This window comes from Methanocalculus natronophilus, from assembly GCF_038751955.1.
Lineage (GTDB): Archaea > Halobacteriota > Methanomicrobia > Methanomicrobiales > Methanocorpusculaceae > Methanocalculus > Methanocalculus natronophilus.
Genome location: NZ_JBCEXH010000002.1, coordinates 281361 through 337422, shown reverse-complemented (window position 1 = coordinate 337422; position 56062 = coordinate 281361). Strand labels below are relative to the sequence as shown.

Below are 56062 nucleotides of genomic sequence, written 5' to 3'. Positions count from 1 at the left end.
GAGATCCTCGGGATCACCGGGATTGAAATCTCTGAGACCGGCATACCCGGGAACGGAGCACGATTTGAGATCAGGGTTCCGAAAGGGCGGTTTTTCCTCTCAGACGAGACGGCCTGAAGGCGAGAGCACCTGAATACCAGGTTTTTTGCATGAATTAGATGGTATTTCTCAGGCTTCTGGGATATCCACAGTCTTTTTGAGAGTTGATCAGAGAGCCGAAAAACCAAATAATAATGTTTTTATACCATTGAAACTCCCAGTAATCCATTTGTCAAAAGAATAGTGGGAGTCACGGGATTTCTGATGAATACTGCAGCGATACTGATCGTAGAAGATGAGGCAGTCACCGCAATGGCACTCAAACAGGCCCTGCTCAGTAATGGGTATTCAGTCTGCGGAGTTGTTCCGACTGCCGAGCAGGCCGTAGAAAAGGCCAGAGATCTTGACCCCGATATTATCCTGATGGATATCAAGCTCGCCGGGGAGATGAGTGGGATCGACGCGGCGAGGGAAATAATGTCAGATAAGAATGTTCCGGTCATATATCTGACAGCTTTTTCTGATGAACATATTCTTAATCAGGCCAAGTATACTGAGCCATTTGGATATCTCGTGAACTACCCCACCCTGAAGGGCGGGGCTTCCTGCTTCATAGACAATACTTGCATCACAGAGATGTGACGTAGAGGTATTGGCTCCACAGGCTCAAAGGGATGTTCCATCCCCACGCGGTGAATATTCACCGCAGCATTGTAATCCCTGTCGGTAACATACCCACAGTACGGGCATTCATGGACTCTCACAGAAAGGATCTTTTTTACGATGCTTCCACAGTTCGCGCAAATTTGTGATGTATTTCGGGGATCGACTTTGATCACTCTTGTACCAGCACTCTCAGCCTTGTAATCAAGATATGAATAGAATCGTCCCCAGGAAACATCATGAATGCTCCTGTGCAGCCCTTTTGAACTCCCTTTTTCCTTCAGCCCTTTGATATCCAGGTCTTCGACGCAGATCGTTCTATACCTGTCAACATAGCTCCGGGAGAGTTTGTGAAGAAAATCTCTCTTCTGGTTTGTGACATGATCATAAGCCTTCTCCAGTCTGCTCTTTGCCTTTTTCCAGTTCTTTGAGAAACGCTGTTTCCGGGCAATGCTTCTTTGTAACTTCCTGATTTTATTCAGGGACCGCTCATAGAACCGGGGATTCTCGATCACTATACCATCACTATCAACGGCAAATGAGTTCAGACCAACATCAATACCAACAGATCGACCTTCACACGTTGATTCGGTGACAGCCTCTGCTTCTGCCTGCTCTGCCTGGATGATCACAAACCATTTATCACCGGATCGGGTGATGAGGACACCTTTCACCGTTCCTGTGTATGGCCGGTACATCCTAAAGGGAACGGTTCCGATCTTTGAGAACGTGATCGTGCTCTGCTCTGAATCGATCCGAAACCCGGACTGATTATAGTTAAGGGTCCGAAATCGGGATGCGCTCTTGAACCGGAGTTTCCCGATCTTTCGTCCTCTCTTCTTCATCTGCGAGAGTGCGGCGATGTTGCTCCAGAGGGTATAGTTCACCATCTGAAGCACTTTCGAGTACACACCCTTGAGAAACGGGTGCTCCTCTTTCAGCGTGACGATCCGTGCCTGCGTCCCTCGCATGGTTGGCCGGATCCCGTTCTCCCGCATGGCATTACATTCTTCGAGAAGTGTGTTATAGAGCCACCTGCACGTATCGAGTGCGGCATTCAGCTCTGCCTCAGTGGCCGCATCAGGATAGGCCCGATACTTGTAGGAGACGATCATTTACTTCTCCAGTTGAGAGTCAACATACTCTTTCAGAGCATCAAGACTTACCTGTCCCGATGTTGCAAGGAAATATGATGGGGACCAGAATGAGTCACCCCACAGCAGATTCTTTGTTTCAGGGAACTCCTGACGCAGTCTTCTCGATGAAACGCCCTTGATCACGTTTGCAACATTGACGAGGTTTGTTTTCGGGGTTGCCTTGAACAGAAGATGATAGTGATCGTCTGCGGGTTCATGAGCAACCACCTCTATACCCAACTCTTCCGATAGGTTCCACACAATATCTTTCAAACGTTCCCGAATATCATCAGAATACAACGCTTTCCGGCGATATTTCACAACCATCACCAGATGATAATAGAGAGCATAGACAGAATGTGCAGATTTATCGAGTTTATACTTCATATGGGATATACGATAATATTACATCCAAGAATATATATCTATCGCAGAAAGGAAGGGCGGATCCGCTTTCATCCCCGGCCTGAAGACCGGGGACTTCCCGCTCCGCCCCCTTCACCCCTGCGAGTTAAAACCAATCCGGGAGTATGAGCTGAAATCCGCTATCGAGGTGGCTTTGCACAAACATGCCATGGAGACAGTCCGGGTTCACTCAGGGATGGAGACGGATCCTTTTCTGGATGGCATGTACCTTCCAAACATTACAAGGAGCGATATTCTAAACGAGATCACCACAATCCAGAAGACACTCGGCCTGAGCAAACAGATGTGTGCCACGAAGATTCAGGCAGAGTATCATGACCGGATAGAAACTGCTTCCCGCAATATCAGGAGTCATATAGGAGCGAAAAACAAGAACAAATAATTTTTGCTGGAAGCAGACCTGGTAAACCCTATCAGGGGTTCGACCAGACAGGGTTCTATTCATATGCACACGTTCATTGCTACCGGATTGTAGACATACCAGTAGCAAAGCCCGGAGTTATACCAGATGGGAACCATCATCGAAGAGGCTAAAAACGGCAGGTTAGTATCTGCTGCTGCTTTTGCCGCTGAAAAAGAAGGGATCAGCACAGACTACCTTATCCATGAGATCGCCCATGGCAGGGTTGCCGTCATGGTGCGGGACGGGAGAGGTACAGGCATCGGGCAGGGTTTCTCTGCAAAAGTGAATGTGAATCTCGGCACTTCAACTGCAATAACAGATCCAGAGGCCGAAGTTGCAAAAGCACGGATCGCAGAACAGTATGGTGCAGATACCATCACCGACCTCTCGATGGGCGGCGATATCACGGCAATCCGGGAGGCTGTCGTTGCAGAGACCTCCGTCCCGCTCACCACCGTCCCAGTCTACCAGGCAACAATCGAGGCAGGCGGGGTTGGGGAACTCAATGCCGATATCATTATTGATTGTGTACAAAAGCATGCAGAGGAGGGGATCAGCTCGCTGGTTTTGCATGCAACAGACCGGAGAATCCTCTCGGCACTTAAGAGAAGCCAGCGTATCCTTGGTGTCGTCTCAAAAGGGGGGTCCATGACGGCTGCATACATGCTCAGAACCGGAAAGGAAAACCCCTTCCTCGAACACTTTGATGAAGTCGCCGAAATCATGAGACGGCACGAGATCGTCGTCTCGCTTGGAAACACGATGCGGGGCGGGAGTATCGTTGACGGGGGCGATGCTGCTGCGGCTCTTGAGCGGAAGCAGAATATCGAAATCGCAGACCGTTTCCATGAAGCAGGAGTCCAGGTGATCATCGAAGGATGCGGCGGCCATGTCAGGATTGACCGCATCCCCTTCTGTGTCCGGCTGTATAAGGACGCCTCCTCCTACCCCCTCTTTGTCGCAGGGCCGCTTGCAACCGACCGGGCTGTCGGCCACGATCATATCGCCGGTGCAATCGGGGCGGCGGGAGCAGTGGCTGCAGGGGCAGACTATCTCTGTGCCATCACCCCGGCAGAACATATCGGCCTCCCGACAGGAGACGAGATCCGGGATGGGCTGATCGCCTTCAGGATAGCAGCCCATGCCGGCGATACCGTCCGGCTGGGACTGGATGAGAGCGACAGATCCTTCTCGCAATGCCGGGCGGCTCTCGACTGGAAGGGCCAGGTTGAACTGGCAATCGATCCGGAGGGTATCCGGTCACGGGTTCCGGAGAGCGGGCCCTGCTCAATGTGCGGCGATTACTGTGCGATTAAGATCATGCAGGAGCACCTGGGCCGCTTTTGATCAGATCCTGATCAGATCCTGATCAGTTCGTACTCGCTGCTGCCAAGGCCGATCTGCTCACCGTGGATAACCTGTCTTCTAATCGGCACCTGTGGCCAGACTCCTGCAAACTTATCCTCACCCGGAGCATGGTGCAGGAGAAGCCGGGTTCCATCCAGCCCGTGCTGGGCATTGATGATATCCAGGCTCGCTGCATCAATTGCCACCGGATCGGCTGAGGCAAGTATCCCGATATCCGGGACGATCTGCCGGTCCGAGAAGGGTGCACAGTCGCAGTCGGGGGTTATTTTGAGGAGGAAGTTCAGGTACAGCACCTTCTCCGGGAAGAGCGAGGCAGCGGCGAGAGCATATTCCGCGAGCCGTTCCGAGAGGTGTGCTGCATCACGTTCATAATCAAAGTAGATCGCAGATTCCGGGCAGATATCAACGCAGATACCACATCCGATACAGGTGTCCGGATCAATCCGGGCAGCGCCCTCAAAAATGATTGCGTTCTCCGGGCAGGCAGAGACGCAGCCCCCGCACCCTTCACAGCCATCTTCTTTTGCAATGGCGGGCATCGCACGGTGCTGCTCATGTTTTCCGGCAGCCGAGGCACACCCCATCGCCAGGTTCTTGATCGCCCCTCCAAAACCCGCAACCGCATGGCCCTTGACATGCGAGACGACGACCAGAGAATCGGCCTCGGCAATCCCGGTGGCTATCCTGGCTTCCTGCAGGTGGACTCCGGGGATTGTGATCACCACCTCGTTTTCTGATCTGAGCCCGTCTGCGATAAAAACTGGCGCACCGGTCACCTCGGAGCCAAACCCGTGCCGGATGGCAAGCGCAAGATGCGAGACGGCATTGTGCCTCATCCCCCGGTAGAGCGTGTTTGTATCGGTCAGAAACGGCACCCCGCCCGCCTCTTTCACTTTCCCAACCACCTGCCGGATATAGAGCGGCGAGACGAAACTGTCACACCCTTCTTCTCCAAAATGCGTCTTCACCGCGACAAGACCGCCATCTCCGGCAACCCGCTCGCAAAGCCCCGTCTCATCAAGGAGCCGCAGGAGCTTTGCCTGGAGACTCTCGCCTTTTGCACCTGCCTCAGACGAGGCAAACCATACCTTTGCAGCCTTTGCAGCCATGGAGAAAGGTGAGGCGTTCATGAGAGATGATACTTGGGGATGGGAGGATTATCACCTCCATAACTTCTCAACCAGAGACCCCTAGACCGGAGAAGAACAGCTGATCACCAATATGAAAAATGAATTCCCGGAAGGTCAGGTGGTCTGTTATGATGAACGGAAAGAGAAGATCAGGGGGTATTTCAGGAGGCCAGGCATCACAGCCCGGTATGAGTATGATTTCGGTGAAGAATGGCAGCACTCTAAATCACATTCGAAGAGGAACGTCCACGGGAGGGAGAGAGGAGATATATCCCTGCTATCACTGGTGATTGAGGTATGTATGGTTCCATCATCCTTGAGAATACCCTCCTCCTCCCCACCCCCCATCACGTGCAATACTTTAAGTAAATCCGGAATCCATACTTTAGCAGATAACTCGCGCGCTGGATGCCTGGTGATACCATTATGATATTCAAACGTGAGGGAGAAAGAGGTAGATTTTCTGACTGATAGCAACAAAAAAACCGGAGAACCAGAAGGGGTCGTACGAGTCCGTCTTCCGAACAGACGTTTAAAAGAACAGTTTGCAATTGCAGATCTGATGCTTGGATCAAACCATATCAGGGTCCGTTGTGGTGACGGCATAACCCGGATGGGCAGGATCAAAGGCAAGATCAAAAAGCGGGTCTGGATCCGCGAAGGTGATATCTTAATCGTCATTCCCTGGTCATTCCAGGACGAAAAATGCGATATCATCTATCGCTACACCAAACCACAGGTAGACTGGCTCAGGTCACACAACTACCTCTGAACCCAATTTTTTAAAAACTCAAACACAGTTTTTTTTCAGAATCCGGAGATCTGGATGACAGTCTCCTTGACAATCAGTCGTGCTGCATTCGGATGGCGGTAGCTATCTGCCCCGGTACTGTGCATGCCGAGCCGCCCGATCAGGTAGTTTTCCCAGGCAACAGAATAGTCCTCTTCAGGATGGGGCGTATACCCAATCTCAATTGTTCCGGGAAATACCTGATATTCCGTAGTGTTCAGCTTTGCCGAAACGCTCTTCATCCCGAGCCGGCCGACACCAGCAAGGGTGCGATCCCTGTCCGTGTCGAAACTGATGAAAGAGATGATCAGGGTGACTGTTTGATGATCATCAACATACCAGCGTGGCTCTGCAAGCATCGCTGATCCCGGAGCAAACCCGGGTCTCGTCACAACCGCCCCGTTCTCGATTGCAACCCGTGACCGGTCGAGATCAGATGTGTACCGGATCTGGCCGGGTTCATAGGAGGGGAGTGTCCGCAGAACACCATCCGGATCACTGTACGATACCGTGAAGACCCCGGAAACCCCGGTTACGTGGAGTGTCCCCCCCGAGACCTGGAGCGCCGTCTCTTTATACGGCACCATCTTGTAGCTGAGCGATTTCTGGTCGTTCTGGAGGACGATCATCGTCTGCTCCATATTCCGCATATCCGCACTCCCCTGCCCGGCGATGATCAGGGGCAGCCCATACAGGATAACAATCGCAATCCCGATCACCACAATCGAGAAGATCAGGATGAACCCGATCGCCTCAGAGACCCCGTCATCCCGCCTCATGCCTCAGACACCCCCTGAATCATAGATGACACGGGTATGGCCGCCACCGCTTGTCGTCCCTGTAACCGGTCGGGTCGCCCCGATTCCGGCAAGCGAGATGACCGTCTCGGTCCTGTCACCGAAGACGATAATCTCCTGATCGGCTCCGGATTTCCTGACAGAGACCGTATACCCCTCCCCAAGAACATCGTAGGGTGTGTTGAAATCGGAGACGATATACCCGGTACCGGGAGCGATCGTATAGATATCAACAACCCGGGCAGAGACACCATTTCCAATATCAACATACGAATGGTACATGAACCGTTCCACAGGCTTATCCATCAGGGCATCATTTGCCGTGATCATCACCGTCACCATGAGCACCATCAGTACAGCGGTGATAATGATATAGCCGATCAGGTTTGAGACGGCATCAGATGAGGAGGGTCTCTTCATAGATGGTCACTCCATTATTGAACCGGATGGTTATCATAACTGTCCCAAGCGGACCTGGCTCTTTATCTATCTGCACAAGCGCATGGTTCCGCTCAAGGGACAACAACCTGATATCCTCGGAGATGTCCCGGGTAAACTCCCCCTCCCCGACTGAGTCGATCACCTGGCCGCGGAGATCCCGGATCTCGTGTTTTGGGAACTCAAGCACCCCTTCTGCGGTTGTCTGGCCAACCAGCGTCGCCTGGCTCACGATCAGCATCAGGAAGAGAAGCGCAATACTGATCAGAAACCCCATCAGGACAATCCACTGCCCGTCATCATTCAGCCTCGCCACAGGATCACCTCCAGGAGAACCATCTGTGTCCGCTGTGGCGACTGCGGGAGCTCTGCTGGCAGATTCTCATGATAGGGCGTCCTCACCTGCACCCACCGGGTCACCCTGACTGCCGGTTCATACCCGGAATAGGGCACAGATTCGGTGAAGAAAACAGAATCAACCTCATCTGAATTCCCCACCCGGTAGAAGACCTCTGCCGAATACTGGACGGGATCGTCGCCTTCCACAAGGGATCGGGAACGAACCAGGCTGCCAAACCCGCTCTGAAACCCGTCTTTATCCCATGTCGCAATCATCTCCTCAAGTGCGGAAGCTTCCCCCGGGCCTTTCGGGAGATCCAGCACCGCCAGGGCATCTGCCCCGAGCTGTTCAAGCAGCATATCATCGATATGGGTATCGCCCGGAGTATAGACGCTGATCGCTTGGAAGACAATTGTTGCAGTTGCGATCATCAGGAGTGCTGCTGCCACCCCTTCAATCGTATAGAGCGACGCCTGATCCCGGTCTACCATACCGCCACCTCCAGGATACCCTGCTGTACAGGCGGCGGGATGAGTACATCATAATCGCAGACAACACCCGCCGTTGTTATCTCCTCAGGTGGATCATCGGGATCATCAAAGGCAAACGTGATCGAGATGCTATCACTCTCCCGCCAGGGAGGATTGGTTTGTGGTAGCAGGCAGAACGAGAGGATGTTATCCTGGTGATCCAGGGTATAGCCGGTGTAGGAAATGGGGATACGCTTGCGCCTGATATCATGGAGCCGCGGGGTACCTGAGAGATTCAGTGACGGAGCGTCTGTCCGGATACCAATCTCAAGGTAATCGGTCCGTGGATCGATTTTGAAGAGGGGATGGACTGATGATTCAAGGAGCGTCTCCATGGGGATCTCAATTGTGATCCGGTCAGCTGTGGCATTTCCCAGGAGCGATGCGGCGATCAGTGCATCATCAACCATCAGGGACGCATTCCCTCTCACCACCACGACCCGCCTCACGATCCCATGCTGCTCAGGAGGGGTGGGGCCGACTGACTGAATGGTTCCCTCATCGAGGGTGGTAAGGCTGATATGAAACGAATAGGGATAGTCGCCAAAGATAAGTGACCTCCGGAAATCGTCAGGGTACTGAAAACTGCCATCAAAGAACCTGGCAACTTTTGTTCCCGAGAGAATATGCGCAGTCCCGTGACCCGCAGCAAGCCCCATCCTGACGACATGATCAGGCTCTTCCTGCTCCCATACCGGGAAGTCAGGTGATGCCGGCATCCCCGGATCTTCGGTGAGAATAACCCCGGTCCGGTAGGCAACCGCATCATAATCGATATGTGCCGACTGAACCGAGAAGAGCGTATGCGGCACCATCGCGGCAACAAAGATGAATGCGATGATAAATATGGTGAACCCGACAAGAAAGTCAAAGGTCACCACCGCATCATCCCTCACACCGGACCCTCCGGATAGATGATGATGCGTTGCGGTTCGTCTGGAACCGGGAAGCCAAATGGATCAATCGGGGTGCCGGGGTCAGGCCCATCAAAGGGAGCAGGGACAGCACCCCTCCAGGTGATGAAGAGAAACCGGTATCCCGGATCGGAATCAGCAGTGAGGATAGTCCATGAAGCCGCACTCATATCCGGGTGGACATCCCTCCCGATGATCAGGTAGACCGGGCCATCAGAAAAAGCCAGGGCTTCCTCAAGACCAATTCGCATCTCCTCATCTCCCGGAGGAGCAGTCCCTTCCAGTGGTGGAGGAAGGTCCTCGCCGGGAATCGCAAGGCACCCGGAGAGCGCAAGCAGGGTTGCAAGGAGTAGCAGGATACAGATCCGGTGCACAGATGATACTATCCTCCCTGAAGCAAAAGAGTTTTGTGGAGATGATGGAGTTGGGGCAACCCCCCTCATCAGCCAGTCAGTCAAGAGGATGGATGACAAGCCCTGAAAGAAGCTTTGGCTCAAACCATGTCGATTTCGGGGGCATAATTTTGTCATCATCGGCGATATCGCAGATATCCAGGATCTCAATCGGCTGCATCAGGATGGCAGCAGCATACTCCCCCGAATCAACCGCAGCCACAAGATCCGCAATCGGCTGGGCGCCGCCCATAAAGTCCAGCCTCTCATCACCACGGGGATCATGAATCTCAAGCAGCGGTGAGAGGACGCTCTCCTGGAGAAGCGAGACATCAAGTCGTGCAATCGGATCAGCGCCCGGATCAATATCCCTGGACAGCTCGTAAAACGCCCCCTCGATATAGAGATGGAAGACGTGGCGTTCTGCCCTCCCACCGGCAACCGGGATATCTGTTTTACTGGTATCCACGGAACTAGATTTTTTAACCCGAAACTGCGCTTCAAGCGCAGCCAGAAACGCATCCGGCGTCATACCATTGAGAGAGCGAAGCAACCGGGAATACCCGTGGATTGTGACGGAATCGTGGGCAAAGAGAACACCCATGAACCTTGATGCCCCGGTTGTCAGAACGCCGTGTTCCTTCCGTTTCAGATAGACATTCACAGCACTCTTTGCCCGGTGATGGCCATCTGCGATATAGAGGGCATTTATATCAGAGAAATGGCCTCTGATCTGCTGTATGGCGTCTGGATCATTCACCGCATAGATCCGGTGTACTGACCCGTTCTCCGCTTCTGTCTCCGCAACCGGATCCCCGGTGGCAAGTGACCTGATAAAACCAGATATCCCGCCTGGATCCCGGTACAGCAGGAATACCTGGCCGGTATTGGCATTGACAGAATCAATATGCCGGGTACGATCCTCCTCCTTGTCATAGCGGGTCAGCTCATGACGTTTCACGGTCTTCTTCAGGTACTCTTCTGTTCCGATGCAGGCAACAAGCCCCGTGTAGACCAGACCCTGGTGCTCAACCTGGTAGATGGAGAAGCTCTCGCTGTCATCCCTTGCAAAGAGCCCCTGATCCTGCATCTCAGAAAAGACTGCGCGGGCTCGATCATACACCTCATCAGCATAGGGCGAAAGGTGCATCAGTTCCGCATCGGATCGGATCACCCTGAGGAAACTCTTCCTGTTGCGTGCAATCACTGCGGCAGCTTCTTCCCGTGTGACGACATCATAGGGAACAGATGGTACATACGCAGATTCTTCCCGCGCCGGACGCAGGGCTCTGAACGGATATATGGCAACCATGGAAAACTCCACGTAGGTGTAGGTGCTTAACTCTAAAGAAAGATGGTGACCGCAGGATACCCCGGACAGTACGGGAAACCAGTCCTCATCAGGAGATCAAATCCAGCAGACATCCCTGAGATCGCCTCGCTTGAGGCAGAGGCATTTATCGACCCCTGGGGGGAGGAAGGGCTCCGTGAAGCGATGAACAACTACCTCACCTCCTTCTTTGTCGCTGTAGCAGACGGCATGATCATCGGGTTCTGCGGCGGCGGCATCGAGAATACCGGGGACATCGTCTATGGGCATCTCTGCACACTGGCTATCCGGCCGCAGTACCGGCAGCAGGGTATCGGCAGCGAACTGGTTGCCACAATCGAGCATGACTTTCTCCTTCTCGGTGCAACAGCCGTCGAACTGGAGGTCAGGATCTCAAACAGGGACGCTATTGCCTTTTACAGAAGACTCGGATACCGGGCGGTCTTCTGCTATACCCGCTACTACAAGGATGGCGAAGACGGTGTTGTGATGATGAAATGGTTTGCGTCCTGAGGAGAGAGAGGGGACACGCTTATCTCCCATACCCCTGAAAACCATACTATGTTCTCCCGCCGGATCTTTGAGACTGATTTTGCCGAGGCACTTGAAGAAGAGCTGAGGAGGAGGGATATGACAATCCGGGAGCTCTCCTCTGCAACAGGGATACCACCGGCAACCCTCTATAAGATCGCATCAGGTGAACGTGACCCCCGTCTCTCGACGGTGCGGCGGATCGTCGAAACGCTCGAGCCAAAGGAAGAGAGCTTCATTGCTGTTGTCGCAGCCAAGTTCCTCCTTGACGAGATCGAGGGCTCCATTGTCACCATTGCAGGTGAGGACGTCAGGCTGAAAGGCTATGCAGCAAACTCCATTGACGAATGCATCATGGCAGCAGTGGAAGCCAGGAAAGAGGGGGCGGCAGGGATCATCTGTGCACCCGTCCTCGCATCCATCATCGAACGGATCGTCGATATCCCGGTTGCCATCCTGAAACCAAAGCCCGAGACGGTCATTGATGCGGCAACCATCATTGCCCGGAGGATCGAGGGGTTCTCACGGGGCCGATCCCGGCTTTAATACTTTTAACCACCGCCGCAACAGCCTTCGCCGGATCGCCCCTCTGATCCTCTATAGCCCAACTGATGGCTGAGCCGACGATCACCGCATCGGCACCTGCGGCGACTGCCTCATACGCGGTATCCGGAGAGCCGATCCCAAAACCAACCGCAACCGGCAGGCGGGAGACCTCTTTTGCGATATCGATCCTCCTGCCGAGATCCCCTGGCAGATGGGCGCGCCTCCCCGTGACACCGGGTGCAGAGACAAGATAGAGAAATCCCCCTCCTGATGCTGCAATCTTCTCTATCCTCGAAACCGGAGTGGAGGGGGCAATGATGAAGATCCGATCGATCTCCGTATCCGGTACAGAGACCTCTTCAGGCGGCATATCAACCACCAGAAGCCCGTCCCCGCCTGCATGAGCGAGTTCGGCGCAGAACCGCTCTTCGCCCATGACAACCACCGGGTTTGCATAAGTCATCAGCACGATTGGGATCTCACTATAGGTTCGGATCTCCTGGATCAGGGAGAAGACCGTGTTCAGTCCGCATCCGGCAGCAATCGCCCGCTCATGGGCACGGCAGATCACCGGCCCGTCCGCCACCGTGTTTGTGGCAGGAACAATCAGTTCCAGCATATCAGCACCTGCGTCAATAAGTGCCCGGATCACTGCCCGTGATTCATCCGGAGATGGATCGCCCGCCACCGTGCAGGCGACCAGGAGAGGGCCATTGCCTGCGCCAAAGGCCGCGTCTATCCTGTTCACAGGCCCGCCTCCAGCACAGTGGCGAGATCCTTGTCTCCCCGCCCCGAGAGGGTGACGGCGATCATGGATCCAGACTCCATATCATCTGCAAGCCTGAGAGCTGCTGCAACCGCATGAGCAGACTCCAGTGCCGGGATGATCCCTTCAGTCCGGGAGAGGAGGCGGAAGGCAGCGATCGCCTCGCTGTCAGATACAGTCATGTACTCCACCCGCCCGGCATCCCTGAGGAAGGCATGCTCCGGGCCGACACCCGGGTAGTCAAGTCCTGCCGAGATGCTGTGGGTGAAGGATATCTGCCCCTCATCATCCTGCAGCACCGAGGTGAATGCTCCATGGAGGATGCCGGGGGTTCCAGAGCAGAGCGAAGCCCCGTGTGAACCGGGATCCGAACCGACTCCTCCTGCCTCGGCACCGACCAGCCTCACGGAATCATTGATGAGCGGGGAGAATGTCCCGATCGCATTTGATCCCCCGCCGACACAGGCAACCACCGCATCAGGAAGCCGTCCATGCTGGCTGACTGACTGGATGGAGAGCTCCCTCCCGATAACAGACTGGAAATCACGGACAATCTCAGGGAACGGATGAGGCCCGACACAGGAGCCGATCAGGTAGTGGGAGTCCTGAGCAGTGGCTGCCCAGTTCCGGAGCGCTTCATCGACTGCATCCGAGAGCGTGCCGGAGCCGGTCGAAACCGGGGTGACGGTTGCTCCAAGCAACTCCATCCTGGCGACGTTCTGCGCCTGCCGCTGCATATCGAGACTCCCCATGAAGACCTCCACCTGAAGACCGAGGACTGCTCCGGCCATTGCTGTTGCAACCCCGTGCTGGCCCGCACCGGTCTCTGCGATCAGGCGTTTTTTGCCGCTTTTCTCTGCAAGAAGCGCCTGGCCGAGTGTGTTATTTATCTTATGAGCCCCGCCATGCAGGAGATCCTCCCGTTTCAGGCAGATGGAAACCCCGGTCTCCTTTCCAAGGTTTCTGCAACGATACAGCGGGGTCTCCCGGCCGGCATACCGGGAGAGGAGGAGGGAGAGTTCATCCATTGCCTGTTCATCCTCCCTGAATGCCGCATAGGAGAGACAAAGATCCTCAAGCGGCGACAGAAGGATCTCCGGGGCATAACAGCCGCCATAGATCCCAAACCTCCCCGGAGTCATACCGCACCCATCCTGCAGGCAGTGACAAAATGTTTCATCAGCTGCATATCCTTCACACCCGGACGCAGTTCAATACCGCTTGAGACATCGACTCCCGCCGGGTCAAGCTGCTGAATCACCAGGGCAACGGTTGCCGGATGGAGCCCTCCCGAGACGATGATGGGATGACCGGTTCTGCACATTGCCGCTTCTGCAGCAGGGAGATCAAGGGGGATGCCCCTGCCGTGCGAGGCATCCAGCAGAAGCCGGTCCGCATCCTCAGGCGGATTTGAGAGCCCGTCCCATGCGGCGATGCAGGTGAAGCGATCCGGGACCCTCTGGCCGTGATAGATCTGGACTGCATCCGGATTGAGCCGGTAGAGTCTCCTGAGAGCAGCAGGCGACCGTGTCGTCGTGACACAGACCGTCTCCACCTCGCCCCTGACCGCGGAGAGGATCGTCTCTGCCCGGCGGGGGGTGACTGCCCGTGACGACGGGGTGAAGAGGATGACGCCGATTGCATCCGCACCCGCGGCAACCGCTGATCTGGCATCGGCGGGGCTGGTGATACCACAGACCTTTACATACATACAAACCGCTCCATGGCAGCTTCCGGGTCAGCTGCTGCCGCAATGGCTGATCCGATCAGAACCGCAGAACAGCAGTCCTGGTATGCCTTCACCTGCTCAGGATGAGCGATCCCGCTCATTGCAACCGCAATCCTGCCAGCTGACCTCACCTGCGGGGCAAGATGGAATGACCGATTTGGATCGATTGCGAGGGTTGTAAGATCACGGTTATTGATACCGATGATCCGGGCGGGTGTTGCAAGGGCGGCTTCGACTTCCTCTTCGCACGCCACCTCGACAACCGGCTCAAGGCCGCAGGTATACGCATACCTGACAAAATCCAGGAGATCTGATCCGAGAACCGAGGCGATCAGCAGGACAGCGTCCGCACCGATTGCCCGGCTCTCCCTGATCTGTGCAAAATCCACCAGGATGTCCTTCCTCAGGATCGGGAGGCTGACATACCGCCGCACCACCGGGATAAAGGAGGGGTCCCCCCTGAAGACGGTCGGCTCAGTCAGCACCGAGATGGCAGCTGCGCCGCCTGCGGCAAGTGCAGCAGCAAATGGGCCCGGCGGCAGCACCGCACCTGTCATGCCCGCAGGCGAGGCATACTTCACCTCACCGATGACAGCAGGTTGCCTGGAGAGGATTGCCTGTTCAAGGCTCCGACAAGGGGGCAGTTCCCGGTTGGAGAACTCCAAAAGATCTGCAGCCCGTTTCCGGGATGATTGCACGATAGCATCAAGGATCATACAGAACCCCCGGAGATCTCCACTGCACGTTCAAGCGATGCAAGCGCCCTGCCTGCATCAATGGATCGTTCTGCTGCTGAGAGGGCAGCAGGCAGTGTTGCACCTCCCCCACCGACCATGATGGCACCTGCCGCATTCAGGAGCACAATATCCCGTGCAGGACCCTCGCCACCCGCAAGGAGATGCCTGATGACTGCCGCACTCTCTTTTGGTGATGAAACGGCAAACACGTCCGGCGGTGCTGGAGAAAGACCCAGATCCCCTGCTGCAAACTGGTAGTCTCTGATCCTGCCCCGGCACAGTTCGGCGACCCGGTTCTCTCCATCAAGAGATAGTTCATCAAGGCCGTTGCCGGAGACGACAAGGGCATGCGACACCCCAAGCCGCTGAAGTGCGTCAGCCATCGGGTGGAGAAGTCCTGGATCTGCAACACCCAGCACCCGGTTGACCGCTCCTGCCGGATGGCAGAGCGGGCCTGTGATATTGAATATCGTCCTGAAGCCGAGCTCTGACCGGATGCTTCCAAGCCTCAGGAGCGCGGGATGGTACTCCCGTGCCGGAAGAAACGCAATCCCACACCCCTTGAGAAACCGGTCTGCCTCCGCCTGTGACGAGGCAGGGGCAACGCCAAGAACCCCCAGTACATCGGCAGATCCCGAGACCCCGGTCACTGCCCGGTTTCCATGTTTGAAGACCGGTATCCCTGCACCTGCTGCAACAAACGCGGCGGCGGTACTGATATTAAACGTCATCGCGTGATCGCCGCCTGTTCCACAGGTATCAATTGGCGGGTTTGGCCCGGTGATCGTGATTCTTCGTGCATGAGAGAGCAGGATACCGGCACAGGTTGCGAGATCGCTGCCATCCAGGGGATAATGCTGCATGGCAAAGAGGAACGCCCCTGCCTGTGCCGGTGTTGCGGATCCACTGACGAGATCCAGAAAGGCATGCGCAATGCCTCCTGCTGGAAGAGGGGTGCCATCTGCTATCGCCCGGCATACCTCCTGGATCATGCAGCCACACTCCTTTTGAGAAAGGCGGCCACGAGATGGGTGCCGATCCCGGTTCCGAAACTCTCAGGATGGAACTGCACCCCTTCAAGCGGGAAGGAGCGGTGACGGATCCCCATCGGGAGGTGATCATCCAGGGAATAGGCAGTGATGACCAGTTCGGCCGGGAGCGTGGATGAATCAATGATAAGCGAATGGTACCGGACCGCTGCGAGAGGATTTGGCATCTCCCGGTAGATACCGCACCCGTCATGAGAGATCGCTGAAACCTCCCCGTGAACCGGACGGGGGGCATGGATGATCCGTCCGCCAAAAAAAGAGCAGATCGCCTGGTGTCCAAGGCAGACTCCGAGAACCGGAACCTTTTTTACATACTCCAAAAGCACCGCAAGCGGGAGATCGAGATCCCCTGGCCTGCCGGGGCCGGGTGAGAGGATGATTCGGTCCGGCTCTTCTGCGGTGACCGCAGCCAGGGGTTCGTCTGGTTGGATCACCACCGGATCGGCCCCAAGGCTCCCGACGATCTGGAGCAGGTTGTAGCTGAAGCTGTCAAAGCAGTCGATGATTGCCACCTTCATACAGCCTACACCTCCCCTGCCGAGACCACTGCCCTGAGACAATGTTCTGCCTTCATCATCGTCTCATCAAACTCGCGATCCGGATCAGATCCCGCCACGATCCCGGCACCTGCCTGGACAGACGCAATCCCATCCCTGACAACAACAGTCCTGATGGTGATCGCAAAGGCAAGCGACTCCCTGCCTGCAATACCAACGGCACCCGAATAGATGCCCCGGGGCGAATGCTCGGCAGCAGCAATAAGCTCCATTGCACGCTTTTTGGGAGCTCCGGTAACCGTTCCTGCCGGAAAACAGGCACGGAGGGCATCATAGCCGTCACGGCCTGCCGCAGCCTTCCCCGTGACTGTTGAGACGATATGCTGAACAGTCGGGTACCGGGCAACCTCTGCATACCGGGAGACTGCAACTGAGCCGTATTCAGCAACCCTCCCGATATCGTTTCGTGCAAGATCCACAAGCATCAGGTGTTCAGATCGCTCTTTTGGATCATTGAGGAGGTCGGCTGCAAAAACCGCATCTTCTGCGGGGCTTTTACCCCGTGGGCGTGTCCCTGCGATCGGAACAGTTGTAATGGTGCTGCCTGCTGCTGAAACAAGCATCTCAGGACTCTCACCTGCCACCTGTGTATATCCATAATCAAGGAAGTATCCATAACAGGAGGGATTGTGTGAGCGGAGTTTTGCATATATGCCAAGAGGGCGTCCCACAAACGGGATATCTGTTCTCCGGGAGAGGACTGCCTGGTAGCAGTCGCCGTCACGGATATGCGACTTCAGGTTCCTGACACCATCTGTATACGTGGGCCGATCCATGGTCGCCGAAAGATCCCGGGGAATCTCCCTGTCCGGTGGGAGAGGATAGACGAGATCACACGAGAGCAACAGATCTGCCATCCTGGCAAGACGTGCCTTGCCTTCCCGTCCCTCTCTTCTGGAGAAGAGGGTAACCTGGTCCTGGTAGATGAGGACTGCATCAGTTGCTGCGAGAAAATGGCCTCCTCCCTCATATCCAAGATAGCCTGCAGGAGAGAAGGGGCCGTCACATGAGATCGCCCTGAGGGTGTCATAGGGATCGTGTGGGAGGGTGATCACCTCAGCATCCAGACCGACTGTTGCCGGGAGACCCGGGAATTCAAGAAGATACCCCGGCCCATCGGCAAGGGCATGATAGACCGCAACCGGATCTGCTCCCTTCAGGGGAAGAGAGAGCGCGGGTGCGGGGGATGCCAGTCCGACGGCATCACCGCAGTGCATGTATCAGTTTGCATGGAAGAGTGTATGTTATGAACATATTTATACATTGTTGTATAGATGTGTCTTAAGGCCCTCCTGCTCCCGGCACGCCACATCCTTATATTGCATGTGATGCCATCTCACTACCATGTCAGAGAGAACAATCTTTGATGCAATCCTTGAGCACCTCAAGACGATGGTATCATCAAATATCCTGGTATCGGATCCAATCATATCAGGAGACCGGTCGATCTTCACCATATCCTCAGTCGGGTTCGGCTTTGGAGGGGGTGAGGGGAAGGGAGATGATGGCAGCGGTGCCGGCGGCGGTGCCGGTGCAGGCGTCACCCCGATTGCAGTTATGATCATTCACCAGGATGTCAAGGGACCAGAAGGCATCCAGATCTTCAACCTCGGAAAGAAGGGAGAGGTGGCACAGGCGATCTCGACTGCTGCTGAATCCCTCCCCTCGGTCATTGAGGCGGTCAGGGGTACAAAGAAAGAGTAGATGGATCTCTTCCTGATCATACTCATACCAGCATGCCTGGCGGGGATCATCCTCCCCTTTCTTCTTCCCTTCTGCACGACACTCCTCGGATCGGCAGATCCCGGGGGGTGGCACCTGGGCGGGGCAGTCGGGCCGGTTACGATCCTCCTCGCTCCTGAGCGGATGCTTTATATCCAGGTCCTGAACAGGACGATCTGGTCTGGAGAACTGGCACCTGAAGAGGAGGGGATGCGCGATCCGGGGGGAATGAGCGGAGAAACCGGTGAAGACGAAACGACAGAAGACCTTTTGGACTCAACTGAAGGACTGGCTGATCTGCCTCTCCGGCAGATCCTGAAACTTCCTGTCTCACTGGATTCCCTGTACATCAATGGAACAATCGGTACCGGGGATGCCGGCAGAACCGGGGAACTCTATGGATGGCTTGCCGGAGTCCGGGGAGCATGCAGTGGCAGCCGCCTGCATATCAATGTGGTTCCGGATTTTACCAAATCCAGCTGGTCGATCAGGATCAGGGCACGAATCCGAATCAGATCGCTTTTCGAACTCATTCAGGCGCTTATTCCGATCGTGAGAACGACCATGCGCCACACCCATATACTTTAAATATTTTGATTACGTCTTTTCTTTGTGTGTGATGCACTATGACAGATGATGAGAAGAAGGATGACGTACCAGAGGTTCAGCAGGATCCCCTCCACCCACCTGTAGAGGCACCGCCAACACCTCCGGAACCATCTCCCCAGGTAACCCGGGAGAGAGAGACGATCCATGAGATCAGGTACATGGAGCCCGAAAAGAAGAAGAAAAGCAGGCTGAAGACCCTTGGTATTCTGCTTGTGATCCTCTTAATCGGGGTTGTTGCCGTTGTTGCAACACTCAATGTTGTGATCTATCCACCAGTGGATGGAGCGACATACCCCTATACCACCACCTATGATGTCTGGTTCCCGCTTGGAAAGGCCGTCACCGTCGGTGGGATTGACATGGTTGCCCTCTCAACAGAGGACGAGATGATGATTGCAGTTGATGGTGCAACAGAGAAGCTTGAGGTGGGAGAGAACAAGCTGATATCAGAGAGGCGTGCGGTTGTCAAGACTTTTGGTCTCACAGTCGTTGATACAAACTTCCAGATTTATCTCAATTACCGGGGGCTTTCAGATCCACGGACTGCAAATTTCCATCTTGCGGTCAGGACATCAGAGCAGGTGCCCCAGTTTATTGTAGGTATGCTTCTTCCTCGGGATATCCAGGCTGTCCCTGCATAACCACCCGAGCACTTTTTTTTCTGCGATGATCCGCTCCTCCTCGAGAGCGAGCCAGCTGCGTGTTTTCTCTGAAGGCTCCATCTGATGAAAGTCAAGAGCAAAATCAACATCATAGAGTACGAGAGGGGCTGCCGGTGCCGCCGGTATCCTGGCCCCCTCTTCAGCAAGGATTGATCTGATCTGATCCGGCTGGATGAGACCGGTGCCTGCAGCCTGGAGGAGCGTTGCCATCCCCCTCACCATGTTCCAGAGGAAGCTCTCTCCCTTCACCTCGAAGATGAGGGCGTCATCCTCTGAGAAGACTGATGCAGAGATGATCCGCCGAACCGGGCTTCGTCCAGCCTCAAGACGGGAAAGCCGGGTGAAGTCGTGCTCACCCACAAACCAGGATGCCGCGTCTGCCATAGCACTGCAATCGAGGCCCTCTGAGGGGAAGCTATAGCGGTAGGTTCTGCTCGTTGCATGGTGGCGTGGGTGAAAGTCCGGATGAACCACTGCCCACCCGGTACACCAGCAGTCGGGAGGAAGCATCCGGTTGAGTGTTGTGACGGCACGTTTTGGATACGGAGTTGAGAATGCAATCACCTGGCCGGCTGCCGAGACGCCAGCATCAGTTCTCCCGGCAGAGAGAAAGCGGGCCTCCCTGAAGTCCAAAAAGAGGCCGAGGCGGCAGGCAGCATCGATGATAACCCCTTCCACTGTCCGGGCTTCAGGCTGAAGCTGTGAGCCTGAAAAACGCGTGCCGATATAGGCAACCCGAAATGCAATTCTCACATTTTGAGGTTCGGCAACCGGCGCCGCAGTCTCTTCCAGGTGCTCCGGATCGACTGGCGGGTGTAGGTGTGAAGCGGGGTCATTCTGCATGAGGCAACAGTTCTCCCTAAACGAATGGCATCAAGGATCGACGCAACAGTTGGATCGGCTTCAACAAGGGTTGATCCATACCCGACATACCGCCAGTGGTGTGCGTCACTCCCGCCGATACAGGGCTTCCCGGCTTTTAAAGCCATCCTGGCAGCCTTTCGGTTTGCCATGCCGACAATAAACCGGGAGTTGAATGCCTCGACCGCATCAACAAGCCTGATCGCATCCTTCAGTTTCAGGCCGACACCATGCCGCCACATATGGTATGGGTGTGGAAGGATCGTCACGCCGCCCATGGATTCGGCAAGTGCAATCGTCTGCCTGACCGGGAGACCCGCAGGTATTGGTTCGGTCACACCGAGGACGAGAAGATGGCCTTCTTTCGTCGAGACCTCAATGCCTGGTATGATGATAACCCGTGTCTGGAGGGTCAGGGCATGGAGCGCGCCCGATACGGTATCATGATCGGTGATCGCAATTGCGTCAAGGCCGACCTCTTCGGCCCTCCTGACGATCATCTCCACGCTGCTCTCGCCATCCCGCGAATGACTGGTATGAATATGCAGGTCGCACCGAAGCATCATTGATAGAACCTATTCATCTGCTGAGGTGAAGAAACCTGCTGCTTTTCGCCGGGAATATGGGGGCATTCCAGGAAACGCCACAGGCTATATACTGAACACAGGTGCAATCGTCTCCTGGAATATCACAATTGCCCTCTTTCAGACCCGTCTTCTCCTGGGAGAAGAAGCAGCTGGCAGCCGGAGAGCAAGATCCCCGATGATATACGCCGCAACTGCCACAAGAAGGATTGCAAGGAGTGGAAGCTGGAAAAATAGCCCGATAACCACAGCTATGCACAATGCTCCAAGGATCGTTGCCAGTCTGAGACCCTGCACGGCCAGACTATCCATACAGGACGTCTCTTTTCCAGATAGAAAAACGTTTCCAAAAGATCTTAAGGTTTTTGAGACCTGTGGCTTTGCCAACACAAACCGTCGTCCCTGTCAGTTACAAACCTGTCCGCCCGGGAGACTCCAACACTTCATATCAGTTTGCGGCATACGGGTAACTGAAAAAATGCTTCTTTTCCAAACAATCTCCGGATCAACAGATACTCTGAATTTCCACAGGAGTCAAAACAGCAAACCATTGTGCGGATAGAGAAAAATGAACACTCCACCCCATACGAGCCACAGAGGAATCTCCCTCCTGAAAGGAGACCCAAAACAAGCGATCATACACCTCTCTATCCCGGTCATCATCGCGATGCTCCTCCAGTCAGTCTACAATCTCGTTGATGCAATCTGGGTTGCAGGACTTGGGGAAGATGCACTGGCCGCAGTCGGGTTTGTCACCCCGCTCTTCCTGATCCTGATCGGGCTTGGGAACGGGCTTGGTGCCGGTGTCACCTCTGCAATAGCCAGGAGGATCGGATCCGGGGACCGGATGGGTGCTGGCCGGGCTGCGATGCAGGGAATAGGGTTGATCCTGATCATCTCGGCTCTGATCACACCGTGTCTGGTCCTGTATGCAGAGCCCATAGCCGCCCTCCTTGGTGCAGGGGATGCAACTGCGCTGACTGCCGAATATGCAAGGATCGTCTTTTTAGGAACTCCCTTCCTCCTCTTTGCCTCTATCTCGTATGCCATCTTCAATGCAGAGGGATCAACCAGAAAGACGATGTATGCAATGGGTGCATCGGCTGTGATCAACTGTATCCTTGATCCGATCCTCATCTACCCGATGGGGCTTGGGGTTGCCGGTGCTGCCTGGGCTACAGTCATCTCGATTCTTCTTGTAACTGCTGTGATCACCTACTGGCTCTGTATTGAACAGAAGACCTACGTCACCCTGAGGAGAAAGGATATCCGGCCGGAGCGGGAGATATCAGCAGATATCATCAGGGTTGGGATCCCAGGAAGCCTCCAGTTCGTGATGATGTCGGTCGTTGCGATCCTGATCAATGCCCTCCTTGTCACCACCAGCGGTAATGACGGGGTTGCAGTCTATACCGCGGGATGGCGGGTGGTTCTCTTCTCGATCATCCCGCTGATTGGGATCTCAGTTGCCCTAATCTCACTTGCAGGGGCATCATATGGAGCACGGGACTTTGAGCGACTCCGCCAGGTTCATAGAATTGCTCTAGGGTATGGGATCGTCATCTCTCTCGCCCTGACGGCAGCCACCTGGCTTCTGGCACCATATCTCGCAGTCATTTTCACGTATTCGGCTGAGAGCGCACATCTCGCACCGGGTATCACGGCATTCCTCAGGACAATCTGCTGGTTCTTCCCCTTTGTCCCGGCAGGCATCTTCTCATCTGCCATCTTCCAGGGAACAGGCAGGGGTATCTCAGCACTGATCCTTGAATTCTTCAGGAACATCGTCTTTATCGCTGTTTTCATCCAGGTGCTCGGCATATCCCTCTCCTTTGGTGAAAGCGGGATATGGTGGGGGATTGTTGCAGGAAACACCTGTGGTGGTCTCCTTGGATTCGCCTGGATGCGGCGCTACACACGGGGGCTTGTTCGATGAGGAGAGCCCAAAAAGTGGGGTGCCGGAACAATACGCCGGGTTACGAGGAAACGATTATTGCCCCGGAAATTGGGATATCCTGTATGCATGCAATCCTGGATGAGATCCGATCCTCATTAAAGGAAAGGGCCGATCCATCACGTGCAGAGAGCGGGAAGCGGTTCTTCCGGGAGGAGGTGACCGCCTATGGCCTGAAGACCGCCGAGGTGACAAAATTATCGCGATCCTATCTCCCTGCCCTGAAAACGATGGAGAAAACCGGGATATTTGCACTCTGCGAGGAACTGCTGGCTGCAGGGTATCTGGAAGAGTCTTTTATTGCAGCAGCATGGCTGCCGCATTTCAGTGACCGGTTCGAAAAGGCTGATCTGATCCTCTTTGAGAACTGGATTGATTCTTATATCACAAACTGGGCAACCTGCGACACATTCTGCAACCATACCGTCGGCAGCTTCCTGGTGCAGTACCCGGACTGTTCCACACGGCTCTTCAGCTGGGCGGAATCAGGGAACCGGTGGCTCAGGCGTGCAGCCGCAGTCTCATTCATCGTCCCTGCAAGGAAGGGGGATTTTCTGGATGCAGTATTTTGGATCGCAGATATCCTCCTTGAGGATACAGACGATCTCGTGCAGAAGGGATATGGATGGCTTTTGAAGGAGGCAAGCCGGAAGCACCGGGACGAGATCTTCTGGTATGTCCAGAAGAAGAAGCAAAGAATGCCCCGGACGGCTCTTCGGTATGCAATTGAACTGATGCCTGATGAGATGCGAAGAGAAGCTATGAAGAAGGACTGGAAACGGTAGTCACCATCCGCCTCTGTCTTCCAATCCATGTCTCCCGGTCAGGGTGGAGGAGCCATGCCTGATTTGAACAAATCCACAGGCAAGGCTGAACCCTACCTGAATGAATCCAGATCAAAACCGGTCTGTCTGCCTTTTGTTTTATTCTTTATACGGGGATTGGGAAAACCGGTATCATCATACTCATCCCGCAGGCCGGGTTTCTTCTTTGCACCCTGTAAACGGAACTTCTCTTTTTGATTCTTTCGTTTTGGATTCTTTGCCTCCAGATATTCCAGTGTATCACCAAAATACCCAAATGAATCCTCCTCGTAGAGGATATCCCGTGAAAACCGCGTATTTCGTCGCGACATCGATCTCACTTGTTTAATACAAAAGTTGTATCAGCAAAATCATAAACCTTTCTCCACCCATCCCTATTTTATACTCCAAAATTGCATAGCCTTCTCTATGCGAATGTGGACACTCTGCATCCTTGCCTGGCTTATCCTGGCGGCTTCTGCCGCAGGCTGCCTCGACAGGGAAGAAAGAGACGAAACCAGGATGATGGAGCAGGTGCTCCAGGAATCAATGGAAGCCATTGAATCCGAGCTCAATGCCATCTCAGATGCGACAGAAGCAAATGCTGCACTGCCTGGTGCAGACGGAATCGAAGACACCGCCCACCTGCTGCCGGACCTCGAAGAGAGGCTTCAGATGTTCCCCTATGGAATCTCGACGCTGATCATCGGAAGAGACGGTGTAGTGCGTGCAGCTGTTCCAGAAGACTACACCGATCTCGTCGGCATGGATCTCTCGTACCAGGATGCTGTAGAGAGAGCCAATACCGAGCAGATGACAATCGTCTCGGATGTCTTCTGGCTTGTTGAGGGGTTCTATGGCATATCACAGAGCAGCCCCATCTTTGATGCGGACGGAAACTATCTCGGCTACACCGATATCACCTACCGGCCGGAGGAGATGATCGGCCGCATGGTTGAGCCGATCATCGCCACGACCAGATATGACATCTGGGTCATCGAGAAAGGCGGACGGGTCATCTATGATACAACCGCAGACGAGATCGGACGGAACATCTTCACCGATCCCATCTACCAGGAACCCGGGCTCCAGGAGGCATTTCAGGAGATCGTCTCCCGGGAGAGCGGATTAACAACCTATACCTTCTGGGACAGGAACTGGCAGGAAGAGGTGAGGAAGATAGCTCTCTTTGGAACCGTTGCAGTCGATGGTGCAGAATGGCGGGTGGTTGTCACCACGTATGAAGGAGCCCATAGAGATCCGGCCGCTGAGACTGAAGCTGCCGCAAAGACTGATGCAGATATCAACAATATGAAGGCGTTTGTTGCAGAAGCTGCTGCATATGCACGCGACCATGGAAGAGAGGCGGCCCTGTCGGCATTCAATGATCCCGAGGGCGACTTTGTCAGGGGGGAGCTCTACATCTTTGCCTATGCATATGACGGCACCACACTTGCCCTCCCCTTCCAGCCCGGACTCGTCGGGGAGAACAGGCGGGGGATAGCAGATCCCTATGGAGTCCTCTTTATTGACGGGCTCTGCTGGAGAGCAGAAACCGGTGGAGGCAGCATCTATTATGTGTACCCTGATCCATCAGCCGGGTTTGGTAGGGATCTGAAACTCTCGTATGTCCAGCCGGTCGATGAGACCTGGTTTGTTGGATCAGGCATCTATCTCTCCGGCATCAGGGCAGAGTTTTCTGAAGCTGACCGGGATGCACTGGTGCTCCGTGTCCACCATGCACGGGAGTATGCGAACGCACATGGCAAAGAGGAGGCACTTGCAGCCTTCAATGACCAGGATGGAGAGTTTGGGCTTCTGGATGACTACATCTTCGCCTATGGGTATGACGGCACCACACTTGCCCTCCCCTACCAGCCAGCAAAGATCGGATCAGAGCGGCTCGACTTTGAGGACAGGTACGGGGTCAGGGCTGTTGCATGGGAGATAATGGTTGCAGAAGAGGGTGGAGGATTTGTCTATGTCACCCACACAAGCCCCGCAACCGGCCTTGAAAGCGTAAAACTCTGTTATGTGGTACCGGCAGGCCCGGACTGGCTTATTGGTTCGGGAATCTATTCGGGAATCTGAATCCAAAAGGGGGGGCTAAAACCCCACCTCGATCAGCCCCGGGCTCGTGCCGGTGATCGACTCTCCTCCGCCTGCCCCGACAAGATAGGTATTCTCGCCTCCGACCATCCCGACACCGGCGATCCCGATCTTTGGCTCAAGGGCAATCGTCATGCCGATTGCAAGGGGTTCTGTAAACCCGTCTGCAATGACCGGGTATTCATCAACCTCCAGGCCGACGCCATGGCCGATGAATGGAACACGCCTCCTGCCAAAACCCATGAAGTTCGGGAGATACTCTTCTTCAACCGATTCGAGGATCAATTTATAGATATCTGCTGGTATTGCGTGCGGACGGAGAAGTGATGCGGCCTTCTCCTGGAGATTAAGGCAGGCCTCGTGAGCGGTGAGGGCTTCATCGGGGAGGGGGCTGCCGAACTGGTAGATCATGGTTTTATCGGTATGGTAGCCTTCATACCCGCACCCGACATCCAGGAAGACCAGGTCGCCTTTCCGCAGTTTTCGCTCACGCGACCCAAGCAGCGGGACTGCCGGAGAGAGGCCGACTGCCCCGCCAGGGCCATTGAAATATGTCGGGGCGATTGAATGATCGCCAAAGGCGATCTGGCCAAGGACGATCTCGTTTCCAAACATCGAGAACCGGATGATCCCGTGATGGCCCTCCTCGATCAGGGTCGTATGGAGAAGACAGCCGAGATCCGCCTCGCTCATCCCGGAATAGAGGAGTTCGGGGACGCGATCCTCAAGCACATACCGGTGGATTTCACCTGACCGCCTCATCCGTTCGATCTCATAGCTGCTCTTCTCTGCTCTTGTATACGCGATCTGGGTGTCAAGAGATGCAAACTGCGTCACCGGAATATGCTTTTTGAACCGGTCAAGGAGGGCTATCGGGACGATCTCCGTCTCGATATGGCAGGTTTTGGGATACGAGCCCATTGCACCTGCCACATCCCTGAAGCTTTGCATCTCCCTGATATCAGGGAATCGTGACTCCAGAAGAGCCCGGTCATAACTCCGGCGTACCCAGTAGACGGGATCGCCATCGCGTGGAACAAGCAGGAGACCATCCTGCATTGTCCCGGTGAAGTAGTACTGGTTGATCTTTCCAAAGAAGGCCGCAAGCTCCCAGTCAGGAGCTGATCTCTCCATCCGCTGCCGGAACCGGAGGAGACGGGAATTGAGTTCCGATACCGGTACTTTTGCCTGCATGGTGTACCCGGTATCAACCCAAAACTACTTGATAGTCTCGTCTCACCAAAAGGGATCCTATGATCGAATTTCCCAAGGTCAGAAATCATCCAAAGAGATATGCATGAGTCGTGGTGAGAGAGACCCCGATTGCTGCCATATCACGGAGATTTGTCTCATGGATCTCTGGTGTGGCAGCAGCGGTTGCATCAGAGACAACGACGGTATCATATCCATATGCCATTGCATCAAAGACTGTAGTCCTGATGCAGTTGGGTGTCTGGATACCAGAGACCACAACAGTTCTGATGCCTGCCGATCGCAGCAGCAGATCGAGATCTGTCCCCATAAAACCGCTCATCCGCGTCTTTGATATGATATACTCCCCCGGCACCGGGGAGAGATCAGCAATCACCTCAGCACCTTGTGTCCCGGCAACCGCAAACGGGGTTTTGGAAAAGATCTCCCTCCGGAAATGTTCGACATCCGCACCATCCATCCGGTGTACCCTGAGGATATGAATCACCGGGAGATCTTCTCTCCTGAAATGATGCAGGAGAGCCTGTATCTGCGGGATGATTGCATCAGCTCCGGCCACCCTGAGGGGAGCGTCCCTGCCTGCAAAATCGTTCTGCATATCAACTATCAGAAGAGCGGTATCTGCCATACCACTGATCAGGAGCGGTCTCCTACATAGCAGTTATGCTCAAGGGTACAGGGTTGTGGTATCTGGTTTCAGGTATCTTGATGTAGTTTGAAGGGGAGAGACTGAGTATCCGGATAGCGTGCAGGCGATGCAGTATACTCATATGGAACCAGAAAACCGTGAGATCATTGAAGAGATAGCGGGTGCGATACGCGGGTCCCATATTGTCGATTTTGCATACGAATACGACTGCACCACCACACGCGGGGTCAGGCTCTGGTTTACCCTCCTCAAGCTGCGGAATGCGTCTTCACTGCCGGTTGTACTCGATACCGGCGGGTTCTGCCTTGAGGATGAAGGAGAGCTCGGTGAGGCAGGAATCGCACTCTTTATCCGTGGCAACCGCTACAGCCCTGACTCCGGGGTCGGGGTCGACCTGATTGACCAGGCAGTCGGGCGCGATCTCGTCATGCTCTTTGATGGAGCAGAAGTCACGAAACTGGAGACGCTCAGTTACGGAAGCCTCCCCTGCCTTGAGCGGGACGGACTCTCCTTTTACCCGCTGAAAGCAGACGTCATCCACTGCATAACGCCGGAAGGCATCCCCTTCAGTTTCAGGGCCGAGGGTTTCTGCCCGACAAACCCCATACACCGGACGAAGACCTGGATCACCCTTGATGCCCAGCTGATGGTCGATGAGGCAGGGGCTGGTGCACTTGTATCAGATGAATTCTTCTCTGAATTTGCAAGCGAAGATACATAATGCTCCAGGTGAACACTCCAGACCTACTTGGAATTCCAAGAGAGAGAAACTTAATAATGCCAAACTTAGCATTCATGGATATGATTCGGGTTGCAATTAACGGGTTTGGAACGATTGGAAAACGGGTTGCTGATGCAGTCACCTGCCAGCCGGATATGACGGTTGTCGGGGTATCCAAGACAAAGCCATCAAGCGAGGCATATGTCGCAAAAGCACGTGGGTTCCCACTGTATATCGCAGATATCACAAAGAAGGATGCATTTGAGAAGGCAGGGCTGCCTGTTGCAGGATCGGTTGAGGAGATGCTTGCTGCCTGCGACATCGTTGTGGACGCAACACCCGGCGGCGTTGGTGCAAAGAACCGTGCATTGTATGAGAAAGCCGGTATTAAGGCCATCTGGCAGGGCGGCGAGGACCACGAGGTTGCAGGGTTCTCCTTCTCTTCATCATGCAATTACCCAGACGCCATTCAAAGGGATTATGCACGGGTTGTCTCCTGCAACACCACCGGTCTCTGCCGGATGATCAAGCTCATCGGCGACGAGTTTGGCATCAGAAAGACACGCGCAACGATGATCCGCCGCGGCGGCGATCCGGGCGATATCAAGCGGGGGCCGATTGACGCAATCGTCTTAAACCCCGTGACGATACCGTCCCACCACGGCCCTGATGTCCAGTCGGTTCTCCCGGATACCAGGATAGTGACAACGGCATTGATTGTGCCGACAACGATGATGCATATGCATGTTGTCCAGATGGATCTGGAAAAACCAGGAGACCGGGAGAGGATTCTTGAGCTGATCAGGAAGAACCCCAGGATCGGGCTTATCAGGAAAGAGACCGGGATCACATCCACGGCTGAACTGAAAGAATACGTGATGGACCTGGGCCGGCCACGATCAGATCTCTGGGAGAACGGCGTATTCGAGGAGTCGATAGCTGTTGATGGAGACGATCTCACCTTCTTCCAGGCAATTCACCAGGAAGCAGACGTGGTGGTGGAGACGATCGACTGTATCCGGGCGATGATGGGCACCATTACCGATGCAGAAGAATCAATTGCGCTCACCAACCATTCACTTGGGTTCACGCCGATCCGGTAAGACTGGCAAAATCATCTCCTGACACCTTTTTTCATTCCAAGCCATTTCTTTCCCTGATCCAGAGGAGAAAGAGCGTCTCCGGGATCCAGTATCCCGACCCGGCCCTCCAGACCAGGCCTGCCGCATGAAGGCCGCGGAGACCGGCATGGACACTGCCAGCCGATGCAAGATGAAATCGCCGCATACATGCTCCGGCATAGAGTTTCTCCTCTCCAGCAGCTACCGCAAGGAGAACCTTTCGCTGGTTTGTTGGGAGAGACCAGTAGAGAGACGAGTACAGGAGATCCGCCTCGGCAACCAGCCCCCTGAGAATATCATCGAGATCATCCTCATCAGGAGTGATCCCTGAAGACCCCCGCTGCCAGAGTTCATAGCAGATGCGCATGAGAGAGCGGGGATGGCCCCTCACCCTTTCGCAGATCGTCTGAGGGAGACCGGGAGCTGTTCTGATACCGCTTTCCCAAAACATTCTCGCGATTGCCTGTGCTGTTGCCTCCATTGGAAGAGGGGGGAGGGAGAGAAGGGCAGCGGATGCAGAGAGCGGGCCTGAAGGGGAGCCGAAGAGACGGGAGATCATATGTGGCCTGTCCAGGAGAAAGCAGCAGGAGACATTGCTTTTCTCACCAAATGCCTCTTTCAGATGATACAATGCTTCTTTCAGCTGATACTGAAGCAAAACAGTACCAGCGGCCAGGGCAAAGTGTTCAAAGACAAGAACAACCCTGCAGTTCTTCTCCCTGGCAAGTCGAACCGGGAGAGAAAGGGCAGTCTTCCAGGTTTCTGCAGATCCGGCATATACAGGAGAGATAGTAATTGCAGGATCCGTTTCAATGGTTATCTTCAGTTCTATTCCAAGGAGAAGCCTTTGTATGGTGGATCGCAGCCTGGAGAGGGATGAGCGAGGGCTGCTGCTCCTGGAAAGGGCAGTTGCGAGATCAGCAGGGGAGCGAAGCGCAGCTGCGTCAGGAAGAATCCCGATCACAGATCCGTCAAGATCCCGCAATGCACGGAGGATAAGGGACGTCTTGCCATACCCGCCGGGCGAGACGAGGAGAACGTCTCTGCCGTTTCGAAGATATGATTTCAGCCGAAAGAGCTCCTCTTTTCGATTGATAAACCGGTCGTCTGAGACGGGATCGCAAAAATTGAAGGGGTTCTCCCCTGTTTCTGTCCAGGCAGGCGGCTCGTTGGGATTTTTGGCTTTTTCCCAGGTATCCACCCGGTTGGTTTCGTTCACGCTCCTGCAGGCTTCTTCTTTCACGATGGCTTCTTCTTCCACGATACCTTCTTCTTCCATTATCCGGGCAATAGCTGCAAGCCCCGCAGCATGTGAGTGAATGCCCTCTGGCAAGTGTACTGCCGCTCTCTCATACCGCCTCCGATTGGCGCTTCCAATTGGCACCAACCGAAATAAAGAGAGAGGTGTTGCCGGATCGGAACCCGGGCTTCGTGGTTCAGCCATTCCGGGGGCGCGTTTTTCCCACACATTAAACACCTCAGGTTGCCAAATAGTATGCCATGGATCCATTTGATCTCGTGGCGCGGAATACCGTGGAAATCATCACGGAAGAAGAGCTTCGCACGACCCTCTCCCAGCAGAAAAAAACCGTCTATGCAGGATACGAACCGTCAGGAGAGATCCATCTCGGCCATCTCGTCACCATCAACAAACTCATCGATATGAAAGAGGCGGGTTTTCACGTGGTCGTTCTCCTCGCCGATCTCCACGCGTTCCTCAACCGGAAAGGAACACTGGAAGAGGTCCGGGAGCTTGCAGAATATAACAGGGCCTGTATTGAGGCAGTCGGGCTCAAGGGAGCGGAATTTGTGATCGGGACCGATCTCCAGCTGAACCCCGACTATCAGCTGGATGTCCTCGAACTCTCCCAGCAGGTGACACTGAACCGGGCAAAACGGAGCATGGATGAGGTTGGCCGGGCAATGGAGGCACCAACCGTGTCACAGATGGTCTACCCGATCATGCAGATGGTTGATATTGCAGCACTCAATGTCGATGCCGCCGTCGGGGGGATCGACCAGCGGAAGATCCATATGCTCGCCCGCGAACATCTCGGGGCAATCGATAAGAAACCGCCCGTCTGCATCCACACCCCGATCATCCAGGGCCTGGACGGGAAGAAGATGGCGTCGTCAGCCGGAAACGTCATATCTGTTGCTGATTCCGAGGAGGAGATCAGGAAGAAGATCAAAAAGGCCTACTGTCCGCCCGAGATCCACGAGAACCCGATCATAGAGATCTTTACACACCATATCTTCCCGCGTCTTGGAAGAATCGAGATCAAAAGACCTGAAAAATACGGTGGCGACGTCGGGTTCGATTCCATGGAGGCATTTGAGGCGGCATTTGCAGCAGGAGAGATCCATCCAATGGATGCAAAGAACGCCTGTGCAGAAGGACTTGCCGAGGTGCTCCAACCAGCATACGAGTTTATTATGAGCACGAAACGGGGATAAGAGGAGATGGTCCGGCGGGGAGAGGAAGCCAAAAAAACAGATCTCCGGGTAGAGAAGCTCGACCGTGAGCTCTCCCGGATGGGTATCAGGATACGGGATACCGACCAGCGGAAGGTCAGAGACGAGGTCTTTGATGAGGTGACGCTCCATGCACTCTACAAGCTTGCAAACAAAAAAGAATTCACCGCTCTTGGGGGATCAATCTCCACCGGCAAGGAGGCCAACGTCTTCATTGCAGAGCGGGAGGGAGGCATTGACTGCGTCATCAAGATCTACCGGATCCGGACCGGGAACTTCAATGCCATGAGCGAATACATTCTCGGGGATCCGCGGTTTGCCAGTATCAGGAAGACAAAAAAAGAGATCATCTTCGCATGGACACGGAAAGAGTACGCAAACCTCTCCCGTGCACATGAAGCGGGGATTTTTGTGCCTGAACCGATCACCTTTGATCGGAATATCCTGATCATGGAGTTTTTGGGAAGGGAAGGAGTTCCCTATCCCCAGCTGAGGCTTGCACCACCAGGCGATGCCGAGGCAGCGTATACCGAAATCCTGAACATCATTACCGATCTCTACCAGAAGGCACGGCTCATCCATGGGGATCTCTCAGAGTATAATATCCTCCATGGAGACGGGAGGCTCTGGCTGATTGATATGGGCCAGGCAGTGACCCCGGAGCACCCCTCTGCCCACCGCTTCCTCTTCCGGGATATCAAAAACATCAACAGGTATTTCGGGAACCGGTGCAAGATACAGGATGAACACGAGATCTTGCGAGGGATCGTTGGTGAAGACTTCTTCACCCCATAAAAAAATTTGAGAGCATATACTATGACTATCCAGGAACTGAAAGTGGCTGCCGATCGTATCGGGGTCATCATTGGAAAAGGTGGCGCAACCCGGAAGGCTATTGAAGAGCAGTCGGGTGCTGAGATACAGGTAGACAGCGCCGAAGGCGTGGTTACGGTTGACGGGGAGGACGCAGTCGGCGTGCTCAGGGCAACCGAGGTAATACGGGCTCTCGGAAGAGGTTTTTCACCAGAGAGGGCATTCCGGCTCTTTGAAGATGAAGATATCATCCTTGATATCCTCGATCTCTCAAATGTTGCTGACACCCCCCAGAAGATGAACCGGCTCCGCGGGCGGATCATCGGCAGGGACGGAAAAGCCCGTGATCAGATCGAGAGCATGACCGGCACAGCCGTATCAATCTATGGAAAGACTGTCGGGATCATCGGGCTTCCCGAGCCGGTGCAGACGTCACGAAAAGCAATCGAGATGCTTGTTGAGGGCGCAGACCATGCAAGCGTCTTTGGCTTCCTCGACAAGAGGAAGAAAGAGGCGAAACAGGATCTGATCGGCTACTACTACTAACCAGGAGCCATATCGGGATACCGTGAATAGACCAGGTATCCTTTCCATGGATTGAGTGAATGCCTCCAGACATTTTGCAGATCGTACTCGACAAGCCGGATTGGGAAGTGAGTGTGGAGATCAGGGCAATGGGGGATCGCATGAGTTGGAGTCCGGGTAGTGGTGCCCTCAATTGGTGCTACCGGATGCAGGAAAGAGAGCTGGCATATTGGGGTTTGAATTGTAAAAAACCTCATATTTACCAGCTAATAGAGAGATAACGACGAAGGATGGGAGAGAAAAATAATTCAGGGCTCCTGATATGAATGTATCGATGTGATCGCTGTGTCGGATGAGCTTTCCAATGGAAATAAAGGGGTTCCGGGGGTGCCTCTTGAGAGTTTGCCGATCCCGGAGGACCTGGTGGGTCAGTACTACGCAAGAGGTATCCGCACACTCTATCCACCCCAGGCAGCATGTATTGAGAGAGGGCTCTTTGAGGGGAAAAACCTCCTGATTTCCATACCTACCGCAAGTGGCAAGACGCTTGTTGCGGAGATGGCGATGCACCACCAGATCAAGAGAGGGGGGAAATGCCTCTATATCGTCCCCCTCAGGGCTCTGGCAAGTGAGAAGTACGAGGAGTTTTCCGGGAAAGGTGTCAGAATCGGGATAGCAACCGGTGATTTTGACAGGAAAGATGAGATCCTCGGGAGATCCGATATCATCGTCGCCACCTCTGAGAAGGTTGACAGCCTCCTGAGAAACCGGGCAGGCTGGATAGAGAAGGTAAGCCTTGTTGTCATCGACGAGATTCATCTCATCGGTGACGAGAGCCGTGGAGCAACCCTTGAGATGGTGATCACCACAATGCGGAAGAGAAAGCCGGCTATCCAGGTAATCGGCCTCTCCGCAACCATAGGAAACCCCAACGAACTCGCAAAATGGCTCAATGCGGAACTGATAGAGTCGGACTGGCGCCCGGTCGATCTCAGGGAAGGGGTCTATTTCCGTGGCGCGATCCGGTTTGCCGATGGGTGTGAACTGGTTGTTCCATCAGAGAAGAAGGATCCCGATACCAACCTCTGTCTTGACACAATCGATTCCGGCGGCCAGGCACTCGTCTTTGTCTCCTCCCGGAGGAATGCCGAAGGTGCTGCAAAACGAATCGCCGCCGCACTCCGCCTTGAGAATCCCGCTCTCCACGATATTGCAGACAGCATTGAAAAAGCTGATGAGAGCTCGGTTGCCCAAAGTCTTGGAGACTGCATCAGAAACGGTGCAGCCTTCCATCATGCCGGGCTCTCCCGGGATGCAAGGAGACTGGTGGAGCAGGGGTTCAGGGAGAATACAATCAGGGCGATCGCCTCAACGCCCACCCTTGCAGCAGGCTTAAACCTCCCCGCACGCCGGGTCGTCATCAACAGCGTCCACAGGTTTGTCCCCGGAGAGGGGCAGGTGCCAATTCCCGTCAGGGAATACCGTCAGATGGCCGGACGGGCAGGGAGGCCCGGCCTTGACCCCTTTGGAGAGGCTGTCCTTATCGGACGGAACAAAACCCAGGTTGACCAGCTCTTTGAAGAGTTCATTGAAGCTGGCGCAGAAGAGATCGATTCACAGTGCGCATCACGATCCGCCCTTCTCTCCCGGATACTTGCTCTTGTAACAGGAGGGGAAGCAACAGACACCGATGCCATCTCCGGGTTCTTTGAGGGGAGTTTCTATGGAGCACGCCATGCAAACCTGAAGCACCTGAACCGGATCTGCAACCGGGTGATACGGGATCTCGAGGAGATGGAGATGATAATCGATCTCGGGGGGAGGGTTGAGGGAACAGAGCTTGGCAGTCTCACATCCCGTCTCTATCTTGACCCGCGGTCTGCAGTGATGATCGCAGACGCACTGCAGGAAAGGGATCTCGTCACGCCGTTTGGCCTCCTCCATCTCCTCTGTGCAACCCCTGATATGTTCAGGCTCTATCTGAGAGCCGCTGACCGTGACATCATCGAAGTGGTCATGGAAGAGCAGGAAGAGGAGTTTCTCATCGGGAGGCCCGAAGATGCCATTCCATGGCTTGGGTACGAGGAGATCGTCTGCGCCATCAAGACCGCACTTGTCCTCCATGACTGGATCAATGAACTCTCAATCGAGATGATTGCTGAGCGCTTTGGAATCGGACCTGGAGACATCCACGGGCTTGTCGAGGGGATCGGCTGGATCGTCCATGGGGCGCGGGAGATCACCCGGCGGGAGAACCCCGATCTCCTGCGTGAGGTAAGCAACCTGGAGATCCGGATCCGTCATGGTATAAAGGAAGAGCTCCTGCCACTCATCCGGCTCAGGGGAATCGGCCGTGTCCGTGCCCGTCAGCTCTTCAACAGCGGATATGATACCCCGGCCTCTGTTGCTGCTGCCGGTGTTTCGGTGATTGGCCGGATCATCGGCCAGAAGACCGCAGAAGCAATCATCGGCCAGATAGAGCGTGAAGGTACAGAAAAAACAGACGGCAGAACCAGGTATCCCGAAGAGAGGCAGCAGGAGAGGAGAAGCGATCCGAAAGAAACAGGCAGAAGAGGCAGAAAGCCTGGGCCGGAAAAGGCCCTTTCTCCGGAGAGGTCTGGTGATCGGGTGCAGGCCAGGAGAGGCAGAAAGCAGGGCCAGCAGGAGATCCAGGACTTTTTTGGTGACTGATTACCAAAAAAAGAGAAGAGCCCAAACACGGGAGACCCGGATATCATCAAAACCCTGAAAAACCAGGTATCAGGTACCCCTGGTTCGGTCATGAGCAGGAGATCTGACTGTTGGAAACAATAATTGAAAAGAGACCTGACAACATGGTGATGAGGTACCACGATACGTTGGATGAGGTATATGTAACCATTATCCCGTATACAAGTACCACTACTCCAACAAGTACGAACGGAATGGTGAATGATGAGAGAAGATACTGCCTGGTCATTGAAGTTGGGAAGATGCAGAATTGATTCTGTGAGTGAGTTTCTCGGGGATCTCAGGGCGCTGCAGGAGCGCTTTGGTGTCCGGATCGTCCTTATGGACGCAGAATTGATGGCCGGCCGCATACATGCACGTGCCGCGCTGGATCAGGCGTTGCGTGCTGAGGAAGAGCAGGCCATGACCGCAAGGAGCCTTGAGATGGAGGTGCTCCTGTATGCATCCGGCCAGCGGCAGACAGGAGTTGCAATGAAATTCGGGCTGCATGAGGGGGAGATGACTGCATGGGTGGCAGTCATCCCCGATTCCGCCCCGGTCTGGGAGGAGCTGGAGAGCAGGATCTCGATCATCCCGGATGAAGACGAGATACCGGATCGCCGAATACCAGTCCTCAAGGAGCTTTTTGGGATCACAGACCCCGAGCTTGAGGCGGTCGGCCGCAGGCGGATAGCCGAACTGGTTGTTGAGCGGACCGCACTGTTGAATGTCCTGAAGTAAGGAAGTTCTGGAAAAGAAGGGGGAAGTGGAAGGGGACGGGTGCAGTGCCCGGAGTTTCTTCTTCCGGGATCTCTTTTTCTTCTCCTGGCAACCGGGATACGCATCTCCGGCCTCCCCCTTATGGATCTCTCCCTCGCCGTTGAAAAAAAAACTTAGCTCTCCCGTCTGGGGGCTGCATGGGCAAGGATATGCCGGATCTCAGGGATGATTATATCTTCAACTGCCAGCCTGACCGCTTTTGTTGATCCCGGTATACAGAAGATGGCCCGGCCGGAGATGATCCCGGCGGTTGCGCGTGAGAGGATGACTGCTGTTCCAACCTCGGCGATGCTCTTCTGCCGGAAGAGCTCCCCAAACCCGGGCATCTCCTTCTCAAGGAGTGGTTTGACCGCTTCAATGGTGCAGTCATCCGGGGTGAGGCCTGTGCCCCCGTTAAGGATGATGCAGTCTGCCTCAGTGAGGGCCTCCTGGAGGGCTGCCTGGATCGCATCCTCGCGGTCAGCCACAATACGATAGAATACCACCCCGATACCGGCTGCGGCAAGGAGATCAGTTGCGGTCCTGCCGGATCTGTCATCGGTTCTTGTTCGTGTTGTGGAGACGGTGATCACTGCCGCCCTGATTGGGACGCGATCGGTTGGCGTACCAGCCTGGTTTGTATGGTGATGGTGGCCGGCCTCGTGCTGATCATGGCTCATAGCATATAATTGTCTGAACAGGTGAAAAGCCCTTCTTCCCTGCTGATGTGACGATTCTCTGGATTATCTCCTGGGCTCTTTTTTTTTTGATCTGCATGGATCGCTGGATCGCTCCATTGCTGAATTGTTCCATTGCCGGATTGCTGCATTACCGGGTTGTTGCATTGGTGCGTTGTTGCGATACCTGGAATCCTGGTTCCGGAGTGGCCTGGTTTGATCATTTTTCCAGTGGAAATAAGGGGGCGTCTGAATGTGGACCGCCTTGAATCATTTATCGGGTTGAAAGACCTTTAAGCCTCAATTATTCGATTTCGAATAGAAAAAACGCATATTCAGGGTTCTTTTGAAACACCTTCATATAGGGATCAGGCAAGATGCTGATTTGTCAGACAATAGAGGGGATACAGGGAGAGGGAGGGGGGACCCCTTTATTTCCACTGGAGGTTGGAGGGGAGGGGAGAGGGGACAGTATTTCAGGGGATTGTTCCAGGGTATAATAACGAAGAGAATGAGAGGCCAGAGAGAGAGGTCAGACATGTTACGGTAAGATAAGGTACGGTAAAGTGAGATAAAGTAAAATATAATAAGATATAATAAAATAAAGTAAGATATAGTAAGATATAGAGATAAGTGTTTATAATTAAATAATTTAATATAAAGAATTATAGATGATTATTTTTTAATTTTGTCCATGCTAAAATTCATTTAATAAAGTATATATACATTAAAAAACATAGATACAAATGACTTCTATTTTGTACCTTCAGAACATACCTGCTTCTGATCCCGCTCTCTTCCTTTTCCTCTCTTTTTTCCTCTTCCTTCTCTCTTCTTTTCTTCCTTTTTCTCATTCTTTTTCCCTTATTTTCTCTTATTTCCCCATATTTTCCTTTCTCTTCCCCTCTTCTTTGTCTCCGTATCTTTCCCCCCTCCTGCCCCCCATTTTTCTCCAGTAGAAACAAAGGGGTCGGGGTCTCCTTCCAGACAACACACTCCCAAGACCCCGGAAAAACAGAGCCTGCCCCTCTCACAGAGACAGGAGAACAGTATCCCACCGGCAGGCAACCCCCTCCACAGGAGATCATGGAAATCACCTTCCTGTCTCTGTTATACCAGCAATATCGCTCCAAAACCTCTCTTTTGTCTTCAATCGGTTTCCAGTGGAAACAAAGGGGTTCTCACTTCCCAAACAAATGCCATATACATCAGTTGAGGATTAGTTCTATGTTATCTTTCCAATGGAAATAGTGGGGTTTAATAGTATGGAGTGTGTCATCTAGTCATGGATTTTGGATCAATTATTCTCACCTGAAGAGAGGAGATCCCTGATCACAGAAAACCTGGCTGAAGAATGTTTCAAGCGGCAATGCGGAGGGGAAATACAAGGTGACAGATGATAGCGTCCAATCAATGGGTCTTTTTAAAAAATACCTGGGAAAAAACAATGTTTTTAAAAACAGGGAAGTTCTTCGGCATAGTTATCGCCCCCAAATCCTTCCCCACCGGGCACCCCAGATTGATTCGATCGCTGCTGTTCTTGCTCCCTCCCTCCAGAACGAAACCCCCTCCAATATCCTGATTTATGGAAAAACCGGCACAGGAAAGACCGCATCTGTCCGGTATGTCGGCTACGAGCTGGAACGTGCCGGCAGTCATATGAATACACGATGCCGGGTTATCCACTTAAATTGTGAGGTTATCGACACCCAGTACCGGGTGCTTGCCCAGATTGCAAAACTTGTGGAAAACGTGGATGCACTCAGCTCCGACCGAACCAGGACCCATATCCCCATGACAGGGTGGCCAACCGATCAGGTTTATGCGGAACTCAAAAATATCCTGGAGAATGAGGGAGGTGTCCTTGTCATCATTCTTGATGAGATCGATAAACTCGTCAAGAAGAGCGGTGACGAAACCCTCTACAACCTCACCAGGATAAACTCCGAACTCGAACGATCAAAGGTCTGTATCATCGGCATCTCAAACGATCTCAGGTTCACCGATTTCCTTGACCCACGCGTCCTCTCCTCCCTCTCCGAGGAGGAGCTCGTCTTCCCTCCCTACAATGCCCCCCAGCTTGTCGATATCCTCCAGCAGCGGGCGGAGCTGGCGTTTATAGACGGGGTGCTGGCAGACGGGGTCATCCCGCTCTGTGCCGCGCTCGCCGCGCAGGAACATGGTGACGCACGCCGTGCACTGGATCTCCTCCGTGTCTCAGGAGAGCTTGCCGATCGCGGAAGTGAGGATTCCGTAACCGACAGGCACGTCCGGCTTGCCCAGGAGAAGATAGAGACAGACAGCATGGTCGAATGCATCTCAACACTCCCGACACAGAGCAAAGTGGTCCTCTATGCGATGCTCCTCCTCCACAAGATCAACCAGAAGATCTTTACAAGCGGTGATGTGATGCGTCTGTACCGTGAGATCACCCGCGAACTCTCCCTTGAAACCCTGACACACCGCCGGGTAACCGATCTCATCAGTGAATTAAATATGCTTGGTGTCATATCAACACGTGTTATATCGAGGGGGAGATATGGACGCACAAAGGAGATCTCGTTTGATTCGGCAACCAACCGGATCTGGGATGTTATCATGAGCGATCAGCGGCTTGTCGAGCATAAGATCTCCCGGTATAATGAAGAACAGGCAAACGAACTCTTCAAGTAAAGAACCAGAGGTGAATTTCCAATGGATGCAAAAGACAGGGAGATCCTGCAGCTCCTCGAATCCGACTCCAGGATTCCGGACGAAGATCTCCAAACGATGTTGAACCTCCCGGCAAAGGAAGTCCGCCAGCGGATTGATGCTCTTGAGAAGGCAGGAATCCTGCTGAAATATTCTGCTGTCATCGACTGGAAGAAGGCAGGGGTAGATGATGTCATGGCAGTCGTCGAGGTGAAAGTCAGCCCCGAAAGCGAATTTGGATATGACCGGATCGCCAACCGGGTTGCCCGGTTCCCAGAAGTAAGATCGCTTCGCCTCGTCACCGGCAGTTATGATCTCCAGCTCATTGTCACCGGCAGGACGATGCAGGAGGTCTCGGAATTTGTATCAGGACATATCGCGTCACTTGACAGTATCAGGGGAACCGTGACCCATATTGTCATGAAGACCTACAAGGAGCATGGCTGTGAGTTACAGAGAAGTGAAGGAGTCGACCGTCTTCCCTACAGTTTCTGAGAGTGGAAACCCCCCACTGAAAAAGAGCTATATCTCGGAGCGGGCACAGGCAATACCCCCCTCCGGGATACGGAAATTTTTTGATCTCCTCCTCTCGATGAGTGATGTCATCTCTCTTGGGGTCGGCGAGCCCGATTTTAACACCCCCTGGAACGTCTCGGTTGCGGGAATCGATTCAATTGAATCCGGTCTGACGGCATACACCTCGAATAAGGGACTTGAAGAGCTCCGTGACCTGATCTCCTCCTCCCTCCTCTCACGGTATGCGATCAGCTATGATCCGCAGGACGAGATCATCATCACCGGCGGCGTCTCAGAAGGCCTTGACCTGGCGGTCAGGACCGTTGTTGATCCAGGAGACGAGGTGCTGGTGGCTGATCCCTGCTATGTATCGTACGCACCCTGCGTCACCCTGGCTGGCGGTATCCCGGTCCTCCTCCCCTGTCCTGCAGATGATGAGTTCAGGGTGACCCCTGATGCCCTTATGGAGAGGGTGACGAAGAAGACGAAGCTTCTGATGATCAACTTCCCAAATAACCCGACCGGCGGCGTGATGAACAGAGATGATCTCAGGGCAATCTCCGATATCATCATCGATCATGATCTCCTCCTCCTCTCTGATGAGATCTACTCCGAACTCACCTATGAAGGCACCCATGTTGCCCCGGCTTCAATAGATGATCTCTGGGAACGGACGATCACACTGAACGGGTTCTCGAAGTCGTATTCGATGACAGGATGGCGTGTCGGCTACCTCTGTGCCCCCCCCGACATCGCTGCTGCCGCACTGAAGATTCACCAGTACGTGATGCTCTGCGCCCCAACAATCTCCCAATATGCCGCAATAGAGGCATTAAAGAACGCAGACGAGGCGAAAAACCGTATGGCTGCCGAATTCAGGATGCGCCGCAACCTCTTTGTCGCCGGACTGAACAAGATCGGCCTCTCCTGCCACCTGCCGAAGGGTGCGTTCTATGCATTCCCGTCAATCAAATCCACGGGCCTCTCGGATGAAGAGTTTGCTGAACGGCTCTTACTCGAACAACAGGTTGCAGTCGCCCCCGGAAGCGCCTTTGGCCCGTCAGGCAGGGGCCATGTCAGGTGTGCATACGCTGCATCCCGTGATGATCTCAATGAAGCCGTAAAGCGGATTGGAACCTTCATCGAGTCTCTTTGACAGACACGATGAGGGATCCTCCAGACGTTTTTCTCCGGATCGCCCGCGATACCCACGGCATCCGGCAACCCTGATCCAAGGTATAATTGGATCAGAGATCCCAACTACTCATCTATGCTCGTGGAGCAGGAGATTATTGCCAGGTTCTGTGAGGCTGGACACCTGGTTGATCCGGCTGTCGTCTCATACCTGCGGGAGCGCGGGGATCCGGCACTCATATCAGGCATCATCTCGGCACTCCAGGACGACTGTACGGTTGTCCTCCCCTCCCACATCCCGGCTCTTGCTCCAAAACGCGACGGACTCAGGTTCACTGCCGATCCGGTGCTTGAGATTATTGAGGGAATGGAAGGATCAACAGGCCCCATACGGCAGATCGAAGATTATGTCTCTCTCTTCAGGAACCGGTACGACAGACTCGGCGGCCTCATCAGGAAACGGGCCGGTGCAATCCCGATAGAGGCACTCACCCATTCGTCACGGTTCCGTGACAGTGATGTACTGATCATCGGGCTTGTCATTGATGCCAGAACAACCGCAAAGGGCCACCGTATCCTTGAGCTGGAAGATCCAACCGGTACCATTCCCGTCCTCTTCAATAACAAAAGAGACTCGTTTACCGAGGCTGAGCGGATCGTCCCCGATGAAGTGCTTGGGATCCGGGGAAAACTATCACCTGATGGGAAGCTCTTCTATGCCGACCAGCTCTTCAGACCCGACATTCCAATCCAGCATGCTCCCTATACCCCACAGAATGGCGGGAAAGCTGCGTTCATCTCTGATATCCATATCGGATCTGACACCTTTCTCGCAGAGCCCTGGGAACGGTTCTGCGACTGGCTAACCCAAGCAGACGATATCACATACCTCCTGGTTGCAGGCGATCTTGTTGAGGGGATCGGCATCTATCCCGGCCAGGAGAAGGAGCTTACCATCACCAATATCTATGAACAATATGACCAGCTTGGGGAGATGCTCTCGACCCTTCCCTCACGCATCAAAATTGTCCTTGCTCCCGGAAACCATGATGTTGTCCGTGCCGCAGAGCCCCAGCCGGTGATCCCAGAAGAGTTCCGTTCAACCTTCCCGAAGAACTGCCTCTTTGTGGAGAACCCTGCTGTTGTCTCGATCCAGGGTGCCCGGGTGCTGATGTACCATGGACGGAGTATTGACGATCTCATCAGCCTCATCCCCGGCGCAAAATACGAAGAACCCGGCGAAATGATGGAGGCGATGCTGAAACGCCGGCATCTTGCACCCACCTATGGGAGGAGAACACCGATGCTTGCAACAGAAAAAGACCGGTTTCTCATTGATCCGGTGCCGGAGATACTCCATACCGGCCATATCCATATCACCGGGATCTCCCGGTACAGGGGTGTGCTTGCAGTGAATGCCGGCACCTGGCAGTCCCAGACGGCTTTCCAGAAACAGATGAACATCAACCCGACTCCGGGCCAGGCCGTTCTTGTCGATCTGGAACAAATGGAACCAACAGTCTGTGATTTTTTACAGACGTAACCACCAAAACAGGTTTCCCTGGCACCTTGGGGAACAGATCACAGGAGCATCCCCTCACCAGCAATCCGGATGGAAAGGTTCATCTTCCGCTCCGGTAGAGAGCATCTATTCTCATGCTCACCCCCGTTGTGATGGCGAGGATGATGGCGCAGTACGAGTCCCAGATCGAGACCTATGGCATCATTCTTCAGTCTCTCTGACATTACCTTCCTCATAGGTGCTCCCCTGGAACAGTTCGCGCGCAGGGGGTCTCCTCCGAAGCACTCTTCGGCGATGGACGTAAGCGCATCCGGATACTTTCCATATGATATTTAAACTTCTCGTACCTTCTTCTATGGAAGGCATTCTGAACAAGGAGGTACCAAAAATATGGATCTCATTTATCTAGCACCTCTCTGCGCCCTGCTTGCCCTAATCTTTGCGGGCATCTCATACCGCTCCGTGAAGAAGGAAGGTACAGGGACCGAGGTTATGCAGAAGATCGCCGCCGCCATTCATCTTGGCGCCATGGTCTATCTGAACCGTCAGTACCGTGCGATTGCAGTCTTTGTCGTTGTTCTTACGATCGTTCTTGCAATCGGAATCTCTCCGCTGACCGCGGCTTGTTTTGTCCTTGGTGCTCTGCTCTCGGCAACTGCCGGATACATCGGGATGTACACAGCAACCGCGGCAAACGTCAGAACCACCAATGCAGCCCGTCGCGGCATTGCTGAGGCATTCCGTGTCTCTTTTGCAAGCGGTTCCGTTATGGGAATGGCTGTTGTCGGTCTTGGTCTTCTGGGTCTGTCGCTTGCCTATCTCGCCCTCAGCGCACTGGGTCTCCCGCAGGAGACTGTACTCTCCACCGTAACCGGGTTTGGTCTTGGTGCATCTTCGATTGCACTCTTCGCCCGTGTCGGAGGAGGTATCTTCACAAAAGCCGCCGATGTTGGAGCTGACCTCGTCGGCAAGGTTGAGGCAGGTATCCCCGAAGACGACCCCCGAAACCCTGCTGTCATCGCTGACAATGTCGGTGACAATGTCGGTGATGTTGCCGGTATGGGTGCTGATCTGTACGAGAGTTATGTCGGATCGATCATCGCCGCGATGGTGCTTGGTATCACCGCGGTTCATACCGAGATGTACCTTGGACTCGATCCGATGCAGCTTGTCCTGCTCCCGATGATGATCGCAGCACTTGGTATCATCTCTGCAATTATCGGGACATTCTTTGTCAGGACAAACAAGGCAGACTCAAGTGCAATCCACATGGCCTTCAACAAGGGGTTAATCGTCTCGATTATCCTGGTCGTGCTTGCAACCTACTTCCTGGTGACGACGATCGTCGGACCGGAATATATCGGCATCTTCTTTGCAGCAGTTGCCGGTCTCATTGCAGGATTTGCAATCGGCCTGATCACCGAGTACTATACCTCGTATGAACGGCCACCCACACTCTCAATTGCCCGGTCCTGCCAGACAGGGACAGCAACAAACATCATCAGCGGATTTGCAAAAGGTATGGAGTCGACCGTCTTCCCGGTGCTCTTCATCGCAATTGCAATCAGCATCGCCTACCACTTCGCAGGCCTCTATGGTATTGCCATTGCCGCAGTCGGTATGCTCTCAACACTTGGGATCTCCCTTGCAGTTGATGCATACGGCCCGGTTGCAGACAATGCAGGTGGTATCGCAGAGATGTCCCACCAGGAGCCGAAGGTTCGTGAGATCACCGATACCCTCGATTCTGTCGGCAACACCACTGCCGCAATCGGAAAGGGCTTTGCTATCGGATCAGCTGCGCTGACCGCACTCGCCCTCTTCTCTGCATACACCCTTGCAGTCGGTCTCGAACTCATTGATGTGACAAACCCGCTCGTCTTTGTTGGTATGCTCATCGGCGCCATGCTCCCGTTCCTCTTCTGCGCACTCACCATGACCGCAGTCGGAAAGGCAGCATATGCGGTTGTCCTTGAGGTCAGGAGACAGTTCAAGGAGATTGCAGGTATTATGGAAGAGAAAGCAGATCCGGATTATGCCGCCTGCATTACCATCTCCACAAACGCTGCTCTCCGCGAGATGATTGCGCCAGGTGTCCTGGCAGTTGCAGCCCCGCTTCTGGTTGGATACTTCCTTGGTCCCGAAGCACTTGGCGGCCTGCTTGCAGGGTCACTTGTTGCAGGGTTCCTCCTTGCGATCACCATGGCAAACGCCGGTGGCGCATGGGACAATGCAAAGAAATACATCGAGAAAGGCAACTATGGCGGCAAGGGATCCGAAGCCCACAAGGCAGCAGTCGTCGGTGACACCGTCGGCGATCCCTTCAAAGACACCTCGGGCCCGGCCATCAACATCCTGCTGAAGCTGATGGCGATGGTGGCACTTGTCTTTGCCCCGCTTCTCATCCTCGCCTGAAAAGAGGATACTAGACACTTTTTTTTTTCTTTTGCAGCATTGCCATTTCAGTGAAGCAATACCCCCTCAGGAAGAGGTGCGGCTTTCCATAAACCCTGCCAAACGCTTGTGCGTATGATAAACGTCTGCGTGTGATGCCACCAGAGGGGGGATATGGCATACGGGATCTATTATTTTGGGTGGAACACACGTGAGGTGTACTGTATACACGAAAGAAGAGACTCTTCCCTGTATTCAAACGGGGAAAAAAGGTATTGTTGTATTCCTTTGCGAGGCTGCTTGCCCGGGGAAATTATATGCCCAGGTACCAGGTGGCGATTGTAAAGTAGATGAGAACACCTGTTATATCACAGAACGAGGTGACAAGCGGGGTGCTCGCCACTGCGGGGTCTTTATTCAACCGTGCCAGGACGAACGGGAGGGTCATCCCGATGAGCGATCCGACAAGGATGATGATGAGCATTGCAAGTCCAACGACAACAGCGATCTCAGGGCCGCCACGGAACATACCAAGCACCATCACCGCTCCTGCAAGCGTCACACCAAGGGCGACTGCGATTCCTGCCTCTTTACCAATCAGCCCGAACCAGTCTCTCATCCGGACATCGCCAATGGCAAGAGACCTGACCATCAGGGTTGCGGACTGGGATCCGGCATTCCCTCCACTGTCAATTAAGAGCGGGAGGAAGAAGACAAGTGCAATAGCAGCTTCGATGGTCTCCTCGTAATATGCGATCCCTGCGCCTGAGAAGACGTTCATCAGGACAAGTACCATGAGCCAGGGAATCCGTTTCCGGTAGAGGAGTGATATGGTTGCTTCCTTGACATTCACCCCGAGATCACGGACCGAACCAATCTTCTGGAAATCTTCTGTCCCCTCTTCCTCAAGAAGGTCCATTGCATCATCGAAGGTGATAGATCCAACCAGGCGGCCTTCCCCGTCAAGAACGGCGATAGCGGGAATATCGTATTCGGAGACAAGTTCTGCTGCCCGTATACTGGTATCGGTTGTCCGGACGAAGACCTCGGGATCAGAAGCAAGCTCTCCAATCTCTGTATCAGGTGTTGTCTTCAACAGACTTCCAAGCCGGATATACCCCTCGTACAGCCGCCCCATCCCGATGACAAATATCACTCCCATCTCATCGGGACGGAGGGGACTGGTATGCAGGTTCTGGAGCACCTGACCGACAGTCTCACTTCTTCGTGCCGCAATATAGCGGGATGTCATAAATCTCCCGGCACTCCCTTCAGGGTAGCCGAGGAGCTTGTTGATAACAGCTGCGTCTCCCGGCTCCATGTGGGCGAGGATACGCTTGGTGATCTTTGCGGGAAGCTCCTCAAAGAGACGTGTCTGGTCATCCGGGTCAAGCCCTTCAACCAGCCGGAGCGTCTCCGGATCTTCCATCAGGGTGATCAGGCGTGCCTGCTGGTCTGGATCGAGTGACTCAAAGACAAGGAGAGCACTCTCCTTGTCCAGAAGCCGGAAGAATAATGCGTAGTCGGCATCATCCATCTCAGGGAAGAGCTCCACCCATTCGCTCCTCGAAAGCGACTGCGCATATGTCCGAAGGGTATGCCAGTCTCTGTTGGCAAGCAGCTCCCTGATTTTATCTATCTCCATAGATCAGACCTCCCCCCCTTTTCCTCTCAATCCCGGATCAGACAGCCACAAACTCGTTGGAATAATTCTCCTCATCCACCATACTTCTCTCGCCAGTTCTCTCTCAAACATTCGGAAACCAATATTCTGCCGATTCATGTTTGTTCACCTGTTTTTTTAGACTTTTTTCTCTCTCTGCGCAATGAGGATTCAATTATTCCAACAGATAGTGGGAATAAATAACCTGACGTACTCCGTATTTTTACCCGGCCACTGATGTCACCTCCTGTATTTAAATGCGACTTTTTTTACTTATAGTTGATCCAATCCCGGTTGCGGGATGCACCGCCACCCCGCATCACCAGAGTTTTGGATGATATATGCGAATATATTCCCACCTTACGCCAGCCTTAAGAGATCTTCGGCATACAGTATAGTTATCCGGAAAAGGATGTGATATATGACAAAACGAACTCCAATTCTCCTGATTCTGCTGCTCTTTGGGCTTCTTGCAATAGCAGGCTGTGTCAGTTCCGATCATGCCGCCTCTACGGTGGAGCCCTCATATGCAAGATATGCCGCCGAATATGAAGAAGCCATGGTAGCGGGAGATGCAGCATATGCTCCCGACAGCCAGGTGATCAAGGAAGGCTGGATACATCTCCGGGTTCGTGACACCAGGGGTGCTACCGGGGATATAACCACCATCGCAGAACGATACAACGGCAGGATACAGTCGCTCTCCCTCAATTCTGGTGGCATGCGGGATGGGCGTGAACAGTTTTATGCTGAGATCACCCTCAGGGTGCCTTCCCATGCTTTTGATCCTGTGATGCAGGAGATAGAAGGCCTCGGCACACTGACACAGCGGCAGGTCAAGACCCGTGATGTCACAGCCGAATATACCGATCTCCATGCTGAACAGAAGGCTCTTGAAGACCAGCTCACCCGGCTCGCCGAGATCCTCCAGAAAGCAGAGACGGTAGAGGAGATCCTGAAGGTGCAGGCGGCAATTGATACCGCTCAGATGAACCATGACCGCGTGACCGGCAGGATCAACCTGATGAGCTCACAGATCGATGAATCAACGATCCAAATCTTTGTCCGGGAAGGAGAGGCAATCGGGATTGATTCGGGCTTCTCCCTTTCAGGAATTTTGAATACCGGTATCAGCGCCCTTCTCTTTGTCTTTGGCATGATGATCGTGGCTGTCTTTGCGCTTCTCCCGCTTGCAGTTGTCGGAGGAATTGCATGGTATGTCATCAAAAAGAGGAGAGGATGATTCAGAAACTCTTTCTTTTCTTTTTCTCTCTCAAAAAAAATGTATAGGCAGGCAGGGGGGGCCGGGGGCAAAACCCGCCTGCCCGACTTCTCCCTTTATAATTTGATAACCCGCAGGGCCATCCTCATCTCAAGGCTGAAATCAAAATTTTTCACCGAGTGGGTCAACCACCCGGACGAGACGAGATCAATCCCGCACCCTTCATAGGATCCGGCATTTGCCGGGGTTATGCCGCCTGAGATCTCAAGGAAAACATTCTTCCGGAGATCATGCGCTTCCAGGAGGGCTACTGTCTCTTTCACGGAATCCGCATTCATATTATCAAGGAGCAGGGCATCCGCCCCTGCTGATGCAGCAGTCATTGCGTCTTCAGGCGTCTCAACCTCGATCTCAATCACCCTGAACCTGGAGACAGCCCTTGCTTTTGCGATCGCCTCCTCAATCCCGACGAGTGCAAGATGATTATCCTTGATCATGATCGCATCGGAGAGGGTATACCGGTGTGGATCTCCTCCACCAAGCATGACCGCCTTTTTATCAAAGAACCGGAGCCCCGGCGCCGTCTTCCTGGTTCCGGCGATCCGGGCGCCGGGCATCACCGATTCGATGAGGGAAGAGAACCGTTTCGTGGCAGTGGCAATTCCAGACATCCTCCCCATCAGGTTCAGAACCGTCCTCTCGGCAAGGAGGATGCCATGAACCGGACCCGAGATATCCAGGATCTGCTGGCCGGGATCGATCCAGTCTCCATCCCCTGCCAGCGCCCGCGCCTCAACGCCGCATTCGGAGAAGAGAATGATCGCCTCGGCAATACCCGCAACCACCCCGGTATCCCCGGCAATAACAGCCGCCCGGCCATCTGTCATGGGGACGACTGCCTGGGTCGTCTGGTCGCCAAAGGGGGCGTCTTCTGCAAGAAACCCCCGTAAGGTCTCATGGTGAATCATAGGCATTACCTTCAGAGGGAGAGCATTCTCTCGACAGCCTTCCGGGCAGGAAGAGCAATGTCGGGATTGATCGTAATCTCATATACACCTTCCTGCAGGGATCTGAGCAGATCTGCTGCCTTCGTCTTCTTCATGTCGTCACAGACGGCCCCGGAATCAACATGGAAAATCAGGTCCGGATAGAGTGTCTGGAGCCGGTATCCCATCTCCCGCTCGGTGCAGACGAACCATTCCTCACAGTCGCAGGCATGCCGGACCATTCCACCTGTTGAGGTGACAAGATCTGATTCTGCCTGGATTGCCGGAAGGCATTCGGGATGGCATACCACCCGCCATCCCTTCTCTTTTGCCTCCCGGATCTGCTCTTTGGTAAATGCGGTATGCACATAACAGTGCCCCTCTGCCGGAAGCGGGATGATCCGCTTCTCAGGCACCTGCTGCTGCACATAGGAGGCAAGATTTGCATCCGGCCCAAAGAGTATCGTTTCTTCTGAAAGCGACCTGACCACCGCCGCAGCATTTGAGGATGTACAGGTGATATCAGCAGCTGCTTTTACCTCCACGCTGGAATTGACATAGACGACGACTGCCGCATCCGGGTGCTGCTCCTGTGCCTCCCGGATCATCTCAGGGGTGAGGAAATCAGCAAGCGGACATCCGGCATCCAGGACGGGTATCAGGACGGTTTTATCCGGTGAGAGGAGCTTGGCGGTCTCTGCCATGAACCGGACACCGCAGACGATCAAAAGGGGCTCTTCTGCATCAGCTGCCGTAATGGCGAGCTCCAGGCTGTCCCCGACAATATCTGCAACCTCCTGTATCTCAGGCAACTGGTAGTTGTGAGCCAGGATGAGCGCGTTTTGTTCTTGTTTCAGTTTCAGTATATCTTCTGCACCAGTCATGTTCCGATCACCAGCGGGTTTTCGAGATCCCTGAGAAGGGAGAGGATCGAGAGTGCGGCAAGGTAGCTTGTGGCAGGATTATCCGGGCTTGGGACGTTCCTCACCCTGATGTATGCATCACCAAACTCGCCTTCAATAAAGATCTCGTGTGTATTTCTATCAGTGTCCGGGTCAACCCAGAGTTCAACATCCACCTCATGGCCGGCAGCCAGCGTAAGAGCCTCGGATACATTGACGTTCTTTGGATAGTTCCTGATGCATTCATGTGCTTTTCCTGAGAAGATCATCGTCGGCTCGTCGCTTTCGATCCCAAGCGATGTAGTGCTCTTTGTTGTTCTGAGAAGGAAACTGGTGATCGCTGAGATCCTGCCGACTTTGATATTGTCAAGACCCATCACTGCACCTGAAGGGACATAGATCTTCTTCTTCATCTCTTTTGCAATTGCAATAAGACGCTCACGATAGGAGTGATCTGTGAGTGCACCGACACTCATCACAATAAAATCCCGTCCGGATTTCAGGATCAGTTCACCGAACTCCTGCGCGGCAGCAACAGATGCCGCTTCAACAACAATATCAAAATCTGCCGATAAAAACGAGTCGGCATCGGTAAAGGCAACAGCACCCGATGCTGATGCCAGCTCCTCTGCTTTTTCTGGTATCCTGTCATAGACTGCGGTAATGGAGAATCCAACCTGGTTCCTTGCGATAATATGTCCGATATTTCCGCATCCAAGCAGTCCGACCGTGATCATTGGTAGTAATTCTGCTTCGATCCGGTATAAACCGATCAGGTATAAACTGTTCAGGTCTGCCCCCCCGTATCACCGGGTCTGTATACAGGGATCTGATCAGAAGCGTCAATAACCGTCTTTGCAAAAAAAAACACCCAATCACCCTGTTGACCCTGCCGGAAATACGGATCGTATATTTGTGCCAAACCGGTCTGCTGATCACGTATATGTCCCGAATTCTGAAAAAGAGAATGGTAGTATGCGTAAAATGCCATTTCTAATCCTTATCCTTAATTGATCTGGATATCTGGTCAATACGCTGCTCAAAACAAACAGCACTACATAAAACTATCCCCTTATTTCGCCTGTAAATCTTTCAATTCAATAAACAGACCGATGTCCAAAAGATTTATGCGTGATCTTGGAGAAAGAAGCTACCGAACTATTTTCAGAGAGTTGAACCTATCATGGAATCTGCAAATAATAGCCAGTATACAGGAGTCAATCATAACGATATCAATGAGGATGCACCACAATGGAGGGACTGGAGGTGGCAGATTGCTCATACAATACGCGATATCAGAACCCTTGAGAAGGTTCTTGGGATCACGTTTCCCCCGGATGAGCGGAAAAAACTTGAAGAGACAATTTCGAAGTTTCCACTTGCAGCAACACCATACTACCTCTCATTAATCAGAACCGAGGATTATGCAAATGATCCCGTCTTCCTGCAGGCAGTTCCGTCGGCAGATGAACTGATCATCGAAGGCTGCGATCTCGAAGATCCCCTTGCCGAGGATAGCGACAGCCCGGTCCCTGGTATCACCCACCGCTATCCTGACCGTGTTCTCTTCCTGGTCTCCAATGTCTGTTCCATGTACTGCCGCCACTGCACCCGGAAACGGAGGGTTGGCGATCGCGACCGGATCCCGACATGGGAGGAGATGGAGGAAGGTATCGCCTATATCCGCGATCATCCTGAGATTCGTGATGTCCTGCTCTCAGGAGGCGATCCCCTGATGCTGCCTGATGATCTGCTGGACCGGATCCTGACTGAGCTTCGGACGATCCCGCATGTTGAGATCATCCGGATCGGGACACGAACCCCGGTTGTTCTTCCATTCAGGATCACTGACGGTCTCATCGGGGTGATGAAAAAACACCAGCCGATCTGGATAAATACGCATTTCAACCATCCCCAGGAGATTACACCGACTGCTGAAAAAGCGCTTGCAAAACTTGCTGATGCAGGCTTTCCGCTCGGCAACCAGTCAGTCCTCCTTGCAGGCGTAAACGACTGCCCGAGGATTATGAAGGCACTTGTCCAGAAGCTCGTCAAGAACCGGGTCCGCCCCTACTACCTCTACCAGTGCGATCTCGCAGAAGGACTCTCCCATTTCAGGACGCCTGTTGGAAAGGGAATTGAGATCATCGAGAACCTGATCGGCCATACAAGCGGTTTTGCAGTCCCCACCTATGTCATCGACGCACCCGGCGGGGGAGGAAAGATTCCGGTGATGCCGACATACCTCATCTCGTACTCGACAAACAAGGTGATTCTCAGGAATTTTGAAGGTGTGATCACAACATACAGGGAACCGGATCATTACGAGACGATCTTCTGTGATCGCAACTGCAAAGACTGTGTGCTCCAGCTGAACCTCAGGGGCGGAGAGGAGCAGCATGCAGTTGGTATCGCCCGTCTCCTCTCTGACTATGATGAGACGACTGCACTTGTCCCGGCAGACTCTGAACGGATGGCAAGGAGAGAAGATGAAGAAGAGTGATTCTATTGTCAGGGTGGGCAGAAGTGTCATCCAGCATGGCGCCCACAACAACAGGATTTATGTCATCCGTCTTGATACCGGTGATACAGAGCGGGTTCTCCAATGGGTAAACGAAACCCTCGGGAAGGAAGGGTATACCAAGGTCTTTGCAAAAGTACCGGCAGCAGAGGCTGATCTCTTTCTCAGAGACGGGTTTGCGGTTGAGGCAGAGATCCCGGGTTTCTTCCCGGACGGTAGTGCCTGTCTCTTCCTTGGGAAATATACCGATCCGTCCAGGAGGAAGCATGATGGCACGTCTGTTGCCGAGACCCTTGAGATCTCATGGCAGCGTGCCGGTGCAGGAAACCCGCCACTGAAAGAGGGACACCTGATCCGGGAGGCGGGTGTCCCGGATGCAAAGGCGCTTGCAGAACTCTACGCATCGGTCTTCCCAAGCTACCCGTTTCCAATCGATGATCCCAACTTCATCTCGGACTCGATCGAGGGAGGAGAGACCCGGTTCTTCCTCCTCTGTGATGCAGGCCATCTCATTGCAGCCTCATCTGCCGAACTGGACAGCACCTCAAAGACCGTCGAGATGACTGATTTTGCAACCCTGCCTGCTGCCCGCGGGGCTGGTGCTGCAGGCGCTCTGCTTGCCCATATGGAAGCCATTGTCAAAGAAGAAGGGTATCATCTCGCCTACACGATCTGCAGGGGCGAAGAGCCCGCGATCAATATCCTTTTTGCTCGCGGTGGTTACCGGTATGCAGGCACCCTCCCGAATAACACGCAGATCGGGGGCGGTTTTGAGAGTATGAATGTCTGGTACAAACACCTCATTTCGAAGTCTTTGTAGTATGTGCCAGAGCCAGCCCTTCTTCAAGAGACTGAATCATCTCTTTTGCATAACGTTCTTCTGAGAGTCCGAGGAGATCCATTGCATCCACAAAGATCCGGATCAATTCTTCACCAAGGAGAAGAAGCCATTCGACGAACTCTTCGAGTGCTTCGATTGATCCGAGAGGCGCAGGAGGATCCCCGGACGCCCCCGCGACACCTGAAATGGCAAGGGAGCTGACGAAGACGGTTATAAAGATGAGATATACTCTCTGCATACAGCGATTAAGTACGCTTTGGAGATATACAAACTATATGGTGCAGACGTCCCGGATTCATCAAAACTATTATTTTTCAGAAAGCCAATTGCTTCTGTATGCCGCCCCCCATCTCCATGCCGATCTCCATTCTCTATGTGGATGAAGAGCCGGCACTGCTTGAGCTCGGGAAACTCTTTCTTGAGATGGAGGATACCTTTTGTGTTACAACCTGTACAACTGCGAAAGAGGCGCTGGATTACCATCTCAGGGAACCATTTGACGTGATTATTTCTGATTATGAGATGCCTGAGATGAATGGCATCGATTTTTTACAACAGCTCCGGGGGGCATCAGATCAGACACCATTTATTATCCTGACCGGGAAGAGCCGTGAAGAGGTTGCAATTTGTGCATTGAACAGTGGTGCGGATTTATATTTCCAGAAAACCACAGATCCGAAGGTTCAGTTTGCTGAACTGTCTCATGCGATTCGGATTGTTGTTGGTAAAAGAAGAAGTGAATTAGCGGAATTTCGGAATGGAAAACTGCTTAAAGAAGCAAAATCCCTCAGGCTCTCTATCCTGGAAGCAATACCGGATATCCTGATACGCTGTGATGCGGAAGGAACGTATCTTGATATCCTGACGCCTGATAATAAGCTGCTCCTCTCTCCAAAGGCTGAACTGATAGGAAAGACTGTCCCCGAGGTGGTGTCAGAGGAGATTGGACTTTTGTTTGTTGAGGCGATTCAGAAGGCTCTCTCAACGCAGGAGCTTCAGACGATCGACTATATACTCACTGTCACAGCAGGTAAGAAGTTTTTTGAGGCTCGTATCGTTCCCTATGTAGCAGACGAGGTGCTCATCCTCATCAGGGATATTACGGTAAGGAAGGGTGCGGAGGCCCGTCTTCGTCACCATCTCAGGCGTGCAGAAGCACTCCTTACGCTCCACAGGATGTCGGGTGCAACAGAACAGCAGCTATTGGATGCCACCCTTGATGCCGGCCTTTCTGTAACAGAGAGTCCATATGGCTTTATCGGTCTTTTGAACCCTGATGAATCGGTGATGACCATCCATGCCTGGTCAGAAGAGGTGAAGGATGAGTGCGCTGTTGAAGACCAGCCGGTCCGGTTCCCGGTAGAATCAGCCGGTATCTGGGGCGAGCCTGTCAGGACACGACTCCCGGTACTCATCAATGACTACGCTGCCCCACACCCTGCAAAGCACGGGTTGCCTGAGGGGCATGTCCCGATCTCCCGGTACATGGGTGTTCCGATCCTGTTTGGAGAGGAGATCTTTGCGGTTCTTGCAGTTGCCAATAAAAGAGAGGATTATCTGGATGATGATCTCTCTGCACTGACACATCTTGGGATCATGATGAGCGAGCTGATCCACCGGACGAGATCTGATGATTCCCTCCGTGAGCGCGAGCAGCGGTTCAGGAGCCTCACCGAGCATGCCAGGGACATCATGTACCGGATAGCTCTCTATCCAGATGTCCGGATTACCTATGTAAACCCGGTGGTCAGCGAGATAACCGGGTATGGCCAGGAGGAATGGTATCGGAAGCCGGAACTGCTCTGGGAGCGTATCCACCATGATGATCGTCACATTCTCAATCAGGATTATTCTTCAGAACCCCCGAAAACCCCACTTATTACCCGCTTTTATCGGAAGAACAACACAATGATCTGGTTTGAACAGAATATCGTCCCAATACGGGATAATTCCGGAGCTATTACTGCAATCGAGGGTATCGCACGTGATATAACCGATATTAAGCGGGCTGAAGAGGAGGCGCTTGTAGAGAGCAAAAAACGCTACCAGTCACTCTTCGAGTCCATAAATGACGGCTATGCCAGGTACCAGATG

General features: G+C 53.7%; 62 protein-coding genes (2 of these 62 only partly in view). 31 read left to right on the top strand and 31 right to left on the bottom strand.

Annotated features, from left to right (window positions below; all coding sequences use genetic code 11):
* Positions 1-117 carry the final stretch of a PAS domain S-box protein gene (locus ABCO64_RS03920; RefSeq protein ID WP_253456477.1) on the top strand. The gene continues 2076 nt to the left of window position 1, outside the view, so only the last 117 of its 2193 coding nucleotides appear in the window; its start codon lies beyond the left edge, outside the window; it ends in the stop codon at positions 115-117.
* 186 nt (positions 118-303) lie between these two features.
* On the top strand, positions 304-681 hold the full coding sequence (locus ABCO64_RS03915; protein ID WP_253456474.1) for a response regulator: 378 nt from the start codon (positions 304-306) through the stop codon (positions 679-681).
* Here the strand turns inward: ABCO64_RS03915 and ABCO64_RS03910 are convergent.
* Both ABCO64_RS03910 and tnpA read right to left on the bottom strand, forming a co-directional pair.
* On the bottom strand, positions 618-1817 hold the full coding sequence (locus tag ABCO64_RS03910) for an RNA-guided endonuclease InsQ/TnpB family protein (protein WP_253456471.1): 1200 nt from the start codon (positions 1815-1817) through the stop codon (positions 618-620). The two genes, ABCO64_RS03915 and ABCO64_RS03910, sit on opposite strands and share 64 nt — an antisense overlap.
* On the bottom strand, positions 1818-2225 hold the full coding sequence (gene tnpA / locus ABCO64_RS03905; protein WP_253456468.1) for an IS200/IS605 family transposase: 408 nt from the start codon (positions 2223-2225) through the stop codon (positions 1818-1820).
* A gap of 187 nt (positions 2226-2412) precedes the next feature.
* Between tnpA and ABCO64_RS03900 the strand changes: the two genes are divergently transcribed.
* Both ABCO64_RS03900 and thiC read left to right on the top strand, forming a co-directional pair.
* The gene (locus ABCO64_RS03900; RefSeq protein ID WP_253456465.1) at positions 2413-2646 is read left to right on the top strand and encodes a hypothetical protein; all 234 of its coding nucleotides are present in this window, start codon (positions 2413-2415) and stop codon (positions 2644-2646) included.
* A gap of 126 nt (positions 2647-2772) precedes the next feature.
* Entirely contained in the window at positions 2773-4014 is a 1242-nt protein-coding gene (gene thiC, locus ABCO64_RS03895; protein ID WP_253456462.1) for a phosphomethylpyrimidine synthase ThiC, read from the top strand.
* A gap of 11 nt (positions 4015-4025) precedes the next feature.
* On the opposite strand, the gene ABCO64_RS03890 is transcribed toward thiC, so the two are convergent.
* Complete coding sequence (locus ABCO64_RS03890; RefSeq protein WP_253456459.1) at positions 4026-5144, bottom strand: DUF362 domain-containing protein; 1119 nt, start codon at positions 5142-5144, stop codon at positions 4026-4028.
* A gap of 112 nt (positions 5145-5256) precedes the next feature.
* On the opposite strand from ABCO64_RS03890, the gene ABCO64_RS03885 reads away from it, so the two are divergent.
* Together ABCO64_RS03885 and eif1A are read left to right on the top strand one after the other, a co-directional pair.
* Positions 5257-5595, top strand: coding sequence for a plasmid pRiA4b ORF-3 family protein (locus tag ABCO64_RS03885; protein WP_253456456.1), 339 nt, complete (start codon positions 5257-5259; stop codon positions 5593-5595).
* A gap of 33 nt (positions 5596-5628) precedes the next feature.
* A complete protein-coding gene (gene eif1A / locus ABCO64_RS03880) occupies positions 5629-5937 on the top strand; it encodes a translation initiation factor eIF-1A (RefSeq protein ID WP_253456564.1) in 309 nt (102 codons plus the stop codon).
* A 35-nt stretch (positions 5938-5972) separates the two neighbouring features.
* Here the strand turns inward: eif1A and ABCO64_RS03875 are convergent, their stop codons facing one another.
* The 7 genes from ABCO64_RS03875 to ABCO64_RS03845 all read right to left on the bottom strand — a co-directional run bounded on the left by ABCO64_RS03875 (position 5973) and on the right by ABCO64_RS03845 (position 10678).
* Positions 5973-6734, bottom strand: a complete 762-nt coding sequence (locus ABCO64_RS03875; protein WP_253456454.1) for a DUF7289 family protein — start codon at positions 6732-6734, stop codon at positions 5973-5975.
* A 3-nt stretch (positions 6735-6737) separates the two neighbouring features.
* Positions 6738-7172, bottom strand: coding sequence for a hypothetical protein (locus ABCO64_RS03870; RefSeq protein WP_253456451.1), 435 nt, complete (start codon positions 7170-7172; stop codon positions 6738-6740).
* Positions 7150-7506: a hypothetical protein gene (locus tag ABCO64_RS03865; protein ID WP_253456448.1), complete on the bottom strand. Its 357-nt coding sequence runs from the start codon at positions 7504-7506 to the stop codon at positions 7150-7152. The genes ABCO64_RS03870 and ABCO64_RS03865 overlap by 23 nt, the downstream gene beginning before the upstream one ends.
* The gene (locus ABCO64_RS03860) at positions 7494-8021 is read right to left on the bottom strand and encodes a DUF7288 family protein (protein WP_253456446.1); all 528 of its coding nucleotides are present in this window, start codon (positions 8019-8021) and stop codon (positions 7494-7496) included. Before ABCO64_RS03860 ends, ABCO64_RS03865 begins: the two co-directional genes overlap by 13 nt.
* The gene (locus ABCO64_RS03855; protein ID WP_253456443.1) at positions 8015-8956 is read right to left on the bottom strand and encodes a hypothetical protein; all 942 of its coding nucleotides are present in this window, start codon (positions 8954-8956) and stop codon (positions 8015-8017) included. The genes ABCO64_RS03860 and ABCO64_RS03855 overlap by 7 nt, the downstream gene beginning before the upstream one ends.
* On the bottom strand, positions 8953-9348 hold the full coding sequence (locus ABCO64_RS03850) for a hypothetical protein (protein WP_253456441.1): 396 nt from the start codon (positions 9346-9348) through the stop codon (positions 8953-8955). Before ABCO64_RS03850 ends, ABCO64_RS03855 begins: the two co-directional genes overlap by 4 nt.
* A 76-nt stretch (positions 9349-9424) precedes the next feature.
* Positions 9425-10678 (bottom strand): DUF1015 domain-containing protein, encoded by a 1254-nt coding sequence (locus tag ABCO64_RS03845; RefSeq protein WP_253456438.1) that lies wholly within the window; start codon positions 10676-10678, stop codon positions 9425-9427.
* Between the two features lie 42 nt (positions 10679-10720).
* On the opposite strand from ABCO64_RS03845, the gene rimI reads away from it, so the two are divergent.
* Both rimI and ABCO64_RS03835 read left to right on the top strand, forming a co-directional pair.
* Positions 10721-11209, top strand: a complete 489-nt coding sequence (gene rimI / locus ABCO64_RS03840) for a ribosomal protein S18-alanine N-acetyltransferase (RefSeq protein ID WP_253456435.1) — start codon at positions 10721-10723, stop codon at positions 11207-11209.
* A 48-nt stretch (positions 11210-11257) separates the two neighbouring features.
* Positions 11258-11773, top strand: a complete 516-nt coding sequence (locus tag ABCO64_RS03835; protein WP_253456432.1) for a helix-turn-helix domain-containing protein — start codon at positions 11258-11260, stop codon at positions 11771-11773.
* Here ABCO64_RS03835 and trpA read toward each other — a convergent pair.
* Genes trpA through ABCO64_RS03800 form a run of 7 tightly spaced genes read right to left on the bottom strand, consistent with a single transcriptional unit; the run spans position 11724 to position 17828 of the window.
* The gene (gene trpA, locus ABCO64_RS03830; protein ID WP_253456430.1) at positions 11724-12521 is read right to left on the bottom strand and encodes a tryptophan synthase subunit alpha; all 798 of its coding nucleotides are present in this window, start codon (positions 12519-12521) and stop codon (positions 11724-11726) included. The genes ABCO64_RS03835 and trpA overlap by 50 nt on opposite strands.
* On the bottom strand, positions 12518-13681 hold the full coding sequence (trpB, locus tag ABCO64_RS03825) for a tryptophan synthase subunit beta (RefSeq protein ID WP_253456427.1): 1164 nt from the start codon (positions 13679-13681) through the stop codon (positions 12518-12520). The genes trpA and trpB overlap by 4 nt, the downstream gene beginning before the upstream one ends.
* Positions 13678-14250, bottom strand: a complete 573-nt coding sequence (locus ABCO64_RS03820; protein ID WP_253456424.1) for a phosphoribosylanthranilate isomerase — start codon at positions 14248-14250, stop codon at positions 13678-13680. The genes trpB and ABCO64_RS03820 overlap by 4 nt, the downstream gene beginning before the upstream one ends.
* Positions 14241-14984, bottom strand: a complete 744-nt coding sequence (locus ABCO64_RS03815) for an indole-3-glycerol phosphate synthase TrpC (protein ID WP_253456421.1) — start codon at positions 14982-14984, stop codon at positions 14241-14243. The genes ABCO64_RS03820 and ABCO64_RS03815 overlap by 10 nt, the downstream gene beginning before the upstream one ends.
* Positions 14981-15997 (bottom strand): anthranilate phosphoribosyltransferase, encoded by a 1017-nt coding sequence (gene trpD, locus ABCO64_RS03810; RefSeq protein WP_253456418.1) that lies wholly within the window; start codon positions 15995-15997, stop codon positions 14981-14983. Before trpD ends, ABCO64_RS03815 begins: the two co-directional genes overlap by 4 nt.
* A complete protein-coding gene (locus ABCO64_RS03805) occupies positions 15994-16572 on the bottom strand; it encodes an anthranilate synthase component II (protein WP_253456415.1) in 579 nt (192 codons plus the stop codon). Before ABCO64_RS03805 ends, trpD begins: the two co-directional genes overlap by 4 nt.
* Before the next feature lie 5 nt (positions 16573-16577).
* Positions 16578-17828: an anthranilate synthase component I family protein gene (locus ABCO64_RS03800; RefSeq protein WP_253456412.1), complete on the bottom strand. Its 1251-nt coding sequence runs from the start codon at positions 17826-17828 to the stop codon at positions 16578-16580.
* 127 nt (positions 17829-17955) lie between these two features.
* Between ABCO64_RS03800 and ABCO64_RS03795 the strand changes: the two genes are divergently transcribed.
* From ABCO64_RS03795 to ABCO64_RS03785, 3 genes are read left to right on the top strand one after another with little or no spacing between them, the layout of a single operon-like run.
* The gene (locus ABCO64_RS03795; RefSeq protein ID WP_253456408.1) at positions 17956-18315 is read left to right on the top strand and encodes a spore germination protein GerW family protein; all 360 of its coding nucleotides are present in this window, start codon (positions 17956-17958) and stop codon (positions 18313-18315) included.
* Positions 18316-18921 (top strand): DUF2953 domain-containing protein, encoded by a 606-nt coding sequence (locus tag ABCO64_RS03790; RefSeq protein WP_343089212.1) that lies wholly within the window; start codon positions 18316-18318, stop codon positions 18919-18921.
* A 38-nt stretch (positions 18922-18959) separates the two neighbouring features.
* A complete protein-coding gene (locus tag ABCO64_RS03785) occupies positions 18960-19583 on the top strand; it encodes a hypothetical protein (RefSeq protein WP_253456402.1) in 624 nt (207 codons plus the stop codon).
* On the opposite strand, the gene truA is transcribed toward ABCO64_RS03785, so the two are convergent.
* The 3 genes from truA to ABCO64_RS03770 form a co-directional block, all read right to left on the bottom strand.
* Complete coding sequence (truA, locus tag ABCO64_RS03780) at positions 19515-20447, bottom strand: tRNA pseudouridine(38-40) synthase TruA (protein WP_253456399.1); 933 nt, start codon at positions 20445-20447, stop codon at positions 19515-19517. The two genes, ABCO64_RS03785 and truA, sit on opposite strands and share 69 nt — an antisense overlap.
* On the bottom strand, positions 20354-21028 hold the full coding sequence (locus tag ABCO64_RS03775; RefSeq protein ID WP_253456561.1) for a CehA/McbA family metallohydrolase: 675 nt from the start codon (positions 21026-21028) through the stop codon (positions 20354-20356). Before ABCO64_RS03775 ends, truA begins: the two co-directional genes overlap by 94 nt.
* Before the next feature lie 141 nt (positions 21029-21169).
* Positions 21170-21361 (bottom strand): hypothetical protein, encoded by a 192-nt coding sequence (locus ABCO64_RS03770; protein WP_253456396.1) that lies wholly within the window; start codon positions 21359-21361, stop codon positions 21170-21172.
* Between the two features lie 256 nt (positions 21362-21617).
* On the opposite strand from ABCO64_RS03770, the gene ABCO64_RS03765 reads away from it, so the two are divergent.
* Both ABCO64_RS03765 and ABCO64_RS03760 read left to right on the top strand, forming a co-directional pair.
* A complete protein-coding gene (locus ABCO64_RS03765) occupies positions 21618-22985 on the top strand; it encodes an MATE family efflux transporter (protein WP_253456393.1) in 1368 nt (455 codons plus the stop codon).
* 83 nt (positions 22986-23068) lie between these two features.
* A complete protein-coding gene (locus ABCO64_RS03760) occupies positions 23069-23788 on the top strand; it encodes a DNA alkylation repair protein (protein WP_253456390.1) in 720 nt (239 codons plus the stop codon).
* Positions 23789-23880: 92 nt separating this feature from the next.
* Here the strand turns inward: ABCO64_RS03760 and ABCO64_RS03755 are convergent, their stop codons facing one another.
* Positions 23881-24138, bottom strand: coding sequence for a hypothetical protein (locus tag ABCO64_RS03755; protein ID WP_253456387.1), 258 nt, complete (start codon positions 24136-24138; stop codon positions 23881-23883).
* Between the two features lie 97 nt (positions 24139-24235).
* On the opposite strand from ABCO64_RS03755, the gene ABCO64_RS03750 reads away from it, so the two are divergent.
* Positions 24236-25897, top strand: a complete 1662-nt coding sequence (locus ABCO64_RS03750) for a cache domain-containing protein (protein WP_253456384.1) — start codon at positions 24236-24238, stop codon at positions 25895-25897.
* Positions 25898-25912: 15 nt separating this feature from the next.
* Here the strand turns inward: ABCO64_RS03750 and ABCO64_RS03745 are convergent, their stop codons facing one another.
* A complete protein-coding gene (locus ABCO64_RS03745; protein ID WP_253456381.1) occupies positions 25913-27109 on the bottom strand; it encodes a M24 family metallopeptidase in 1197 nt (398 codons plus the stop codon).
* 85 nt (positions 27110-27194) lie between these two features.
* A complete protein-coding gene (locus tag ABCO64_RS03740) occupies positions 27195-27755 on the bottom strand; it encodes a cysteine hydrolase family protein (protein WP_253456379.1) in 561 nt (186 codons plus the stop codon).
* A 142-nt stretch (positions 27756-27897) separates the two neighbouring features.
* On the opposite strand from ABCO64_RS03740, the gene ABCO64_RS03735 reads away from it, so the two are divergent.
* Positions 27898-28497 (top strand): hypothetical protein, encoded by a 600-nt coding sequence (locus tag ABCO64_RS03735; protein ID WP_253456376.1) that lies wholly within the window; start codon positions 27898-27900, stop codon positions 28495-28497.
* Between the two features lie 80 nt (positions 28498-28577).
* Positions 28578-29600, top strand: a complete 1023-nt coding sequence (locus tag ABCO64_RS03730) for a type II glyceraldehyde-3-phosphate dehydrogenase (protein WP_253456559.1) — start codon at positions 28578-28580, stop codon at positions 29598-29600.
* A 31-nt stretch (positions 29601-29631) separates the two neighbouring features.
* Here the strand turns inward: ABCO64_RS03730 and ABCO64_RS03725 are convergent, their stop codons facing one another.
* Positions 29632-30951: an ATP-binding protein gene (locus ABCO64_RS03725; RefSeq protein ID WP_253456374.1), complete on the bottom strand. Its 1320-nt coding sequence runs from the start codon at positions 30949-30951 to the stop codon at positions 29632-29634.
* A 167-nt stretch (positions 30952-31118) separates the two neighbouring features.
* Here ABCO64_RS03725 and ABCO64_RS03720 point away from each other — a divergent pair, with 167 nt between their 5' ends.
* From ABCO64_RS03720 to cgi121, 6 genes are all read left to right on the top strand, one after another.
* On the top strand, positions 31119-32075 hold the full coding sequence (locus tag ABCO64_RS03720) for a tyrosine--tRNA ligase (protein ID WP_253456372.1): 957 nt from the start codon (positions 31119-31121) through the stop codon (positions 32073-32075).
* A gap of 6 nt (positions 32076-32081) precedes the next feature.
* Positions 32082-32888 (top strand): serine protein kinase RIO, encoded by an 807-nt coding sequence (locus ABCO64_RS03715; RefSeq protein WP_253456369.1) that lies wholly within the window; start codon positions 32082-32084, stop codon positions 32886-32888.
* Between the two features lie 21 nt (positions 32889-32909).
* Complete coding sequence (locus ABCO64_RS03710; protein ID WP_253456367.1) at positions 32910-33452, top strand: KH domain-containing protein; 543 nt, start codon at positions 32910-32912, stop codon at positions 33450-33452.
* A gap of 315 nt (positions 33453-33767) precedes the next feature.
* The gene (locus ABCO64_RS03705; protein WP_343089211.1) at positions 33768-36122 is read left to right on the top strand and encodes an ATP-dependent DNA helicase; all 2355 of its coding nucleotides are present in this window, start codon (positions 33768-33770) and stop codon (positions 36120-36122) included.
* A 110-nt stretch (positions 36123-36232) separates the two neighbouring features.
* Positions 36233-36415 carry a hypothetical protein gene (locus tag ABCO64_RS03700; protein WP_253456360.1) on the top strand — a complete coding sequence of 61 codons (183 nt, stop codon included), beginning with the start codon at positions 36233-36235 and terminating at the stop codon, positions 36413-36415.
* Between the two features lie 4 nt (positions 36416-36419).
* Complete coding sequence (gene cgi121, locus ABCO64_RS03695) at positions 36420-36881, top strand: KEOPS complex subunit Cgi121 (RefSeq protein ID WP_253456358.1); 462 nt, start codon at positions 36420-36422, stop codon at positions 36879-36881.
* A gap of 152 nt (positions 36882-37033) precedes the next feature.
* Here the strand turns inward: cgi121 and ABCO64_RS03690 are convergent, their stop codons facing one another.
* A complete protein-coding gene (locus tag ABCO64_RS03690) occupies positions 37034-37579 on the bottom strand; it encodes a MogA/MoaB family molybdenum cofactor biosynthesis protein (RefSeq protein ID WP_253456355.1) in 546 nt (181 codons plus the stop codon).
* A gap of 701 nt (positions 37580-38280) precedes the next feature.
* Positions 38281-38673, bottom strand: coding sequence for a hypothetical protein (locus tag ABCO64_RS03685; RefSeq protein ID WP_253456352.1), 393 nt, complete (start codon positions 38671-38673; stop codon positions 38281-38283).
* A gap of 292 nt (positions 38674-38965) precedes the next feature.
* On the opposite strand from ABCO64_RS03685, the gene ABCO64_RS03680 reads away from it, so the two are divergent.
* The 5 genes from ABCO64_RS03680 to ABCO64_RS03660 all read left to right on the top strand — a co-directional run bounded on the left by ABCO64_RS03680 (position 38966) and on the right by ABCO64_RS03660 (position 45854).
* Entirely contained in the window at positions 38966-40249 is a 1284-nt protein-coding gene (locus tag ABCO64_RS03680) for an ORC1-type DNA replication protein (RefSeq protein WP_371922846.1), read from the top strand.
* 21 nt (positions 40250-40270) lie between these two features.
* Positions 40271-40762, top strand: coding sequence for an Lrp/AsnC family transcriptional regulator (locus tag ABCO64_RS03675; protein ID WP_253456349.1), 492 nt, complete (start codon positions 40271-40273; stop codon positions 40760-40762).
* 16 nt (positions 40763-40778) lie between these two features.
* On the top strand, positions 40779-41939 hold the full coding sequence (locus tag ABCO64_RS03670; protein WP_253456555.1) for an aminotransferase class I/II-fold pyridoxal phosphate-dependent enzyme: 1161 nt from the start codon (positions 40779-40781) through the stop codon (positions 41937-41939).
* Positions 41940-42053: 114 nt separating this feature from the next.
* Positions 42054-43460, top strand: a complete 1407-nt coding sequence (locus tag ABCO64_RS03665; RefSeq protein WP_253456347.1) for a DNA-directed DNA polymerase II small subunit — start codon at positions 42054-42056, stop codon at positions 43458-43460.
* Between the two features lie 369 nt (positions 43461-43829).
* Entirely contained in the window at positions 43830-45854 is a 2025-nt protein-coding gene (locus tag ABCO64_RS03660) for a sodium-translocating pyrophosphatase (protein WP_253456344.1), read from the top strand.
* 292 nt (positions 45855-46146) lie between these two features.
* Here ABCO64_RS03660 and mgtE read toward each other — a convergent pair whose 3' ends face one another.
* Positions 46147-47478 (bottom strand): magnesium transporter, encoded by a 1332-nt coding sequence (mgtE, locus tag ABCO64_RS03655; RefSeq protein ID WP_253456341.1) that lies wholly within the window; start codon positions 47476-47478, stop codon positions 46147-46149.
* A gap of 439 nt (positions 47479-47917) precedes the next feature.
* On the opposite strand from mgtE, the gene ABCO64_RS03650 reads away from it, so the two are divergent.
* Positions 47918-48739: a DUF4349 domain-containing protein gene (locus ABCO64_RS03650; RefSeq protein ID WP_253456338.1), complete on the top strand. Its 822-nt coding sequence runs from the start codon at positions 47918-47920 to the stop codon at positions 48737-48739.
* Between the two features lie 95 nt (positions 48740-48834).
* Here ABCO64_RS03650 and nadC read toward each other — a convergent pair whose 3' ends face one another.
* Genes nadC through nadX form a run of 3 tightly spaced genes read right to left on the bottom strand, consistent with a single transcriptional unit; the run spans position 48835 to position 51343 of the window.
* On the bottom strand, positions 48835-49686 hold the full coding sequence (gene nadC, locus ABCO64_RS03645; RefSeq protein WP_253456335.1) for a carboxylating nicotinate-nucleotide diphosphorylase: 852 nt from the start codon (positions 49684-49686) through the stop codon (positions 48835-48837).
* A gap of 11 nt (positions 49687-49697) precedes the next feature.
* Positions 49698-50588 (bottom strand): quinolinate synthase NadA, encoded by an 891-nt coding sequence (gene nadA / locus ABCO64_RS03640; protein ID WP_253456332.1) that lies wholly within the window; start codon positions 50586-50588, stop codon positions 49698-49700.
* A complete protein-coding gene (gene nadX, locus ABCO64_RS03635; protein ID WP_253456329.1) occupies positions 50585-51343 on the bottom strand; it encodes an aspartate dehydrogenase in 759 nt (252 codons plus the stop codon). Before nadX ends, nadA begins: the two co-directional genes overlap by 4 nt.
* Before the next feature lie 446 nt (positions 51344-51789).
* Between nadX and kamA the strand changes: the two genes are divergently transcribed.
* Positions 51790-53109: a lysine 2,3-aminomutase gene (gene kamA / locus ABCO64_RS03630; RefSeq protein WP_253456326.1), complete on the top strand. Its 1320-nt coding sequence runs from the start codon at positions 51790-51792 to the stop codon at positions 53107-53109.
* The gene (gene ablB, locus ABCO64_RS03625) at positions 53096-53947 is read left to right on the top strand and encodes a putative beta-lysine N-acetyltransferase (RefSeq protein ID WP_253456322.1); all 852 of its coding nucleotides are present in this window, start codon (positions 53096-53098) and stop codon (positions 53945-53947) included. Before kamA ends, ablB begins: the two co-directional genes overlap by 14 nt.
* Here ablB and ABCO64_RS03620 read toward each other — a convergent pair.
* Positions 53928-54206, bottom strand: coding sequence for a hypothetical protein (locus ABCO64_RS03620; RefSeq protein WP_253456319.1), 279 nt, complete (start codon positions 54204-54206; stop codon positions 53928-53930). The genes ablB and ABCO64_RS03620 overlap by 20 nt on opposite strands.
* Positions 54207-54304: 98 nt before the next feature.
* Here ABCO64_RS03620 and ABCO64_RS03615 point away from each other — a divergent pair, with 98 nt between their 5' ends.
* On the top strand, positions 54305-56062 hold the 5' portion of the coding sequence (locus ABCO64_RS03615; RefSeq protein ID WP_253456317.1) for a PAS domain S-box protein. Its footprint extends 954 nt past the window's final position; 1758 of the gene's 2712 nt are visible here — the first part of the coding sequence; the start codon lies at positions 54305-54307; its stop codon lies off the right edge, out of view.

Excerpts from the sequence above, each read along its gene's own strand:
- ABCO64_RS03915 (WP_253456474.1), top strand. The coding sequence starts at position 304 with ATGAATACTGCAGCGATACTGATCGTAGAAGATGAGGCAGTCACCGCA.
- ABCO64_RS03910 (WP_253456471.1), bottom strand. The coding sequence starts at position 1,817 with ATGATCGTCTCCTACAAGTATCGGGCCTATCCTGATGCGGCCACTGAG.
- tnpA (WP_253456468.1), bottom strand. The coding sequence starts at position 2,225 with ATGAAGTATAAACTCGATAAATCTGCACATTCTGTCTATGCTCTCTAT.
- ABCO64_RS03900 (WP_253456465.1), top strand. The coding sequence starts at position 2,413 with ATGGAGACAGTCCGGGTTCACTCAGGGATGGAGACGGATCCTTTTCTG.
- thiC (WP_253456462.1), top strand. The coding sequence starts at position 2,773 with ATGGGAACCATCATCGAAGAGGCTAAAAACGGCAGGTTAGTATCTGCT.
- ABCO64_RS03890 (WP_253456459.1), bottom strand. The coding sequence starts at position 5,144 with ATGGCTGCAAAGGCTGCAAAGGTATGGTTTGCCTCGTCTGAGGCAGGT.
- ABCO64_RS03885 (WP_253456456.1), top strand. The coding sequence starts at position 5,257 with ATGAAAAATGAATTCCCGGAAGGTCAGGTGGTCTGTTATGATGAACGG.
- ABCO64_RS03875 (WP_253456454.1), bottom strand. The coding sequence starts at position 6,734 with ATGAGGCGGGATGACGGGGTCTCTGAGGCGATCGGGTTCATCCTGATC.
- ABCO64_RS03870 (WP_253456451.1), bottom strand. The coding sequence starts at position 7,172 with ATGAAGAGACCCTCCTCATCTGATGCCGTCTCAAACCTGATCGGCTAT.
- ABCO64_RS03860 (WP_253456446.1), bottom strand. The coding sequence starts at position 8,021 with ATGGTAGACCGGGATCAGGCGTCGCTCTATACGATTGAAGGGGTGGCA.
- ABCO64_RS03845 (WP_253456438.1), bottom strand. The coding sequence starts at position 10,678 with ATGGTTGCCATATATCCGTTCAGAGCCCTGCGTCCGGCGCGGGAAGAA.
- rimI (WP_253456435.1), top strand. The coding sequence starts at position 10,721 with ATGGTGACCGCAGGATACCCCGGACAGTACGGGAAACCAGTCCTCATC.
- ABCO64_RS03835 (WP_253456432.1), top strand. The coding sequence starts at position 11,258 with ATGTTCTCCCGCCGGATCTTTGAGACTGATTTTGCCGAGGCACTTGAA.
- trpB (WP_253456427.1), bottom strand. The coding sequence starts at position 13,681 with ATGACTCCGGGGAGGTTTGGGATCTATGGCGGCTGTTATGCCCCGGAG.
- ABCO64_RS03820 (WP_253456424.1), bottom strand. The coding sequence starts at position 14,250 with ATGTATGTAAAGGTCTGTGGTATCACCAGCCCCGCCGATGCCAGATCA.
- ABCO64_RS03815 (WP_253456421.1), bottom strand. The coding sequence starts at position 14,984 with ATGATCCTTGATGCTATCGTGCAATCATCCCGGAAACGGGCTGCAGAT.
- trpD (WP_253456418.1), bottom strand. The coding sequence starts at position 15,997 with ATGATCCAGGAGGTATGCCGGGCGATAGCAGATGGCACCCCTCTTCCA.
- ABCO64_RS03805 (WP_253456415.1), bottom strand. The coding sequence starts at position 16,572 with ATGAAGGTGGCAATCATCGACTGCTTTGACAGCTTCAGCTACAACCTG.
- ABCO64_RS03800 (WP_253456412.1), bottom strand. The coding sequence starts at position 17,828 with ATGCACTGCGGTGATGCCGTCGGACTGGCATCCCCCGCACCCGCGCTC.
- ABCO64_RS03795 (WP_253456408.1), top strand. The coding sequence starts at position 17,956 with ATGTCAGAGAGAACAATCTTTGATGCAATCCTTGAGCACCTCAAGACG.
- ABCO64_RS03790 (WP_343089212.1), top strand. The coding sequence starts at position 18,316 with ATGGATCTCTTCCTGATCATACTCATACCAGCATGCCTGGCGGGGATC.
- ABCO64_RS03785 (WP_253456402.1), top strand. The coding sequence starts at position 18,960 with ATGACAGATGATGAGAAGAAGGATGACGTACCAGAGGTTCAGCAGGAT.
- truA (WP_253456399.1), bottom strand. The coding sequence starts at position 20,447 with ATGCAGAATGACCCCGCTTCACACCTACACCCGCCAGTCGATCCGGAG.
- ABCO64_RS03775 (WP_253456561.1), bottom strand. The coding sequence starts at position 21,028 with ATGCTTCGGTGCGACCTGCATATTCATACCAGTCATTCGCGGGATGGC.
- ABCO64_RS03770 (WP_253456396.1), bottom strand. The coding sequence starts at position 21,361 with ATGGATAGTCTGGCCGTGCAGGGTCTCAGACTGGCAACGATCCTTGGA.
- ABCO64_RS03765 (WP_253456393.1), top strand. The coding sequence starts at position 21,618 with ATGAACACTCCACCCCATACGAGCCACAGAGGAATCTCCCTCCTGAAA.
- ABCO64_RS03760 (WP_253456390.1), top strand. The coding sequence starts at position 23,069 with ATGCATGCAATCCTGGATGAGATCCGATCCTCATTAAAGGAAAGGGCC.
- ABCO64_RS03755 (WP_253456387.1), bottom strand. The coding sequence starts at position 24,138 with ATGTCGCGACGAAATACGCGGTTTTCACGGGATATCCTCTACGAGGAG.
- ABCO64_RS03750 (WP_253456384.1), top strand. The coding sequence starts at position 24,236 with ATGCGAATGTGGACACTCTGCATCCTTGCCTGGCTTATCCTGGCGGCT.
- ABCO64_RS03745 (WP_253456381.1), bottom strand. The coding sequence starts at position 27,109 with ATGCAGGCAAAAGTACCGGTATCGGAACTCAATTCCCGTCTCCTCCGG.
- ABCO64_RS03740 (WP_253456379.1), bottom strand. The coding sequence starts at position 27,755 with ATGGCAGATACCGCTCTTCTGATAGTTGATATGCAGAACGATTTTGCA.
- ABCO64_RS03735 (WP_253456376.1), top strand. The coding sequence starts at position 27,898 with ATGGAACCAGAAAACCGTGAGATCATTGAAGAGATAGCGGGTGCGATA.
- ABCO64_RS03730 (WP_253456559.1), top strand. The coding sequence starts at position 28,578 with ATGATTCGGGTTGCAATTAACGGGTTTGGAACGATTGGAAAACGGGTT.
- ABCO64_RS03720 (WP_253456372.1), top strand. The coding sequence starts at position 31,119 with ATGGATCCATTTGATCTCGTGGCGCGGAATACCGTGGAAATCATCACG.
- ABCO64_RS03715 (WP_253456369.1), top strand. The coding sequence starts at position 32,082 with ATGGTCCGGCGGGGAGAGGAAGCCAAAAAAACAGATCTCCGGGTAGAG.
- ABCO64_RS03710 (WP_253456367.1), top strand. The coding sequence starts at position 32,910 with ATGACTATCCAGGAACTGAAAGTGGCTGCCGATCGTATCGGGGTCATC.
- ABCO64_RS03690 (WP_253456355.1), bottom strand. The coding sequence starts at position 37,579 with ATGAGCCATGATCAGCACGAGGCCGGCCACCATCACCATACAAACCAG.
- ABCO64_RS03675 (WP_253456349.1), top strand. The coding sequence starts at position 40,271 with ATGGATGCAAAAGACAGGGAGATCCTGCAGCTCCTCGAATCCGACTCC.
- ABCO64_RS03665 (WP_253456347.1), top strand. The coding sequence starts at position 42,054 with ATGCTCGTGGAGCAGGAGATTATTGCCAGGTTCTGTGAGGCTGGACAC.
- ABCO64_RS03660 (WP_253456344.1), top strand. The coding sequence starts at position 43,830 with ATGGATCTCATTTATCTAGCACCTCTCTGCGCCCTGCTTGCCCTAATC.
- mgtE (WP_253456341.1), bottom strand. The coding sequence starts at position 47,478 with ATGGAGATAGATAAAATCAGGGAGCTGCTTGCCAACAGAGACTGGCAT.
- ABCO64_RS03650 (WP_253456338.1), top strand. The coding sequence starts at position 47,918 with ATGACAAAACGAACTCCAATTCTCCTGATTCTGCTGCTCTTTGGGCTT.
- nadC (WP_253456335.1), bottom strand. The coding sequence starts at position 49,686 with ATGATTCACCATGAGACCTTACGGGGGTTTCTTGCAGAAGACGCCCCC.
- nadA (WP_253456332.1), bottom strand. The coding sequence starts at position 50,588 with ATGACTGGTGCAGAAGATATACTGAAACTGAAACAAGAACAAAACGCG.
- nadX (WP_253456329.1), bottom strand. The coding sequence starts at position 51,343 with ATGATCACGGTCGGACTGCTTGGATGCGGAAATATCGGACATATTATC.
- kamA (WP_253456326.1), top strand. The coding sequence starts at position 51,790 with ATGGAATCTGCAAATAATAGCCAGTATACAGGAGTCAATCATAACGAT.
- ablB (WP_253456322.1), top strand. The coding sequence starts at position 53,096 with ATGAAGAAGAGTGATTCTATTGTCAGGGTGGGCAGAAGTGTCATCCAG.
- ABCO64_RS03620 (WP_253456319.1), bottom strand. The coding sequence starts at position 54,206 with ATGCAGAGAGTATATCTCATCTTTATAACCGTCTTCGTCAGCTCCCTT.